At 36.2% G+C, this 57,671-nt stretch carries 49 protein-coding genes and 2 pseudogenes (2 of these 51 cut by a window edge); 36 read left to right on the top strand and 15 right to left on the bottom strand.

Features of this window, described 5'->3' with window-relative positions; all coding sequences use genetic code 11:
• Window positions 1-100 carry the final stretch of a class I SAM-dependent methyltransferase gene (locus tag HHH54_RS02340; protein ID WP_198617230.1) on the top strand. Its footprint begins 533 nt before the window's first position, so 100 of the gene's 633 nt are visible here — the last part of the coding sequence; its start codon lies beyond the left edge, outside the window; the stop codon is at window positions 98-100.
• 62 nt (window positions 101-162) lie between these two features.
• Here HHH54_RS02340 and HHH54_RS02345 read toward each other — a convergent pair whose 3' ends face one another.
• Together HHH54_RS02345 and HHH54_RS02350 are read right to left on the bottom strand one after the other, a co-directional pair.
• Window positions 163-624 (bottom strand): hypothetical protein, encoded by a 462-nt coding sequence (locus tag HHH54_RS02345; protein WP_198617231.1) that lies wholly within the window; start codon window positions 622-624, stop codon window positions 163-165.
• Between the two features lie 181 nt (window positions 625-805).
• Window positions 806-1,024 (bottom strand): YozE family protein, encoded by a 219-nt coding sequence (locus tag HHH54_RS02350; protein ID WP_198617232.1) that lies wholly within the window; start codon window positions 1,022-1,024, stop codon window positions 806-808.
• Window positions 1,025-1,191: 167 nt separating this feature from the next.
• Between HHH54_RS02350 and HHH54_RS02355 the strand changes: the two genes are divergently transcribed.
• The 7 genes from HHH54_RS02355 (at window position 1,192) to HHH54_RS02385 (ending at window position 8,436) form a co-directional block, all read left to right on the top strand.
• Complete coding sequence (locus tag HHH54_RS02355) at window positions 1,192-1,923, top strand: epoxyqueuosine reductase QueH (RefSeq protein ID WP_198617233.1); 732 nt, start codon at window positions 1,192-1,194, stop codon at window positions 1,921-1,923.
• Window positions 1,924-2,184: 261 nt separating this feature from the next.
• The gene (locus HHH54_RS02360; RefSeq protein ID WP_198617234.1) at window positions 2,185-3,078 is read left to right on the top strand and encodes a hypothetical protein; all 894 of its coding nucleotides are present in this window, start codon (window positions 2,185-2,187) and stop codon (window positions 3,076-3,078) included.
• A gap of 616 nt (window positions 3,079-3,694) precedes the next feature.
• Window positions 3,695-5,182, top strand: coding sequence for a nickel ABC transporter substrate-binding protein (gene nikA, locus HHH54_RS02365; RefSeq protein WP_198617235.1), 1,488 nt, complete (start codon window positions 3,695-3,697; stop codon window positions 5,180-5,182).
• Entirely contained in the window at window positions 5,172-6,158 is a 987-nt protein-coding gene (gene nikB / locus HHH54_RS02370) for a nickel ABC transporter permease (RefSeq protein ID WP_198617236.1), read from the top strand. The genes nikA and nikB overlap by 11 nt, the downstream gene beginning before the upstream one ends.
• A complete protein-coding gene (gene nikC / locus HHH54_RS02375) occupies window positions 6,155-6,976 on the top strand; it encodes a nickel transporter permease (protein WP_232796211.1) in 822 nt (273 codons plus the stop codon). Before nikB ends, nikC begins: the two co-directional genes overlap by 4 nt.
• Window positions 6,969-7,745 (top strand): ATP-binding cassette domain-containing protein, encoded by a 777-nt coding sequence (locus HHH54_RS02380; RefSeq protein WP_198617278.1) that lies wholly within the window; start codon window positions 6,969-6,971, stop codon window positions 7,743-7,745. Before nikC ends, HHH54_RS02380 begins: the two co-directional genes overlap by 8 nt.
• Window positions 7,738-8,436 carry an ABC transporter ATP-binding protein gene (locus HHH54_RS02385; RefSeq protein ID WP_198617237.1) on the top strand — a complete coding sequence of 233 codons (699 nt, stop codon included), beginning with the start codon at window positions 7,738-7,740 and terminating at the stop codon, window positions 8,434-8,436. The genes HHH54_RS02380 and HHH54_RS02385 overlap by 8 nt, the downstream gene beginning before the upstream one ends.
• Before the next feature lie 71 nt (window positions 8,437-8,507).
• Here the strand turns inward: HHH54_RS02385 and HHH54_RS02390 are convergent, their stop codons facing one another.
• Both HHH54_RS02390 and HHH54_RS02395 read right to left on the bottom strand, forming a co-directional pair.
• Window positions 8,508-10,676 carry a bifunctional glycosyltransferase/CDP-glycerol:glycerophosphate glycerophosphotransferase gene (locus tag HHH54_RS02390; protein WP_198617238.1) on the bottom strand — a complete coding sequence of 723 codons (2,169 nt, stop codon included), beginning with the start codon at window positions 10,674-10,676 and terminating at the stop codon, window positions 8,508-8,510.
• Between the two features lie 128 nt (window positions 10,677-10,804).
• Window positions 10,805-13,996 (bottom strand): CDP-glycerol glycerophosphotransferase family protein, encoded by a 3,192-nt coding sequence (locus HHH54_RS02395; protein ID WP_198617239.1) that lies wholly within the window; start codon window positions 13,994-13,996, stop codon window positions 10,805-10,807.
• Window positions 13,997-14,103: 107 nt separating this feature from the next.
• Here HHH54_RS02395 and HHH54_RS02400 point away from each other — a divergent pair, with 107 nt between their 5' ends.
• On the top strand, window positions 14,104-15,513 hold the full coding sequence (locus tag HHH54_RS02400) for a glycosyltransferase family 2 protein (protein ID WP_198617240.1): 1,410 nt from the start codon (window positions 14,104-14,106) through the stop codon (window positions 15,511-15,513).
• A gap of 88 nt (window positions 15,514-15,601) precedes the next feature.
• Here HHH54_RS02400 and galU read toward each other — a convergent pair whose 3' ends face one another.
• Both galU and HHH54_RS02410 read right to left on the bottom strand, forming a co-directional pair.
• Window positions 15,602-16,468, bottom strand: coding sequence for a UTP--glucose-1-phosphate uridylyltransferase GalU (galU, locus tag HHH54_RS02405; protein WP_198617241.1), 867 nt, complete (start codon window positions 16,466-16,468; stop codon window positions 15,602-15,604).
• A 15-nt stretch (window positions 16,469-16,483) separates the two neighbouring features.
• The gene (locus tag HHH54_RS02410; protein WP_198617242.1) at window positions 16,484-19,240 is read right to left on the bottom strand and encodes a CDP-glycerol glycerophosphotransferase family protein; all 2,757 of its coding nucleotides are present in this window, start codon (window positions 19,238-19,240) and stop codon (window positions 16,484-16,486) included.
• 352 nt (window positions 19,241-19,592) lie between these two features.
• On the opposite strand from HHH54_RS02410, the gene HHH54_RS02415 reads away from it, so the two are divergent.
• Together HHH54_RS02415 and HHH54_RS02420 are read left to right on the top strand one after the other, a co-directional pair.
• Window positions 19,593-20,747 (top strand): 5,10-methylene-tetrahydrofolate dehydrogenase, encoded by a 1,155-nt coding sequence (locus HHH54_RS02415; protein ID WP_198617243.1) that lies wholly within the window; start codon window positions 19,593-19,595, stop codon window positions 20,745-20,747.
• Window positions 20,744-21,850 (top strand): 5,10-methylene-tetrahydrofolate dehydrogenase, encoded by a 1,107-nt coding sequence (locus HHH54_RS02420; protein WP_198617279.1) that lies wholly within the window; start codon window positions 20,744-20,746, stop codon window positions 21,848-21,850. Before HHH54_RS02415 ends, HHH54_RS02420 begins: the two co-directional genes overlap by 4 nt.
• Before the next feature lie 80 nt (window positions 21,851-21,930).
• Here the strand turns inward: HHH54_RS02420 and HHH54_RS02425 are convergent, their stop codons facing one another.
• The gene (locus tag HHH54_RS02425) at window positions 21,931-22,596 is read right to left on the bottom strand and encodes an NAD(P)H-dependent oxidoreductase (protein ID WP_198617244.1); all 666 of its coding nucleotides are present in this window, start codon (window positions 22,594-22,596) and stop codon (window positions 21,931-21,933) included.
• A gap of 166 nt (window positions 22,597-22,762) precedes the next feature.
• On the opposite strand from HHH54_RS02425, the gene HHH54_RS02430 reads away from it, so the two are divergent.
• Both HHH54_RS02430 and HHH54_RS02435 read left to right on the top strand, forming a co-directional pair.
• Window positions 22,763-23,629, top strand: coding sequence for a fructosamine kinase family protein (locus tag HHH54_RS02430; RefSeq protein ID WP_198617245.1), 867 nt, complete (start codon window positions 22,763-22,765; stop codon window positions 23,627-23,629).
• Window positions 23,613-24,059 (top strand): DUF1648 domain-containing protein, encoded by a 447-nt coding sequence (locus tag HHH54_RS02435; RefSeq protein ID WP_198617246.1) that lies wholly within the window; start codon window positions 23,613-23,615, stop codon window positions 24,057-24,059. The genes HHH54_RS02430 and HHH54_RS02435 overlap by 17 nt, the downstream gene beginning before the upstream one ends.
• Before the next feature lie 701 nt (window positions 24,060-24,760).
• Here HHH54_RS02435 and HHH54_RS02440 read toward each other — a convergent pair.
• Window positions 24,761-25,363 (bottom strand): YIP1 family protein, encoded by a 603-nt coding sequence (locus HHH54_RS02440; RefSeq protein ID WP_198617247.1) that lies wholly within the window; start codon window positions 25,361-25,363, stop codon window positions 24,761-24,763.
• 213 nt (window positions 25,364-25,576) lie between these two features.
• On the opposite strand from HHH54_RS02440, the gene HHH54_RS02445 reads away from it, so the two are divergent.
• Genes HHH54_RS02445 through HHH54_RS02455 form a run of 3 tightly spaced genes read left to right on the top strand, consistent with a single transcriptional unit; the run spans window position 25,577 to window position 28,489 of the window.
• Complete coding sequence (locus tag HHH54_RS02445) at window positions 25,577-26,638, top strand: efflux RND transporter periplasmic adaptor subunit (RefSeq protein WP_198617248.1); 1,062 nt, start codon at window positions 25,577-25,579, stop codon at window positions 26,636-26,638.
• A complete protein-coding gene (locus HHH54_RS02450) occupies window positions 26,635-27,321 on the top strand; it encodes an ABC transporter ATP-binding protein (protein WP_198617249.1) in 687 nt (228 codons plus the stop codon). Before HHH54_RS02445 ends, HHH54_RS02450 begins: the two co-directional genes overlap by 4 nt.
• Entirely contained in the window at window positions 27,314-28,489 is a 1,176-nt protein-coding gene (locus HHH54_RS02455; protein WP_198617250.1) for an ABC transporter permease, read from the top strand. Before HHH54_RS02450 ends, HHH54_RS02455 begins: the two co-directional genes overlap by 8 nt.
• 119 nt (window positions 28,490-28,608) lie before the next feature.
• On the opposite strand, the pseudogene lip (HHH54_RS02460) reads toward HHH54_RS02455, so the two are convergent.
• Window positions 28,609-30,832: pseudogene (lip, locus tag HHH54_RS02460) on the bottom strand (YSIRK-targeted triacylglycerol lipase).
• 298 nt (window positions 30,833-31,130) lie between these two features.
• Window positions 31,131-33,394 (bottom strand): annotated as a pseudogene (gene lip, locus HHH54_RS02465) (YSIRK-targeted triacylglycerol lipase).
• Between the two features lie 287 nt (window positions 33,395-33,681).
• Between lip (HHH54_RS02465) and HHH54_RS02470 the strand changes: the two are divergent.
• From HHH54_RS02470 to HHH54_RS02490, 5 genes are all read left to right on the top strand, one after another.
• Window positions 33,682-33,822 (top strand): hypothetical protein, encoded by a 141-nt coding sequence (locus HHH54_RS02470; RefSeq protein ID WP_198617251.1) that lies wholly within the window; start codon window positions 33,682-33,684, stop codon window positions 33,820-33,822.
• Between the two features lie 105 nt (window positions 33,823-33,927).
• Window positions 33,928-34,596, top strand: coding sequence for a response regulator transcription factor (locus tag HHH54_RS02475; RefSeq protein ID WP_198617252.1), 669 nt, complete (start codon window positions 33,928-33,930; stop codon window positions 34,594-34,596).
• A complete protein-coding gene (locus tag HHH54_RS02480) occupies window positions 34,593-35,741 on the top strand; it encodes a sensor histidine kinase (RefSeq protein WP_198617253.1) in 1,149 nt (382 codons plus the stop codon). Before HHH54_RS02475 ends, HHH54_RS02480 begins: the two co-directional genes overlap by 4 nt.
• A gap of 69 nt (window positions 35,742-35,810) precedes the next feature.
• Window positions 35,811-36,230 (top strand): DUF2231 domain-containing protein, encoded by a 420-nt coding sequence (locus HHH54_RS02485; protein ID WP_198617254.1) that lies wholly within the window; start codon window positions 35,811-35,813, stop codon window positions 36,228-36,230.
• Between the two features lie 11 nt (window positions 36,231-36,241).
• The gene (locus tag HHH54_RS02490) at window positions 36,242-37,177 is read left to right on the top strand and encodes a cation diffusion facilitator family transporter (protein WP_198617255.1); all 936 of its coding nucleotides are present in this window, start codon (window positions 36,242-36,244) and stop codon (window positions 37,175-37,177) included.
• Between the two features lie 42 nt (window positions 37,178-37,219).
• Here HHH54_RS02490 and yut read toward each other — a convergent pair whose 3' ends face one another.
• Window positions 37,220-38,137 (bottom strand): urea transporter, encoded by a 918-nt coding sequence (yut, locus tag HHH54_RS02495; RefSeq protein WP_349771827.1) that lies wholly within the window; start codon window positions 38,135-38,137, stop codon window positions 37,220-37,222.
• Between the two features lie 328 nt (window positions 38,138-38,465).
• Between yut and HHH54_RS02500 the strand changes: the two genes are divergently transcribed.
• From HHH54_RS02500 to HHH54_RS02520, 5 genes are all read left to right on the top strand, one after another.
• Entirely contained in the window at window positions 38,466-38,768 is a 303-nt protein-coding gene (locus HHH54_RS02500) for an urease subunit gamma (RefSeq protein WP_198617256.1), read from the top strand.
• Window positions 38,769-38,779: 11 nt separating this feature from the next.
• Window positions 38,780-39,136, top strand: a complete 357-nt coding sequence (locus HHH54_RS02505; protein WP_198617257.1) for an urease subunit beta — start codon at window positions 38,780-38,782, stop codon at window positions 39,134-39,136.
• On the top strand, window positions 39,133-40,848 hold the full coding sequence (ureC, locus tag HHH54_RS02510) for an urease subunit alpha (protein WP_198617258.1): 1,716 nt from the start codon (window positions 39,133-39,135) through the stop codon (window positions 40,846-40,848). The genes HHH54_RS02505 and ureC overlap by 4 nt, the downstream gene beginning before the upstream one ends.
• 203 nt (window positions 40,849-41,051) lie before the next feature.
• The gene (gene dcd, locus HHH54_RS02515; RefSeq protein ID WP_198617259.1) at window positions 41,052-41,597 is read left to right on the top strand and encodes a dCTP deaminase; all 546 of its coding nucleotides are present in this window, start codon (window positions 41,052-41,054) and stop codon (window positions 41,595-41,597) included.
• The gene (locus tag HHH54_RS02520; protein WP_198617260.1) at window positions 41,597-42,496 is read left to right on the top strand and encodes a CobW family GTP-binding protein; all 900 of its coding nucleotides are present in this window, start codon (window positions 41,597-41,599) and stop codon (window positions 42,494-42,496) included. Before dcd ends, HHH54_RS02520 begins: the two co-directional genes overlap by 1 nt.
• 95 nt (window positions 42,497-42,591) lie before the next feature.
• On the opposite strand, the gene HHH54_RS02525 is transcribed toward HHH54_RS02520, so the two are convergent.
• The gene (locus HHH54_RS02525; protein WP_198617261.1) at window positions 42,592-43,827 is read right to left on the bottom strand and encodes an aminoacyltransferase; all 1,236 of its coding nucleotides are present in this window, start codon (window positions 43,825-43,827) and stop codon (window positions 42,592-42,594) included.
• Window positions 43,828-44,022: 195 nt separating this feature from the next.
• Between HHH54_RS02525 and HHH54_RS02530 the strand changes: the two genes are divergently transcribed.
• The 6 genes from HHH54_RS02530 to HHH54_RS02555 all read left to right on the top strand — a co-directional run bounded on the left by HHH54_RS02530 (window position 44,023) and on the right by HHH54_RS02555 (window position 48,096).
• Window positions 44,023-44,445 carry a universal stress protein gene (locus HHH54_RS02530; protein ID WP_198617262.1) on the top strand — a complete coding sequence of 141 codons (423 nt, stop codon included), beginning with the start codon at window positions 44,023-44,025 and terminating at the stop codon, window positions 44,443-44,445.
• 371 nt (window positions 44,446-44,816) lie between these two features.
• Entirely contained in the window at window positions 44,817-45,698 is an 882-nt protein-coding gene (gene cidR, locus HHH54_RS02535; RefSeq protein ID WP_198617263.1) for a cidABC operon transcriptional activator CidR, read from the top strand.
• A gap of 107 nt (window positions 45,699-45,805) precedes the next feature.
• Window positions 45,806-46,195 carry a CidA/LrgA family protein gene (locus HHH54_RS02540; RefSeq protein ID WP_198617264.1) on the top strand — a complete coding sequence of 130 codons (390 nt, stop codon included), beginning with the start codon at window positions 45,806-45,808 and terminating at the stop codon, window positions 46,193-46,195.
• Complete coding sequence (locus tag HHH54_RS02545; RefSeq protein WP_198617265.1) at window positions 46,195-46,878, top strand: LrgB family protein; 684 nt, start codon at window positions 46,195-46,197, stop codon at window positions 46,876-46,878. The genes HHH54_RS02540 and HHH54_RS02545 overlap by 1 nt, the downstream gene beginning before the upstream one ends.
• Window positions 46,879-47,038: 160 nt before the next feature.
• Window positions 47,039-47,215 carry a hypothetical protein gene (locus HHH54_RS02550; RefSeq protein ID WP_198617266.1) on the top strand — a complete coding sequence of 59 codons (177 nt, stop codon included), beginning with the start codon at window positions 47,039-47,041 and terminating at the stop codon, window positions 47,213-47,215.
• 251 nt (window positions 47,216-47,466) lie between these two features.
• On the top strand, window positions 47,467-48,096 hold the full coding sequence (locus HHH54_RS02555; protein WP_198617267.1) for a nitroreductase family protein: 630 nt from the start codon (window positions 47,467-47,469) through the stop codon (window positions 48,094-48,096).
• Window positions 48,097-48,143: 47 nt separating this feature from the next.
• Here HHH54_RS02555 and HHH54_RS02560 read toward each other — a convergent pair whose 3' ends face one another.
• A complete protein-coding gene (locus tag HHH54_RS02560; protein WP_198617268.1) occupies window positions 48,144-48,698 on the bottom strand; it encodes a M23 family metallopeptidase in 555 nt (184 codons plus the stop codon).
• Between the two features lie 182 nt (window positions 48,699-48,880).
• Window positions 48,881-49,579, bottom strand: coding sequence for a transglycosylase family protein (locus tag HHH54_RS02565; protein WP_198617269.1), 699 nt, complete (start codon window positions 49,577-49,579; stop codon window positions 48,881-48,883).
• A 444-nt stretch (window positions 49,580-50,023) separates the two neighbouring features.
• Here HHH54_RS02565 and HHH54_RS02570 point away from each other — a divergent pair, with 444 nt between their 5' ends.
• The 3 genes from HHH54_RS02570 to HHH54_RS02580 all read left to right on the top strand — a co-directional run bounded on the left by HHH54_RS02570 (window position 50,024) and on the right by HHH54_RS02580 (window position 53,860).
• Window positions 50,024-51,442 (top strand): phosphate--AMP phosphotransferase, encoded by a 1,419-nt coding sequence (locus HHH54_RS02570; RefSeq protein ID WP_198617270.1) that lies wholly within the window; start codon window positions 50,024-50,026, stop codon window positions 51,440-51,442.
• Between the two features lie 164 nt (window positions 51,443-51,606).
• Window positions 51,607-52,491 (top strand): alpha/beta hydrolase, encoded by an 885-nt coding sequence (locus tag HHH54_RS02575; RefSeq protein ID WP_198617271.1) that lies wholly within the window; start codon window positions 51,607-51,609, stop codon window positions 52,489-52,491.
• Between the two features lie 160 nt (window positions 52,492-52,651).
• Complete coding sequence (locus tag HHH54_RS02580; protein ID WP_198617272.1) at window positions 52,652-53,860, top strand: Bcr/CflA family efflux MFS transporter; 1,209 nt, start codon at window positions 52,652-52,654, stop codon at window positions 53,858-53,860.
• Between the two features lie 67 nt (window positions 53,861-53,927).
• On the opposite strand, the gene HHH54_RS02585 is transcribed toward HHH54_RS02580, so the two are convergent.
• Window positions 53,928-54,137, bottom strand: coding sequence for a hypothetical protein (locus HHH54_RS02585; RefSeq protein ID WP_198617273.1), 210 nt, complete (start codon window positions 54,135-54,137; stop codon window positions 53,928-53,930).
• Window positions 54,138-54,361: 224 nt separating this feature from the next.
• Here HHH54_RS02585 and HHH54_RS02590 point away from each other — a divergent pair.
• Window positions 54,362-57,671 carry part of the coding region annotated (locus HHH54_RS02590) for an Ig-like domain-containing protein (protein ID WP_198617274.1) on the top strand (this coding region is incomplete at its 3' end). 1,369 nt of the annotated region lie beyond the right edge of the window, so 3,310 of the 4,679 annotated nt are shown.

Below are 57,671 nucleotides of genomic sequence, written 5' to 3' on the forward strand. Positions count from 1 at the left end.
TGTAACGCAAATGGAAAAAATCGTAGAGTCTTTAAATGGTCACGTCGAGTGGGAGCGTCAAAATGATTTTGCGCAATTAATGATTATGACATTTGATTAACGTATATATTGAGAATGAAATAGGGATACTTGATCGTATAGGATATCAAGTATCCCTTTTGGTTACGACGGTTTATTTTGTGATTGACTTGGTTGTGAACTAGGTGCTTCTGTTGTAGTTGGCGTACCTGTTTCTTTTGTTGGAGGCTCAGTAGTTTGTTGCGGTACACGAGATTGTTCTGTTGATGGTGTTTGTGTTGTTATTTCTGGACTTGGTGCTTGTGTGTTTGGTTGTGAACTTGGTGTTTGTGGGACAGGTGTCTGAGTCTGCCCATGTTGTGATGGGTATTGTTGCGTTGGTGTTTGTTCGGTATTTTGAGTTGGAATAACCTCTTGTGTTGACGGTGTGTTATCTGTCGGTGCTTCAGATGACACGGTTGCTTCAGTTGTTTTTTCAGTTGTCTTTTTTTCTTTTGTATCGACACTTTTAAAAGGAATAGTGTCATGATTGATGGCTATAGCTGTAAAGAATACAAGCCCAATAACAAGGATGCCGATAACAATAGATATAAGTACTTTTTTCATCATTTTATCCCCTTTGACAGGTTATTTGTATTCAGTATAGCGAGTTAAAAGACAAATTGAAAGTTAAAATAAGGGAGACGTTAAGAGAGGTAAAACAAGAAATAGTGAGAGGGAAATCGATAACATTAGTCATCGATCCCCAAAATTGAGGTGATTTATACGTTTATTGAGTGAAGGCTAGTTACTTTACTGCACCAAATTGCAAATAAATTGCAATCGCTCGTTTGATGTCAGTTTTCTTATAAGCGCCATTCTGATTATCGAGTTGAAAATACGCTAATATTTCATCGGACGTATGAACATCTTTAGGAAACTTAGCATCCGAATTCATATAACGAGCCAAATCACCTAATAGAGTATCATCACCAATGTATAATTGCATATATTCATAAAAGCTCAAAAACGTCACCTCTTTACTGAGCTAACCAATATTATAGCATATGCATGGAACATTGGGAGATAAAGATATAAAAAAATTAAATGGATGTTTAAAAAGTGCCCCTCTATTGTTTTAAAAAAATATGATATATTAAGTTTATGAATTTTGGAATAAGTGAGGGATTTTTGTTGATACAGGCAGAAGCTATTTTAGATAAAATGAAGCATCAAAAAATCAATTATGATAAAGTATTACGTAAAATGATAAGAAATTGGGAGAATGAGGGGGTACGTCCATCCATTTTATTACATAGTTGTTGCGCACCGTGTAGTACATATACGCTCGAATTTTTAAGTGAGCATGCAGATATTGCAATTTATTTCGCTAATCCTAATATTCATCCTAAAAATGAATATTTAAGACGTGTACGTGTCCAAGAACAATTTGTGAGTGACTTTAATGCGAGAACAGGACATCACGTTCAATATATTGAAGCGCCATATCAACCACATGAATTTATGAAAATGGCTAAATCACGTGGGTTAACGGAAGAACCTGAAGGCGGTGCGCGATGTACAGCGTGTTTTGGTATGCGTCTTGAAATGGTAGCAGAAGCGGCTGTTGAGTTAGGATATGATTATTTTGGGAGTGCGATTACACTGTCACCGAAGAAAAATGCACAGTTAATCAATGAAATTGGATTAGATGTTCAACAATTGTATGATGTGAAGTATTTACCAAGCGACTTTAAGAAAAACAAAGGATACGAGCGTTCAATTGCGATGTGTAAAGACTACGATATCTTTCGCCAATGCTATTGCGGATGCGTATTTGCTGCTCAACAGCAAGGTATTGATTTCAAAACAATTAATCAGCAAGCCAAAGCTTTTTTAACTCAATTGGATAGTCATTCAGTTTAGAATTCTAGGAGCTGTGACAATGATGTGTGGCATTCATTATTGTCATGGCTCTTTTTCATTTCGGTATTCAAAAAATGGAAAATACGGCAGACACGATAAATTATAGCAATAGTATTACCGATTGTCGTCAATACTTTGAAATGATACACTCGAATATAAAGACGTATCATATTTAAATAAGTGAGAAGTATTACGTAGGCAATAATGAATAAAGTACTTTATTTTAAAAAGGATACATAAGTGTTTGAAAGGAGCATACAGATGAAAAAATTATTAGCCGTATCCGCAGCGTTATTGGTTTTAACTACGGCATGCAGTAATGAAGCAGATAACAAGAATAATCAAGAAACATCTAAAGCAAAAACGACTGAAACTAAAAAAGACCAATCTAACAGTCAAGCATCAGAAAATGCTGAAGATCATAAAGATACTGAACAAACTTCAGATAAAGAACAGGCAGAAAAGGTAAGTCAATTATCGGAAGAAAAGAAAGCGGCATTGGTATTTTCTTCTAGTGAAGCTTCTAAGTATACACTAAGTAAAAAAGAAATTCTGACAGGTATATTTGAACAAAACTACCACAATGAAAAAGAACAAAAGCAGTTATATAAGCTGTTTCTAATTAAAGCTGATGGCTATAGGGAAGTACCAGAAAATATGAGGTTCTATACAGTATATCCTCCTAAGGGAAGTTATGCTTCAATCATTGGAATCGGTGAAGATAAAGCCTTTGTCGGAGGTGTACAAGGTGCTACTACATATGATGAGATGTTAGAAAATGGAGAGGAGCTAGACCTAAATGCGCTCTATAACGAAAACAAACATTTCAAATCACTAGACGAGCTGTCTCAAAAGATTGAGTTTAAAAATGAGCATCCTATGCAGGATGAGGAAACACGAAAAGAGCTTGAAGGACAAGAAAGTGCAGGAACGATGGCACATGCACGCAGTCAAGTTTATCAACAAATCAATGACTTTGAAGGTAAACCTATTAATACTGAAGACTATGTATGGGATAATGTTAAATGGAATAACGGATTAGATAGTTGGACAGTCAATTATAGAGACAAAGATTTGGAGATAGTGGGGACATACAAAAAAGAAGCTGAGCAAGGAATTGTTAAATTGGATTCAAATGGCAATCGAATTAAATAATAGTTTTACTTTTGATATAAGAAGGCCGAGAAAAGTTTAACCTGAATACTTTTCACGGTCTTTTTTGTATTAAAGCTATAAAAAAAGACAAGTGACCCTATCCGAAGTGGTTCTTTAAAATTCAAAACGCTCTCTCAATGACCTTTTGCGATATGTGGTGGGAGGCGATGAACGGCATTTCGAGAGCTGAATTCTCAACAGAACTTCGCAATTCTTCAAAATTGTAAACAATTTCTTGAATTGCTATGGTTCTGCTCGCATTCAAAACGCTCTCTCAATGACCTTTTGCGATATGTGGTGGGAGGCGATGAACGGTGTTTCAAAAGCAGAATTATCGGTAGAACTCCACATCTTGATAAAATCAAACTACGATTTTACAAGCTGTTACGTTCTACTCTAATTCTAACCGCTTTTTCAACAACCTTGATGATAGACGGTGTTTCGGAAGCAGCGTTCTCGGCAGAACTTACGCCCCGCTTTAAACTAAAACCCAGTTTTAAGCGTTGCTGTCGTTCTACTCTAATTCTAATCGCTTCCTCAACAACCTTTTTTTATAATTTCGTGTTAAAATATTTTAGTATTCTAATATTGATATAGATAGAAGGAAGGCGTTTGTATGAAGAGTTGGAAGTTTGGTTTGGTGGTTTTGACGGCGAGTTCTGCACTGTTAGCGAGTTGTGGGACGCAGTCGTCTCAAGATAATGTGTTGGATGTGGAGTTACCTTTAAAAACGACATCGATTGCACCTTATGAGACTGATGTTCCGGTTCAAGCTGGCGCGATGGAGTCGTTGTTTAAAGTAAATTCTAATGGCAAGGTGGAACCGCTACTTGCTGAAAGTTATAAGCAAGTGTCTCCTCAAAAGTTGGAGATGACGATTCGTGATAATGTGTCTTTCCAAAATGGTGACAAGTTAACAGGTGAAAAGGTGAAACAAAGCTTGGATTATGCGTTAAAACATGGTGATTTGGTAAAGGCAACGTTACCGATTCAATCGATTTCTGCGGATGGTCAAAAAGTAACGATTGAGACATCTGAACCTTATCCAGAGTTAGCATCTGAACTTGCGAGTCCTTTTGCGGCGATTTTTGATACGAGCGCTAAAGGTGATGTGGATGTTCAACCTGTAGGAACAGGTCCTTATCAAATTAAAGATTATCAACGTTCACAAAAGATTGAACTCAGTCGTTTTGATGACTATTGGCAAGGCAAACCTCAGCTTGAAGGGGTTAATATTACTTATCAAGAAGATGGGAACACACGTGTTAGTCATCTTCAATCAGGTAAAGCTGATTTAATTACGAATGTGCCTGTAACGAGTGTCGATGCGTTGGAAAAAGACGATAAAACGAAAATTTCAAGTGTTCCTGGATATCGTACACAAATGCTGATTTACAACCATGACAGTAAAAAGATGACTAAAGATGTACGAGAAGCACTAGACTTAATTATTGATCGTGAAAGTATCGCAAAAGAGATTTCTAAAGGTTACGCGAAACCTGCGACAGGTCCGTTTAATGACACACTGGATTTTGTAGAAGAAAAGCCAGTTCAAAAACAAGATATTGCGCAAGCGAAACAATTAATCGAGGCAGCAGGGTATTCGAAAGACAAACCGCTTAAGATTCAATTAGTGACATATGAAGGACGTCCTGAACTACCAAAAATCGCTCAAGTCCTTCAGTCTGATGCGCAAAAAGCGAATATAGATATTGAAATTCGTAATGTTGATGATATCGAAGGTTACTTAGCAGACCGTTCTCAGTGGGATGCGACAATGTATAGTTTCGGTACGATTCCACGCGGTGATGCAGGTTACTTCTTTAACCAAGCGTATCATCCAGATGGTGCGATTAATAAAGGTGATTATCATAATCAAAATGTAACAGCAATGATCAATCGTTTAAATCAAACGGTTGATAAAAAAGAACGTGAACAATTATCAAATGAAATCGTAAACGAAGTTCAAAAAGATGTTCCTGAAAGTTACATTACGTACAATGATACGATTGATGGATTAAATCGCAATGTTTCGAACTTTAAAGCGACACCGGAAGGCATTTATTTAATCGATTATAAAGTCGGGTTAAAAGATGCGGATTAAACGCATTGTGCTGTCGTTAATTCAAATGGTGGTCGTGTTGTGGATACTCTCGACCATCACTTTTATTTTAATGAAACTGACACCTGGAGATCCGGTGAATGCGATTTTACATGTAGGGGAATCTAATGTATCTCAAACAACTATTAATGAAACTCGAGCTGCATTAGGTTTGAATCAATCTATCTTTCAGCAGTACATAGAATGGCTTTCTCATATTATTCGTTTAGATTTTGGTACAAGTTATCAAACAGGTAATCCTGTGACAGAAGAAATAGTATTTTACGCACCGCCCACGTTAATCATTGCAGGCTTAACAATAGTTGTAGTGATGTGTGTGGCGTTACCGTTAGGCGTTTTAGCTGCATTTCACTATCAAAAACCTTTAGATCGTGTGATTCGTATTGTGACGTCAATGACTGTAAGTATTCCGTCATTTTTCTTAGGGATTATTTTGATTTATGTGTTTGCGACGCGTCTTAATATACTGCCTGCATCGGGGCTAGGCACACCATTTCATTTTGTATTACCTGTAATTGCGATGAGTGTGGGCATGAGTGCGTATTATGTCAGACTGATGCGGTCGACTGTGATTGATTTGTATCAGAGCCGGGAAGTTGAAGCGTCTCGACTGCGTGGGATGTCAGAGCGTTATATTTTCTTTTACGATGTCTTAAAGCCGTCACTGGTGCCGATTGTTACAATTTTAGGGTTATCGATAGGCAGTTTGATTGGTGGGACAGTCGTTATAGAAAACTTATTCGGCATCCCAGGTATTGGGCAATTTTTAGTGGATAGTATTCGTGCACGTGATTATCCTGTTATACAAGGTGTAGTATTGATGATTGGATTATTTGTGATGATCGCAAATTTCGTGAGTGATGTGATTGTATTGTGGCTCGACCCGATACAGCGTTACCATAAAGCGCGACATATTAAACGACATCAACATACTGTGGATCGCGAGGTGACATTATGACACGTTTTAAACAATTACCATGGTTAGTCTGGTTGTGTTGCTTTTATATCTTAGTGATTGTACTTGCGCAGTTTGGTGTCTCTGAAAGTCGTGCTTTTGATGTACATTTAGGTGACACGTTACTGCCAGCGAGTGCTAAACATTGGCTAGGAACAGACGATTATGGTCGGGATTTATGGTCACGTCTCATTATTGGTGCACGGTATACATTGATTGTTAGTGTATTAACACTTGTAGTTACAGTCGTGATTGGTGTTCCGATTGGTTTGATTGCTGGTTATTTTAGAGGAACACTGGACCGTGTGATTATGCGTGTGGTGGATCTTGGCTTGAGTATTCCTGAGTTTGTCTTAATTATTGCGATGGCAAGCTTTCTTAAACCGAGCATTTGGAATTTAGTCCTCGCGATGACGTTGTTACGGTGGATGACTTACGCACGTGTGACACGGACAATTGCGAAAGGTGTAAGAGATATGGATTATATTCGTATGGCTAAATTGTTTAAAGTGCCGACACCTGTGATTATGATACGACATGTGTTACCTCATGTTTTACCATCATTGTTGGTCATTATGACGGTTGATTTTGGAAAGATTATTTTATATATTTCATCACTCTCTTTTCTTGGGTTAGGTGCGCAACCGCCTTCACCAGAGTGGGGGGCAATGCTTAATGCAGGCCGTACATATATGACGTCACATCCTATAATGTTAATTGCGCCGGCTGTGATGATAGCAATCACGATTTTAATCTTTCAATTAACGGGTGATGCATTACGTGATTATTTTGCGAAAGAGGGACGTGAGGTGCATAAATAAATTACTAGATATCCAAGGGCTAACAATTCAGAGTGGCACAAAACAGATAGTGGATCGAATTAATTTAGCTGTGTACAAAGAAAAAGTGAACGTTTTAATCGGTGAAAGTGGCTCAGGTAAAAGTTTAACAGTAAAAGCAATATTAGATGCATTGCCTACTAGTGTACACGCTTCAATGGATGAAATGAGATTCAAAGGTGAAACAGTACAGTCTGTACGTGGGTTACTTGGCCGGCATATCGGTTATATTTCGCAAGACTATACACATAGCTTCAATGCGCATATGACCATCGGCAAACAACTCGTAGCCATTTATCGCGAGCATTATCGAGTTTCTCATACTGAAGCGCTACAAAAAGTGAAACAGGCGCTCGGATGGGTGGAGCTTTCAGACATTGATATGATGAAACGCTATCGTTTTTCATTGTCAGGCGGCCAACTTGAGCGTGTATTGATTGCGAGTGTTATGATGCTTGAACCGTCCCTTATTATAGCGGACGAACCGACAGCTTCACTTGATGTTGTAACAGGGCACCACATCATGAAGTTACTTCAACATTTAGCAGAGTCTCATGGTGTAACATTGCTCATAATTACTCATAATTTATCACATGTGCAAACCTTTAGTGATTATATTAATGTGATGAAAGATGGTCACATTATCGACTATGGACATCTATCTCATTTTAAAACTGATGCAGTTAGTGCTTACACACAAGCGTTATTCCAACGTCGTAGTCGACTGAAACGAGGTGACACGGATGCTTAGTATACAACATGTGAACTTTTCGTATGCAGAACAGCCCATTTTAAGCGATGTGACATTTGAAGTGTCACCTAGCGAAATTGTCGGTATTGTCGGTGTGAGTGGCTCTGGTAAATCGACACTGGGGAACTTGATTTTAAATGAATTAACACCAGATTCTGGTACAATATCATCAACCTTTGACTTGGTGTTACCGATTTTTCAACATGCGGCTTATGCATTTAATCCAAAGCTTACGATACATGCGTCATTAGAAGAAGCGGTACGTTATCAAAAGCAACATCAATCCCAAATCCAAGCTTATCGTGATAGATTGATGAATCAAATGGGATTGCCTCAAACACTTTTATCACAGCGTCCTGGAGGGCTAAGTGGCGGTCAGTTACAACGGTTTAATGTCATACGTACATTAATGTTAAAACCAGATTTATTGATATGTGATGAGGTGACAGCGAATTTAGACGTTGTGGCAGAAGCGAAAATGGCAGAGGAATTGAAGCGATACGCAGAAGAACCAGGTCGAACGATGCTGTTAATTTCGCATGATATTGCTTTTTTACAAAATATTGTCGATCGTATGATTGTCTTAAAAGCAGGCCGTTTAGTCGATGATTTTCCGATTTCACAGTTATTTGAAGCATCTAGACATCCTGCGACACAAGAGCTAATCCAAATTTATACAGATATGTTGTAATAAAAGTTAAAAAACGATGGAAACTGAGAACGTTTCGCATCGTTTTTTTTATTTATGGTAAAGATGATAGATTAATGTGTTTCAATATATTGATGAATCAAGTCCCCGATGTACTGAGAAGCTTGACCGTTTTCAATATCACAAAAACGCGTGAAAAATTGTTCAATCTCATGTTGATACGTCTGATGAATAGAATCGAGCTGTTGTAACCCTTCAATGAGTGACTGTGCATCTGTATAAATCGGTCCTGGCAAATCTTGATGGTAATCAATGTAGAATCCGCGTAAATCGTTTGCATATTTTTCGATGTCATAAGCAAAGAAAAGTTGTGGACGTTTAAGTATACCGTAATCAAACATGACTGATGAATAATCGGTAATTAAACAGTCACTAATTAAATAAAGTTCAGAAACGTTACTATAGTTTGAAACGTCATAAGCAAACCCTTCATAATCAGATAAATCCAGCTGATTTGCAATTAAATAATGCATGCGCAATAAAATCACTGTATTTTCACCAAGTGCTTGTTGCATACGCGCTAAATCAATTTTTAAGTCAAAGGTATAAGCCCCCGCTTCAATATATTCATCATCACGCCACGTCGGTGCATACAATACGACACGCTTATGTTTTGGAATATCCAGTTGAGATTTAAGTTGAGAGATATATGCTGTATCATGTTGACGTTTAACTAATACATCATTGCGTGGATATCCCACTTCTAAAATACGATGACGTGGCATCCAAAAAGCTGATTGAAAAATCTCAGTAGAGTATGCATTAGGTGATATTAAGTAATCCCAACGTTGTGTTGCACGATAGAAATTATATTTATATGTAGACGTTGTCGTATTTGGCAGACGTACGTGTTTCATATCATTTGCTAAGCGTTTAAGCGGTGTACCATGCCAAGTTTGAATGTAAAGTTGATTCGACTTCTTTTTTAAATATAATGGCAATCGTGCATTAGACACCCAAACTTGGGCCGTTTTAAAAATATTGTAATAGGCTTTGCTTCCTTTTTTAATAATATTTAAGTCTTGTGGCGCATCAGGGTGATGACCGTCCTGAAATATCCAATAGTATTCATAATCAGGATAGTGACGTTGCATGTAGTCATATATCGCTTTAGGACTATCGTTAAAACCTTTTCCGCCAAATGATTCGAATACAATACGTTTCGGAACTACTGTACAATTTGAATTGTATAGCATATATTGTGAGTAAAACTTACTCGGTTTTTGAAGTACAATGTTTTTAAGTAAACGGCTGCGATAACGATATTTATTTAAAAACCATGCAAGCGGTACTTGGCGCCAACGTAACGCTAGCAATTCTAAATTAAACAACACCTTATGGCGGTACTGCATAACAGGTTGCAATAACGGAATAATTGCTGATAATTGTTGATTAAAATGAGCATATCGTTGTTTAATATCATGGTGACTTGGATCAAACGCGTCGTATATCGTCTCAAGCATATCTTTTAAAATCACACGATGTACTGATTCACGGTCCGTTCGAGCTCTTGCATCATTGAACGCATGGATATAATCTGAGAATCGTTCTGTAAAGGCACGAGACGTTAGTGGTGTGTGACGAAAAGGATCGAGCACTTCACCTTGATAATAAAACGGCACACCCTTTAGTTGTACTGCTGTATGGGCATAGGACAGATAATCAATAAGCAGTGACCAATCAGCATAAATGGTTAAGGATGTATTGAATTCTAAATTGTGGTCTCGTACGATAGCCGTTTTCATTATGATATTGCTAATTGCGTGATGATTTAAAACAGGCGCAATGATATCATCTCCTACAACATCATGACGTGATAATAACGATTGATCTAGAGTTGAGGCCATATCAACGCTAAATTTAGAAATTGGTGAAAATAAAATATCTTGATTTGATAATACATCCAAATACGTTTCAATTGTATAAGGTGCTAATCTATCATCAGCATCTAAAAACATAAAATAGGGCGTGTTCACTTTAGACATCCCTACATTACGAGCATAAGCATGACCGTAATTTTGGTCTAACGTCACCAAACGAATACGATAATTTTCACGTTCGAGCAAGTCCGATAATATATAAGGACTGTCATCTGTGGCACCATCATTCACCACAATAACATCGAACGCTTGAGATGTTTGATTGATGACAGATGTCATACACGCCTCAATAGTTTCCTCAGCATTATACATTGGGATAATAAGCGTTAATGCGTGTGTCATAAAAAAACCTCACTTTTAAAAGCTAGTAAAACCGGCACATTTTAATGGTGTTTATAGCGTTTTATGACAGAACATTTACAATCGAATCATGATCTTGTTTCTGTTCTGTCTAAACGCTTAATACACTCTTATGACTTAAAAAATTGGTTCACAATCCTTTGAGCAGCAGTTCCAGTTTCAAAAGTACAGAAACGTTTATAAAATTGCTCATATTTGGATTGATATTGAGTATTAATCGTATCGATATTTTGAATAGCTTGGATTAAATCGTCGTTATGTTTTAATAATGGACCGGGGGCTTCTGCTTCAAAATCGAAATAGAACCCACGTAAATCATTTTTATAGTGTTCTAAATCATAAGTGAAGAATAATAATGGTCGCTTTGTATTGGCAAAGTCAAACATCACTGACGAATAATCAGTTATACATATATCTGTGATTAGGAATAAATCACTAATCTCATGATATTTACTAGTATCAATAACAAAATCGGCTAATGTATCATCGAGTTGAAGTGCATTACTAATGATGATATGTGGACGTAATAATAAAATATATTCATCACCTAATGCATCTTTCATTTTATGCAAGTCTAATTGTAAATCAATCGTGTGCTTCTTCGCTTTATTGACTTCATCATCTCTAAACGTTGGTGCATATAATATAATTTTTCGATTATCTTTAATGCCAAGACGTTGTTTAATCATATGTTGTTGCGCTTCAATGTATTTATGATCTTGAGTGTAAAAAATATCATTTCTTGGATAGCCCACTTCTAAAATATCTTTATTGAAGTCGAACGCCGATCTAAAACACTGAGAAGCGTAAGGACTTGGAGAAATTAAGTAATCCCAATTCTTGATGGATTGATTCACTCTATCTTTATAACCACTATCTCGACCCTCAAATGTATGTACATCATTTAACATTTTCTTTAGTGGTGTGCCATGCCAAGTTTGAATGTAAGTCGTCTCTTGAGCTTTAGAAATATAATAAGGGAAGTTTTGATTATTAACCCAAAATTTCGCACGAGATAAATAATAAAAGTACTCTGGTGATAACCTTTTAACAGACTTTACCTTAGAATCATTGAAAGGATATTGCGTATTATTAACCCAAACAATTTCAAAGTTATGATTAGTAGATTTCAATGCGTCATAAATTACTTTAGGACTATCACCCACGGATTTACCGACGTTACTTTCAAAAACAATAAGATCCTTTTTAACAGGTATTGTTTTAGTCATTAAGGAGTTCACTTTATCCATCACTTTAAAATACTGTTTATTTTTTCTAAAACGTTTGAATACATGTTGAACTAATACATCATTTTTCAGATTACTTAACTTAAATTTATTGTTATGTGCATCCAATACAGCATTATAAATTCTTTGAGAATTATGTTGATCTTTAAACTGTAAAAAACGTTTAGAACGATTGATTAAGTTATGGTCGAGTTGATAGTTACGAGACTCGAAATATTTAAGCGTTGTTTCAAGAGATTGTAAATTATTTACAATAACGCCTGGCAACTCCGCTTCTAAGTCAAGGTGAGAAGGATCTTTACCTAAGAATCTCTCTTTATCAAATTGATAGTAAATGACAGGTTTTTCTAAGAAACTAAAATCAAAGGCAACACTAGAGTAATCTGTAATCATTAATTTACTTTCTTTAATTAAATGTTGGACATCGATATCGCCTTGTCTCATTGTATGGACGTGGTTTGGAACATTAAACACATCGATAAAAGGTTGCATGTTTGGATGTAAACAAAATAAGATTTGATTCCCCATATCATGCAATGTCTTGAGATAAGGACTATTGAGTAAAGTCTCTATACGTTCTCTGTACTCAGATTCTTGGACACTTTCGATATTTGTTAACCAATCTCTCCACGTTGGAATAATTAAAATTTGATCTCTCGTTTGAATATTATTGTCAAATAAACTATCAAAACGAGCCAATCCTGTGACAAGCACTTGATGTGCATCAAATTTTAAATCTCGTACGACAATTTCTTTTTCTCTTTCAGAACTTGTGACAAATAAATCGACATTAAAATCTTGTAACTGATTCCCGTTAATTTGAGTTAAATTTTTCGTTCCTAACACACCATGTTGTAAGAAAACTTTAGTCGCTTTGATTTTACGTGTATAAACATGACTATTGGTAGGATACAATAACTCTGGATGGTGTGTTGAACAGATATAGCTTGCTTTTAACATAATCTCAAAGTGTTCTGGCGAACGATAAAAAATAACATTGCCATAAGGTAGTACATTGTCGACCTCGTTAGAGTCTTTATCAATAATATAGTATGCAGGGATCTCCGGATGATGTGTACGCATATATTTGAAGAAGTGATAGCCATTGTCTTGAGCTTTATAAGACTTTTCGCCAATGACCCAAACATCTTCTTTAGTAGCGTTATGATGAACGCCTTCTTTTAGCACATTAATATAAGAACGATAACTTTCTAAAGTATATCTATTAATACGGAAAGAGAGATTTCGTCCTTTCATTGTTAAGTAAGGTACTACAGAAATAATTTCATCATTAAATCGAGTAATAATTTCTCCTTTAAGAAAACGTTCTGCCAAAATTCTAGGATTACCAATTTTAAATTTAATTGGCTCAGATGATTCTTGAATTTTGACTTCTATAAAAACATCTAAAACATCTTCTTGATCAAATGGAAATCGCATAAAATCTACAAGTTCTTGATAAATATCAATGTCAAAACTAAATGTAGTTGTTCTTTGCTTTGGATTTTCTGCTATTTTACTAACCGGTAAATAAAATTCAGAAAATCTTTCAGTAAATCGCGTCGCTATAACAATATTTGCTTTTTGTAATGTTGAGTTATATAGCGCGAATTTCCCTTGAATCATAGCTTCTTGATTATTAAATGACAATTTATCGATATGACGTCTTAAAAGATATGTATGGCGTGGTAATGTATCGGAAATTGTGAAATGTAAAAAGCCTTTTTTAGTAATATAGGGATGGATTGTCGTATCTTCATCAGAAATACCATGTAGATCATGAACAGATGGATGCGAGAATTGAACTTTTAAATTACGTTGCGTTGTTAATATATTATCGCTTTCTTCGACAATTAAATAAACTTTATTACTTTTAAAACCTTTAAATTTCTGTAATACTTCTTTTAAATCAATTTCAAATGTATATTCATCTAAAGGTTTGTATGATATAGAATCAAATTCGTTTTTAACATATAATTGGTTGATAGTTTTGCTAGGTTGATTGAAAGAAATGTGTAACTTCGAACCAATTTGAATGACTTTAAAGCTTTGCATTTTATAATCCTCCAAATTGATAGGTATAAATTATCAAAAATTATTTATTTTGTGAGTATACATATTGTAATATTAATTCAAAAGAATATTCAAGAGGAGACAAATAAATGAGACTCAAAAAACCCATGTTTTCAATCATAGTAACGACATATAACAACGAGCAGTCAATTATTAAAGCAATTCAATCAATCACAACTCAAACTATCGATAAAGATAAGTACGAAATTATCGTAGTTGATGATAACTCAACTGATAATACGGTACATACCATTAATCAGTTAGCTGTTTCGAACTTGAAATTAATTCAACTAGAACATAATACAGGAGGGCCTTCAATTCCAAGAAATACAGGTATGATACATGCAACTGGGGAATTTATTTATTTTCTAGATGGAGATGATTGGTTAGATGCAACTATTTTAGAGCGTATCCATCGAAATAGAAAGCTTAGAAAAAGTGACGTCATAATAGGTGAAGTCATTAAAACAAAAAATGGTAATGAAAGTGTGTATGCGCGATTTATGACTGCTTTTGAGTTATTAAACGCGTCTCCTTTAAAAAACCCTTATCTATTTTATTATCTTGGACCGGCTGGAAAATTTGTTAAGCGCAGTTTAATCCAAAGAAATAAGATGAAATTTATGGAACATACACGTTTTGGAGAAGATAAGTTGTTCTTTATGAAGCTATTTGAGCATGCTAAAAGAGTATCTACATTACCAGACATCGTAACTTATCTGAATCGCTCTACTGACAATCAATCTATCGTACGAACAGTAGACTTTGTTGAAAAAAGAGAGAGTGATTTAATTTTATTTAATGAAGCGCTACAAATTAAAGATAAAAAAATAAAAGATCAATTTTTAATTAGGATTACTGAATATGACTTATTAACAAATTGTGATAGTTTTGTCTTTATTAATTTAGATCAAAAAGCTCAAGCACAGGTGTTTGAGATTGTTAAACAAATATTTAACAATAAGTATGTCAAGAAAAGAATTGCTAAACAGATTAATGTTAAATATAAAAATGCTGTAGAAGCTATATATGAAGATGATTTTGAAAAATTTATTCATTATTATAAATGGCTTAAAAAAGGCGGTAAACTGTTAAGTTTTGATCAGCAATTAAAGTACATCAGTGATGATGCGTATCATTTTGAATTGATAGTGCCTTATTCTAACTTAATGCATTTACAACCAATAAAAGATGAATTAATCATCCAAGCAAAATTATATAATGTTAAGAAAGGACAAATTAATCATGTCGTCCTTGAAAATAGAAGTGACTTTAGAGCATCTGTTCAGGTCAAAGCTATCGATATTTCAGAGGATATACTTACGGTTAGATTGAGTAAGGATACGTTACGTAATTTGAAAGATGGCTTGTATAATGTACTAATATGCTATGATGGTTATAAATTAATGAATATTAAATATGGCTTTAATAAAGAAGTATTTGGCGTTACGTTTTATCCTACAGTAAATGGAAACTTATCCATAAAGAAGAAAAGTTAATTGATATTGAGAAGCGGTAAGGATGAGGATATCTTTACCGCTTCTCATGTTTTAGAAATAAAATTTCTATTTTATTTTGATACTTAGGTTAAAGGTTTAATGATTGAATGAATGCTTTGACATCCTCAGAAGTTTCATCATTATTTAATGCAAATTGAATCGTAGTTTTCACAAAACCTAATTTTTCTCCTACATCATAACGATGTCCTTTAAAGTGATATGCAAATACCGAATCATCAGTATTGAGTGCTTCAATTGAATCCGTTAATTGAATCTCTCCACCTGTACCTATTTTTTGCTCATCGAGATAGTCAAAAATATCAGGGGTTAAAATGTAGCGACCCATAATTGCGAAGTTTGACGGTGCCTGTCCTTTTGCTGGTTTTTCGACAAATTGTTGAACTTGCATTAAGCGCTTGTCTTGTTGAAGTGGATCGATAACTCCATAACGATGTGTTTCGCTTTCCTCTACTTGTTGAACACCTATAATAGATTTTCCAGTTGATTCATATTGCTCCATTAATTGTTTAATCGCAGGTGTTTCTGAAATAACGATGTCATCACCGAGTAAAACTGCAAATGGCTCATCGCCAATAAATTGTCTTGCAGTCCATATCGCATGTCCCAGTCCTTTTTGTTCTTTTTGTCGGACATAAAACATATTTGCTAATTGACTGGAATGTTGTACTTTTTCTAATAAGTCGTATTTTTCTTTAGCTTCAAGCATCATTTCTAACTCTTTTTGGTTATCGAAATGATCTTCTATAGCACGTTTATGTTTGCCTGTAACGATAATAATATCTTCAATGCCAGCTTGAACGGCTTCCTCAACGATATATTGGATAGTAGGTTTATCAAGTATAGGTAACATTTCTTTAGGCATGGCTTTAGTTGCTGGGAGAAATCTTGTACCTAAACCTGCTGCAGGAATAATTGCTTTTCTTACTTTTTTCATTTCACGCACTCCTTTTTAGTTAAATATGTGATTAAATTCTTTAATTGATTGTTGGTTGAAGTGAGCGAAATTAAAAGGTTGTTTTTGACCGTTTCCAGTCAATTTTTGATGCATACCTTTTACAAGACCTTCGACACTGTTTTCAACAATAATCGCTTGTTGATCGTTAATATACTCTGTAGTTTCTTTCAAGTTAACAGTAATTGCATCTGTACCTACTGCAATCGCTTCGTAAACGACTAAACCTAATCCTTCATAATTAGAAGATAAAACAAAAGCGTCACAATGTTTTAAAAGTGGATAAGGATTGCTAATGCCTCCAAGTATCACGATGTTTTCTTTGGCTGAAGATTCACGCACCCATTGAATAGTTTGTGAACGTAATGGCCCGTGTGGACAGACCATAATTAAAAACACATTCGGATTATCTTGATACACTTTTTCAAATGCCTGTATGAGTTTGTCATGTCCTTTTTGGTAATCATAGCGGCCAATATTGATAAAAACAGTCATATTCGGATTAAACAGGGCATTTAACATTTTAACCTTAGAAATTCGAAATACTTTTTGAAACTGTACAGTAGGTATTGTCACACTCAAATCATTAGCGAAAAACGAAGCAATCTGTTTGCTGTGATCTTGATATAAGTATTTAAACTGGTCTTTTAATGTCTGTTCTTCAATAGTATCCATGTAAGTTTGTATAATCTGTTGTTCAACGCTATGAACGAGATAATGTTGGCGAGTCTTCTTATCATTACTTGTTTGCTGTTCAAAGATATCATTAATAGTTTGTTTTGTTTTTTGGAAAATGGCATCCACTTCTGGGTAGCTTTGTTTTAATCCATTAATAATATCGGCTGTATTTTGATTGTGTGCTATTGTGTCATAGACATCTTCATTACTATTAAAGGCATAGTCCACGTGAACGTCCTTTAAAGTCATGAATAGATTTTCCATTGATAACCTACGCGTTCTTTGTTCGCCAAGAAAATTGTTAACAACTACAACTTTATCGTTAATGCCTTTAACATGTTTAAGAAGATTTTTTCTCAAATTTCGGTGTACGAGCACGATTTTATCTGCTTTTTTGTACGCATTGAAAATAATACGACGATTAAAATTCTTTTTAGCCTTATATTCAGCAAACATATCCGTATGCACCCAAATTGCAGTTTTTGTATCGACATACTGTAACATCGCAGCCGCTTTTCTCTCGAACCCTGTATAGTGAATGAAATAATCAATTTTTAAATCTCCAAACATACGAGAAAATTCTTCTTTAAACATACGTTCAAGCTGTTTTTCAAAAGGTTTGAAGTTAAAGTTATTATTTTTAATGTATTGCTTGTACAACAATCTATCCTTAAGGTTACCGTTAATTTCGCCTGTAATAGGATAAAAATGTACATTTTCTGGCAAGTTCAGAAGTCTATAGTAATGTTCAGGTTTGATTTGATTTTTATTGAAAAAACAAATGTAGTTCTTATCATTAGTATCAATATTTTCTAATGTATTTATTAAAGCAGTAGTGATGCCATTATTCCAAAATCCTCCACTTAAAATCACGACTGTTTCTTTGTTGTTGTATAGTGTATCGACTGTAATATGGTCATTATCCTCATTTTTCAACATATGGCGTGCTACTATGTTAGAACCATTAAGGTCATCATAATTGTTGAAACGTTTGTTGATGATTTGATAGTTTGCAGTATTCGGTAATTGTTGAATTTCCGTTGTTAGCGACTGAACATCCATCACTTGCGTAAACGGATAGTCTGTAATGTCTTCGTACAGTCCTCGTTCTTGTTTGTAAGATTCTAAATCATATGTAAATAAAATGATTGGCTTATTAAGGTTAGCATAATCAAACATAACAGAAGAATAATCTGTGATAAGACCATCACTTGCTGCCAAAATCTCATATGTTTCAAACTCTTTAGGAAAAGGTTTGATTTTCTGATAATCCGACTTGATGTCGGTTTTTTCAAATGGGTGAAGCTTTGTAAAGATTATCGTATTATCATCGAGATGTGCTTCTAGATAGTTAAACATGTGCTCAAGATGACTGGAGTTTTTAACAGCTCCGATATGTCCACGCCAAGTCGGCATGTAGACGAGTACTTTTTTATCTTCAATTTGATAAAAAGATCTGATTTCATTACGTTTGTTATCATTAAAAAAGATATCATTTCGTGGAGAAGGAGCAACGACCATTTCACCTTGATATACATTATTGAGATGATGTGTTCGAGCTAATATATCTTTAGTAAATGTATTATTAACGTATATCCGGTCGGCCATGTAAAAATTTCTTTGTACATTAGATAAATCTACAGTTTCTGGAACATCCTTGCCCATATATTTAAGAGGTGTGCCATGCCAGATAATATAATATTTCTGTTCAGGTCGCTTATTAAAAAAAGGATAGAAAGTTGTATCATTAATTAGTATTTCAGCAATTGCTAGCAATTCATAATATTCACGTGACAGATGTTTAACATAATGTACTTTATTTTTATAATGTTTGTTAAAAAATGGAGGTACATCATTCGTGTCTTTAATGACAACATAAATCGTTGCGTTTTGATTTTGTTTTAGTAGTGCGTCAATTAAGTAATATATATGGCCACCTTGAGCGCTACCATGAACGGACTCTAGTACAATCGTGCCTTGCTTTACTTTTTTATTTCTTCGACTATTCACATACTCAATTTTTCCGCTATTTTGTTTATAGTTTTTAATTTTTGTCTCGATATTTCTGCTTTTCATCATCTAGCCACCTTAAATAAATTAAAAATATTAACAAATGTGACACCAATATACGCGTGCGAATTCATTAATTTTTTTAAAACAATCATTACAATTATACTGTAATTTGTATACGAATAAAAGAATAACCATGAAATTATTGATACAATACTTGGCAATAAAAGTTTTATCAGAAGCAATTATTATCGCATTTTGAACATTAAATTTTACATTAATTAAAGTAATAGAAGTAGTACAATTATAAAAAGTGCATCGTTTATAACGCTTTCAACCTTTATCTGTTCTAATTTTGCTATAATGAATGAGAATGAAGATATAACATTTCACAGTTATAAGAAAGTGAGGGTTTTGGATGTACTCTATCGGTATTGTGCCAGCGCCTGGCGTATGTGAGCGTGATGTGAGACAGGTCGTACCGAGGTTAAAACAATGGCTCTCAGCACACGTAGATTCTCATACCGATTGGCATATTGAGGTTGTAGTGGATCTTGTGATTGAGTCAGCAGAAGATATGCATGCAAGTATTGATCGAGCTGACCGAATTAAACAACATCATAATTGGGATATGGTGATTTGTGTAACAGATTTGCCGAGTATTTCCGGGCGTCGTGTTGTGATCTCAGATTACGATGTGAAGCGTAAATTGAGTATGATATCACTCCCGTCATTAGGGGCATTTCGGACTCAAACAAAATTATTACGCAGCTTACAATTAATGTTTCAACGATTATATGAACCGCAAGTAGAAAGACGTTCAAATATGCGCATTTCGCCATTACTACAAACGAAAAAAGTGGAACCTGACGAAGAGACTTCTCAAAAAGTACGTTTGGTTAACGCACTTTGGTTATTAAGTTGGATTCAGTTGCTATTAGGAATGACGCGTATCAATGAACCGTGGAAGGCGCTTTTGAATTTTAAAAAGATTATATCAGTAGCATTTGCTACAGGAACGTACGTCGCGATTTTCTCAATGCCTTGGGAGTTAAGTGTTGTCTATTCACCGTGGCGATTTATATTTCTCATGTGTATTGCAGTGTTCGGTATGACGTTTTGGTTGATCTATGCCCATCAATTAAGAGAAAAGTCATCTTCTGCAACTCAGACGGTATATCGTCGTATTTATAATATGACGACGTTACTATCGTTACTACTGATTACATTGCTTAATTATATGATTTTGTATGTCTTGTTATCGATTAGTGTGACAATGTTTGTGCCTTTAGGTTTATTTAATAGTTGGACAAGTGCAGATGTGGCGTTACCGATCACGAATTATATGAAATTGATTTGGTTTGTTGCGTCACTTGGTTTACTAGCAGGGGCTATGGGGTCAACTGTTGAGGATGAACAACGTATTAGACAAATGACTTACTCGTATCGTCAATATTATCGTTATGAAACGATACAAAAAGAGCAAGAATCTTATACTTTTGATGATACGGATTCAGACGACACGACTGAATACAAAGGTAAAAAACAAGATCACCGCGAGGAGGGCGTATAACGATGACAAAAACATTGGGACTAATTGTTGCGCCAGGTGTGACGGAACGATTAGGACAAGATTTAGCACGTGAATTGCCTGAGATGTTAGATAGGTTAGAAGTGAATCGTACTGAGTGGCAAGTAGAACTCGTTGTTGATGCTTTGACAGGATTTGCGGAATCAGCAGATCGTATTTTTAAAGATATTAATGCGTATCATCATAAAGCACATTGGGATTATGTATTGGCATTGACAGATTTACCGTTATTTTATGAACAAGAGGTACTGGCATTAGATATTAATACAGATAGTGGTTCTGCTGTAGTATTTTATCCGGCATATGGATGGAGGCCTGTTAAGAAGCGATTAGAACGTACCATTGTTCAAGTGGTTGAAATGTTGCAAAGTGAGCAATTTGAACGCGAACCTTATGATTCGGATGCGCGTATGATGCCAACATTAAATCGTCAATTTCCATTGACACGTGTTAAAAAGCATTACCATTACCGAGAGGAAACAAAAGCATATCATATTTGTTATACGGCAAGTTCAAAAGGTATGGGGATGTTTCGATTAGTGACAGGGATGACGTTTGCGAATAATCCGCTTCACATGATGTCAAGTTTAAGTAGTGTTGTCGCAATTGCGTTTACAACTGGAGCATTTGGTATGGTGTTTTCAACAATGTGGCAGATGAGTTTACTCTTTTCACCATGGCGACTTGCGAGTATCACCATTATGGCAATCTTCGGCATGTTAATATGGGTGATGACTGCACACCAATTATGGGAACCTGTCCGTAACCGCAAGCATTCAAGAATCATTTTACTCTATAATTTCACTACGGTTTTAACATTATTGATTGCGATTGTGATTTACTATTTCACACTGTATTTCTTCTTCTTAATCGCAGCCATCGTGTTATTGCCACCAGCGTTTTTAGGAGAACAAGTGGGGTTGAATCACGCGGCAGGTATCGGATTGTACCTCAGTATTCCATGGTTTGCCGCATCTATTTCAACTGTTGCTGGTGCGATTGGTGCGGGATTATTAAATGAACAAGTCGTGAAAGAAAGTACGTATGGCTATCGTCAACGGTTACGTTATGAACATAAAGCATAAATAAAGCGACCGATACTACAGATTGAACACCATCTTATAGAAAGGATGATGTGCGCTGTGTATCGTGTCGCTTTTTAAATTTATTTAATCCAAGTTACAACATCATCTTGTGAACGGCGTGTTTTCTCACGTGACGGGTCTTCTTCACGATAGCCGAAAGCAACCATAACAGACGGTTCAAAGACAGAACGGTCAAAGTAACCTTTTTCGCTTAAAAGTTCTGCCACATCGTTATATTGGAAGCCTTCAATTGGACATGAGTCAATACCAAGCATCGCTGCAGATGACATCATATTTGCAAGTGGGATATATGTTTGTTTACTAGCCCAATCCCATAACGCACGATCGTTTTCATAAAGATTTAAGTTGCTATCTTGGAATTCTGTCGTACGAGACATCATTTGATCAATCATCTCTTGAGGCATTTGTTTCGTTTCACTTAAAAGTTGTTGCACATACTCATTACCAGGACGAACGTTTTTACGTGCAAGAATCAACACAAAGTGGCTCGCTGTGTCTAATTGACCTTGAGCACCCCAACTGATTGGTTTTAAAGCATCACGAAGCTCTTTATTTTGAATCACTAAAAATTGCCATGGCTCAAATCCTAAAGAACTTGGTGATAAACGTCCTGTTTCAAGAATTGTGTCAAAATCTTCATCTGAAATTGTCTTATTTGCATCAAAGCGTTTTGTCGCAAAACGGTAATTAAATGCATCAAGAATAAATTGGCGTTTGTTTTCCATTTTAATAACTCCTCTATAATGATAATCTTACATTTTCATTATAAAGTAAGAGACACGTCATTTAAAAAGATTGTGTTTAACGAATATTATCAAAAGGGGAGGATATATTATATACTATAACTTATATATGAAATGATTTTAAAAATTAATAAAGGGGGACGGGGTTATGAATCAAGAATGGTATCAACAATTACCACTGAACGATGTGCGCAATGTCATACCTGTAAGCGGTGGTGATGTTAATCAAGCGTACCGAGTTGAAACGGAAACTGAGACGTATTTTTTACTTGTTCAACCTGGGCGTGATGCATCATTTTATGAAGCGGAGATAGCAGGACTCAAAGCATTTGAAGCAGCAGAGATTACAGCACCAGTCGTTATCGCAAGTGGAGAAATTGAAAACGACGCTTACCTTTTGCTTAGTTATTTAGAAGAAGGGCATACAGGAAGCCAAGAAGCGCTCGGTCAACTTGTTGCTAAATTACATCAAACCTATTCAGAACAAGGTCAATTTGGATTTGAACTACCTTATGAAGGACGTGACATTAGTTTTGACAATACTTGGACAGATACGTGGGTAGACTTATTTATCCATCAACGTATTGATGTACTCGCAGAGCGTATACGTCAAGAGCAACTATGGTCACCTGAAGATGATGAATTGTTTGAAGAAGTACGTCAGATTATGATTGAAACATTGCGTCAACATGATAGCAAACCATCATTACTGCATGGAGACTTGTGGGGTGGTAATTATATGTTTTTAACAGATGGACAGCCAGCACTATTTGATCCAGCTCCACTATACGGCGATCGAGAGTTTGATTTAGGAGCAACACGTGTATTTGGTGGGTTTACACAAGCGTTTTACGATGCTTATCATGAAGCGTATCCTTTAACAGAAGGCGCAACATTGCGAATCCAATTTTATGAATTATATTTATTATTAGTACATTTAGTGAAGTTTGGCTCTATGTATCATCATAGTGTTAAACGGACAATGGAGGCGATAGCTCATGCGTCATCTTCATAAAATTGTCCCTGTACTTTGGATGATCGCAATAGTTTGGTTAGCCATCATATTTCCACGCTTGCCTGAACTTGTCGGAACGCACTTTTCATTCAGTGGTCATGCAGATGAAATGGGCTCAAAAAGTCAACTTTGGATTGTACCTATTGTATTTTTAATTTTGTGGGTAGTGATTACATTACTTGCGACATTCGCACCAAAACTAGAAAAAAATCTAAATCAAGCGAGAACAGAAGGTACAGAAGCACGTATTAGAGGTACGTTGACACTATTTACTGTTGTGCAAATTGGAATTTGGATACTCTATAGCGCACATTTATACCTATTGTCTCATAATCAGGATCGCATTCCAGGTTGGTTAATGCTTGCGCTGTTTATAATCATCGTTATCGCATTCATTTATAAAGTGCGACAATCATTACGCTATCGATAAATCGTATCAATTGATAAAAACCACTCGCATGGTCACTCGTTGAATAACGAGGACGATGTGCAGTGGTTTTTGTGTTTCAAGTAAAGTTTTCAATGTGTAGTGGGAGGCGATTGACGGCATTTCGAGAGCTGAATTCTCGACAGAATTTCGCAATGTGCAGGTGTTAAATGAACAAATGCGATTGTACGCATTTGTAAGAACCACTAACGTCTGGAGGTTTAATATGATGTTAATCTTTAAATATGTAACTCCATCCGAAGTGGTTCTTTAGAATTCAAACCGCTTCCTCAATGACCTTTTGCCATATTTGGTGGGAGGCGATGAACGGTGTTTCAAAAGCAGAATTATCGGTAGAACTCCACATCTTGATAAAATCAAATTACGATTTTACAAGCTGTTACGTTCTACTCTAATTCTAACCGCTTTTTCAACAACCTTGGTGATAGACGGTGTTTCGGAAGTAGCGTTCTCGGCAGAACTTTCGCTTCGCTGCAAAACTAAAAAACAGTTTTGAGCGTAGCTGTCGTTCTGCTCAAACGCTAAGCACTTCCTCAACAACCTTAGATGATATGCGGTGGGAGGCGATAGACGGCATTTCGGAAGCAGGATTCTCGACAGAATTTCATAATGCGCTAAAATTAAAAACCAATTTTTACGCATTATTCTATTCTGCTTGAATCCTAACCGCTTCCTCAATGACCTTAGATGAATAGCATTGGTATTAGTATGAATAGGATGATGTAGATGATGATGAAGGTCCATGATGTTTTTTTGCTTAGGTGTAGTGTGGAGTGTAGTATGACTCCGAATAGCCATGCGCTGATGAGTGTTGTTAGTCTGATTAGGCCAAGTTTGGTGTTGCCTGGGTCAAAGATGTTGAGTGAATCGATAGAGATTTGTTGTGGGTCGATGTTTGCGATCCATTGTATCACGAGTATGATGAGTGCGATTATGCCTGTGATGATCGTATAACGTAAGATGCTGGCAAACATGGATTTGGCGCGTGCGTCTGATTTAAAGATTTTTGCGATGACAAAGACAATGAGCATTGAGAGTCCAATTGTGAACCATACGCTAATTACAGCACCGATTGCGCCACCGTATTTTGCGATAGTTGCGCTTTGTTCTGCTTGTTGCTTGGATAGACCACTGTCGATAAGTGTTTGTGTAATGTCTGTTACAAGCATGCTAAGTATGGCAGTGATAATGGAAATGATGAAAACGAGAAGAATTTTGAGTGCCACTTTTGGATGGTTGCGATCTTGTTCGAATGACTCAATATGTAAGGGTTTTGAATACTGCATTATATACCTCCTGATATTATAATTTTCGACTTCATTATAACATTATTATGGAACTGTAAAAGAGAAGATTTCGTAAATATAAAAAATAATGATAAATAGAAATTCACTTTAATATTAAAGAAATTGTAAAAACTTTGAGTTTCATATTTCACCAGACGTATTTTATGTTATGATGCAAAGGGTTACAAAATTTGAAATAAGGAGCGGTGTCATGTGAAAAAGAAAACACTTATCATCTTATCAGTGATTGGTGTCTTACTCTTAATCGGTATTGCTTTGTTAGTGAAAGCTTTCGGTCAAGGTGGTCAAGACGACAAAAAAGGATACGATACATATAAAGTCCAAAAAGAAAGTCCAATTCGCGTAACGGGGAAAGTTTCGCCGAATTCAGTTAAAACATATCAAAATAATTCTCAAATAGGTGATTTTGTGAGCGTACAAGTTGAGGATGGTCAATTTGTTCAACAAGGAACGCCTTTATTGAATTATGATTTAGATTCAACACAACGCCAAAAGTTAGTAGATCAACTTAATGAAGCAGAGTCTCAAGGAGATCAACAACAAATTGATCAAGCGATTAAACAATTAAATCGTTATGACGGACAAGTATACAATAGTGTTAATGCGACATTTAGTGGAACGGTTGAAATCGTCAATCAAGGTAACGTCAATGACGGAACGCCGATTTTACGACTCATTTCGAATGAACCTGAAATTCAAACAACTGTGTCAGAGTTTGATTTAGATAAGATTAAAGTCGGTGACGACGTTAAAGTCACAGTGACTAGCAATGGTAAAACAGGAAACGGAAAAATCACACGAATTGCGCAATTGCCGACAAGTTATGATACAGAAGCAAACGCAAGTGCGGGGGCAGGTGCTACTCCGGCGATGAGCGGTGCGTCAGAAGGTGATGAAGCACAGTCATCATTAACAACAAATAACCCAGTCGACCGAGATCCTGAACTTGGCAAAGGGAATGAAACATCGAAGTATCAAGTTATGATTGGAGAATTAGATTTTGATGTAAAAAATGGATATACCGTTGAAGCGACAATACCATTAGACACAATCAAAATTCCGAAAAGTGCATTAACGAAAGATAATCGCGTATTTGTCGTTGACGATAAAGGCTATGCACATAAGAGAAAAATTCAGTTTGACGATAATAATGGCGATATTATGATTCAAAAAGGTCTAAAAGTGAATGAAAAAATCATCAAAAACCCTGACAATAAAATCAAAGACGGTAAAAAAGTCGAGGTGTCTGAATGATAGAGCTTGTCGATATTAATCGTCATTTTAAAAATGGTAACGAGACTAATCACATTCTTAAAGATATTAATTTGCGTATCGATAAGGGTGAATTCGTCGCAATCATGGGGCCATCTGGGTCAGGGAAGAGTACACTGATTAATATTCTTGGATTTATCGACCGTGGTTATGACGGAGATTACTATTTTAATGGCGAGAATTATCAAAAGCGTTCAGACAATGAGCTTGCGGAAATTCGAAATGAAACAGTAGGGTTTGTATTTCAAAACTTTAAGCTGATTCAAAATAATACAATCCTTGAAAATGTGAGTATTCCGCTTCTTTATGCAGGGATGAATGCACGTGAGCGTAAATCACGTGTTGTTGAGATGCTGCATAATGTAGGTTTGTTTGATAAGGAAAATTTAGTGCCAAATAAATTGTCTGGTGGTCAGCAACAACGTGTAGCGATTGCACGTGCTATTGTAAATAATCCGAAGTTTATTATTGCTGATGAACCAACAGGAGCGTTAGATTCTAAAACATCCAAAGATATCATGGCGTTATTTATGAAATTGAATCAAGAACAAGGGACAACGATGATTGTTGTCACACACGACCCTAAAGTTGCGCAACAAGCAGACCGTGTGATTCATATTTTAGACGGCCGCGTGCAACGAGAAGAGGTGAACACACATGAGTAATTTAGCGAATATTATCAGTGTGTCGCTACGTTCGATTTTAAAAAATAAGCGTCGGAATATCTTTACCATGATTGGGATTATTATCGGGATTGCTGCGGTAATTACGATTATGTCGCTAGGTAATGGATTTAAACAAACAGCAAATGAACAATTTAGTGATGCAGGTGCTGCAAAGGATGCCGCCCTCATTAACTTCATCGCCAAAAACTTTGACAATCCTAATCCAGAACCGTTTACAGATGCGGATCTTGATCTTGCGAGACAGGTAAAAGGTGTGAAAGATGCGCGTATTAAAGAAGATGATACATTAGGTCTATCGTCAGAAGCGCGCACGCCAGACCAACAAACTGACATTTCAATCATTAAAGTAGATTCACTGACGAATGCAAGTGAGGGAGATGGATTTACGACAGATGATAACGATATGAAAAATCGCGTAGTGACTTTGTCTTCTCAAGTAGCAGATGAGTTGTTCAAAGGAGATGCTGTAGGGAAAACAGTCTATATTGATGATATGGGTTTTAAAGTCGTAGGCATTGCAGATGATATGCAAGTACCAGATGCTGTGAAAATGCCAACACAAACAGCAAATCGTTATCTACCAAATCTCAAGTCATCTTTTCCACAACTTGAAATAAAGTTTGATGAAAATGCGAAGAAGAAAGATATTGCAAATGACGTTGCTAAAAAATTAAATCAAAATGGTTCAGCTACAAGTGATGGGGAATATCAGTATGTTGATATGGAAGAAGCGTTGAAGAGTATTGGAAAAATCTTTGACGGTATCACTTACTTTGTGGCAGCTGTTGCAGGCATCTCGCTATTTATTGCGGGTATCGGTGTCATGAATGTGATGTATATTTCAGTTGCAGAACGTACTGAAGAAATAGCAATTCGCCGTGCTTTTGGTGCTAAGGGACGCGATATTGAACTTCAATTTTTAATTGAAAGTGTCATTTTATGTCTAATTGGTGGAATTATCGGACTCATTATTGGTATTTTAATCGCATCTTTAGTGGATGTGTTAACACCTGAGTATATTAAGAGTGCCGTCAGTCTTGGTTCTATCCTTTTAGCAGTAGGCGTTTCTACATTAATTGGTGTAGTGTTTGGTTGGATTCCTGCACGTGCAGCATCGAAAAAAGAATTAATTGATATTATTAAATAAGAAAAAGTTGGTCTCATACGTTTGATGTATGGACCAACTTTTTGTGTATTATAAACTAAAAATAGCTTTTAAAACATTGAAGAAAGATAGAATTAATTCACCAACTGTACCACTCATAATTATAGGACCTCCTTCACTTTAGAAGATACAACTTTTTCAGCAGCGACAAGGTCATCTGCTAAATTGTGCCAGAATTTTTGAAGTTCTTCTACAGGATGTGATAAATCCAGGCCATCTTGACCTACAAAGTCAACATGATCCCAACCGTGAAGAACGTCAGTAACTTGCCAAACACCTTTTTGAATTTGATCTGTCGCTTTCACCCACGCTTGATTATCTGGATGTAGAGAAGAGACGACTGATACTAGGCCATCATTTTCTCGCCATTCTGGTTCAGCTGCTTTTCCGATGACATTCGCTGTTGCTAAGAATGGGAAGAACATATTGAGGTCTGCGCGTTGTTTACCAAGCATAGTAGGGTGTGTCGCTTCGCCTGTATATGTTTTATACACAATATTTGGATTGAGTGATGTTTTTTCGTTGAGTTCAGCAGCACCTTTACGTGTTAAATCATAAAATCCGTTATCTTCAGTTGTCCAGAGTGGATTACTATGTTTGATACGTTTATAGTAATCAAGTAGTTTTTCACCCTCACCACGTTTGATACCCCAATGATCGAGTCCAAATGTTACATTTGAATCTGCGTTAGCTAAAAATTTCGCAAAATCATAAACGAACTGTCTGACAACTGGCTCGTTACCGATTTGATCTGCGGCATGTGTGCCATTATGAGGCGTACCAATTGTAGTCATAGACGTAATCATACCGTCGTGATTACCTTCGAACAGTGGAGAAATATCGCCGCCATGTTCTTTTTGATAGGCAATCTCTTCAGGGTTTCCATTGCGTAATAGTTCTTCTAATTGACGAATCGTTTGACCGCCCATACTGTGACCAACTAAATGGACTTTTTGGCCCGGTTGCCAATCTTTGTAGACCCCTTCATATGTTTTACCGTAGCGGTCATGTCCGTATTTCGCTGCATGTGCTGCACCGTAATCAACACGGCCACCTTTATAGCTCCACAGCACGGTCGTAGTTGCTACCAAAAGCACTAATACTCGCTTCATGTGTTTCGTAACCATTTTCTTCTAAGTCATTACGGATGTTGAGTTTATTACCACCCCAGTAGTGTGATAAGAAGAATGGATTGATATCGTCTGTAAACCCATTAAAGCCGTGAACTAAAATAATAGGATCTTGGTTTTTATAAAAGCCTTGTTTCGCTTTTTGATTCGGTTGTTCTTTTAACTTTTCAGCGTCACGTGTATTAGTTTGAGACTGAGTCGTCGCAACGTGAGCTTGTTTTAACGTTGAAAGGCCATCATCTGGTAAAGAACCATCACGCTCAGATGGTGTTGTTGTATGATTTGAACCTAGCGCTTTAGGTGCTTTAACGTCTACTTTTTCTGTTGAATCTACTTCTGTTAATTGATGTAAAGCTTGTTCAGATTTAGCTTCATTTGAAACCTCTGTTTTATCTTGAACAGGTATTTTGTCTGTTTCAGTTTGTTGTGATTGTGTTAACGGTATTTCTACTGCCGATGTTTTTTCTGTGTCTGTTTTGGATACATCAGACTCTAATTTGGATGTTTCTGTTTGAACATCACCTAGACGTGTCTCTGTATCTACTCTAGCTTCTGATGACTGTTGTGATTGAGCTTCTTGGGTAGAGGCTTCAGTAGTACTTTCTGATGAAGTCGGTGCTTTCTCTACTGTTTCTTGAACAGGTGCGTCAACTGCTGTTGGCTCTGTTGGATTGGATTGAGCAGTTTCTTGTGTTTCACGAGATGTTGAATTATCTAAATGAGGAGCCTCTTCCGTTATTGATGGTGCAACTTCCTCTTTTTGTGCGCTATTATCTGATTCAGCGCTATTTTGTAATGTTGATGTTTTTTCAACTTCAGGCGGAGTAGATTCTGTTTGTTCAGATTCTACGTCTTGAGTGTCTGTCTCTTGAGTATGTGTTTCAGTTGATGATGTGTTTGCTTTTGACGTTGTAGTTGCCTCAGGAGATTGTGTATCAAAAGAAGATGTGTCTTCTGTTTCGGGAGACGTTGCTTTATGTAACGGTGTCTCTTGCGTTGATACTGTTTCTTCAGGTAGGCTTGCTGCTTCAGATTGTTGCGTTGCCTCTGCTTCTGGTTCTGGAGTGGCATTTGGTGTAGTTGTTTCGCTTGCATTCGCTTGGTTTGCACCAACGAAAAATAAAGAAGCAATCATGATAGATGATGCACCGAAGCTTAATTTACGAATACTATATTTATGTTCTTTTTTGTTCATTGTGGACACCTCTTCTTGTAATTTCCCCAATAATAACTGTGTCCCATAATTAAACGTTCCCTTAGTAAAAGAGTGATAGCGCTCAAAATGAAAGGGCTTTCAATTAAGTGCATATATCATATCCTATGATATTAATGATGTCAATAATCAATATATAAAATAATTTATTAAGAAGAGTATAAAAAAGTTGGTCTCATACGTTTGAAGTATGGACCAACTTATGTATGTTATAAGCTAAAAATGGCTTTTAACACATTGAAGAAAGATTGAATTAATTCCCCAACTGTACCACTCATAATTATAGAACCTCCTTCACTTTAGATGATACTACCTTTTCAGCAGCAACAAGGTCTTCCGCTAAATTATGCCAAAACTTTTGAACCTCTTCTAAAGTTTTGGCATAAGTGTGCCATCATGACGAATAAAGTCGACATGATCCCAACCATGATACACATCAGTGACTTGCCAAATTCCTTTTTGGATTTGATCCGTCGCTTTCACCCATGCTTGATTGTCCGGATGTAATGCAGACACTACTGAGACAAGTCCATCATTTTCACGCCATTCTGGTTCATCAGCTTTTCCAATGAGGTCACCCGTTAAATGATATGAAAAAGGAATATCTAAGTCTGTACGTTGTTTACCAAGCATAGTAGGGTGTGTTGATTCACCTGTGTATGTTTTATAAACAATGTTTGGATTAAGTGATGTTTTTTGATTGAGTTCAGCAGCGCCTTTGCGTGTTAAGTCGTAAAATCCGTTATCTTCAGTTGTCCAGAGTGGGTTACTTTGTTTGATACGTTTATAGTAGTCAATTAAATTTTCGCCTTCACCACGTTTGATCCCCCAATGATCTAAGCCAAGCGTTGCATTGGTATCCATATTAGCTATGAATTTTGCGAAATCATAAGTAAATTGTCTCACAATAGGTTCATTTCCGACTTGGTCAGCTGCAATTGTACCATTATGAGGCGTACCAATTGTAGTCATAGACGTAATCATACCGTCGTGATTCCCCTCAAACAGTGGAGAAATATCGCCGCCATGTTCTTTTTGATAAGCAATCTCTTCAGGATCTCCATTACGTAACAATTCTTCCAATTGACGAATCGTTTGACCGCCCATGCTGTGACCGACTAAATGCACTTTTTGGCCAGGTTGCCAATCTTTGTAGACACCTTCGTATGTTTTGCCATAGCGCTCATGTCCGTATTTAGCTGCGTGTGCCGCACCGTAATCAACACGGCCACCTTTGATATAATAATATAACTCAACGGCACGGTCGTAGTTACTACCAAAAGCACTAATACTCGCTTCATGTGCTTCATAGCCATTTTCTTCTAAGTCATTACGGATATCTAATTTACTACCACCCCAGTAGTGATCAGAAAACGGATTGACGTCATCTGTGAAACTGTTAAAACCATGAACTAAAATAATAGGATCTTGATTTTTATAAAACCCTTGTTTCGCTTTTTGATTCGGTTGTTCTTTTAATTTTTCAGCATCACGTGTATTAGTTTGAGATTGAGTCGTCGCAACGTGAGATTGTTTTAACGTTGAAAGACCTTCATCTGGTAAAGAACCATCACGTTCAGTTGGTGCTGTTGTGTGATTTGAATCTAGTGCTGTAGGCGCTTTAACATCTGCTTTAGTAGTCTCCGCTTCTGTTAGTTCATGTAAAGCTTGGTCAGAATTTGTGTCAGTTGTAACTTCTGTTTTGTCTTGAGTTGATGTTTCATTTGTTTTAGGTTGTTGTGATTTTGTTGATGATGTTTCCAGTTTAGGTGTTGTTTCAACGTCTGCTTCATTTACATCAGTTTCTACTTTAGGTGTATGTGTTTCTGTTTGAGCGTCTTCTGGAAGTGTTTCTGTCTCTACTTTAGATTCTGATGACTGAGGTTGTGGTGTCTCTTTTGTAGATGCTTCAGTAGAACTCTCTGATGAGGACGGTTCGCGCTCTATTTTTTCTTGAACAGGTGCGTCAACTGCTGTGGGCTCTGTTGGATTGGATTGAGCAGTCTCTTGTGTTTCATGAGATGTTGAATCATCTAAATGAGGTGCCGTTTCTGTTTGTGGTAACTCAACATCTGCTTTTAATGCAGTATCATCACTTGAAGGAGGTGCTTCTGTTGTTGATGCGCCTTCAGTAACAGGAGTTGTATCCTGAGTCGATGGTGTTTGTTCTGATTCTACGTCTTGAGTGGCAGTTTCTTGAGTTTTTGCATCATTTGATTGTGGTTGAGCTTCTTCTAATGTTGAGCTTGTCTCTGGAGACTGTGGTTCAGAAGAAGATACGTCTTCTGTTTCAGGAGACGCTACACTATGTAATGGTGTATCTTGTGATGGTTCTGCTTCTTCAGATGAGTTTACGTCTTTAGCTTGTGATGTTGTGTGTGTTTGTGACGTTAGCACGTCTGTAGTATTATTTGATGCGTCTGTTTCGCTTGCATCAGCTTGATGTGCACCAGCGACAAATAACGATGCAACCATAATAGACGATGCACCAAAACTTAATTTTCGAATACTATATTTATGTTCTTTTTTGTTCATTGTGGACATCCCTTCTTTTAATTTACCCCAATATCAAAATAATGTTATTCCATAATTAAACAAAATCGTTCCCCTTAATAGTCAAAAGTAATAGCGACTTAAAATAATAAGGCGCTCACTTAAGTGAGTCGATAGTATTAAGCCGTATATTTATGTCAATATCCTTGATTATAGAATGTTATATTTAAATAATAATTGCATTCAGATTACAATTTATTAAAACAATGTAAAGTAATGCGAATAGCATACTCGAAATAGAATGTGATACACTAGACTTAAATATTGGAGGGATACTTATGAATCAATTGTTTAAAGGGGCTGCTTATGTTGCAGGTGGAGCCCTTGTACTTGTATTAGCAGGTGTTGGTTATTTAACTTTTCAACAATACCAAGCAGATGAATCTTTAGTTAATGAAGACTTTGGAAAGGGTTCATAAAATCACACAGTAAGGCGGAATTGCAAATGAAAGGTTTGTTATTCCGCCTTTATTTCGTTTAAGACTATACAATTAAGGTATGTATAAGGAATTGGGGTGAGCGGCATGCGTGTATTACTGATTGAGGATAATGCGATGATGGGAGAACTGATTCAGAATATGTTGAAGCTCAAGCAATACGCAGTGGATTGGCTTCAAGAAGGTGAAGATGTATTGCTTTACATGGATCAAGTTCATTATGACATTGTTTTAGTCGATTGGATGTTGCCAGACACTAGTGGCATTGATATTATTCGAGCTATTCGCCAAGCGCAATATCCGGTTCCAATTATTATGTTAACAGCAAAATCCCAAACGGCGGATAAAGTGCAAGGTTTGACAGTTGGTGCGGATGATTATGTAACAAAGCCTTTTGATTTTGAAGAATTAGAAGCACGTATGATTGCAGTTATGAAACGCTATCACGCAATGGATCAACAGTATAAAACAATTGGCAACCTTACATATGATTATCAAAAGCATGTCTTTTTAAAAGATCATCATGCTATCAACTTAACGCGAAATGAATATCAATTGTTAGAACTTCTGTTTTTAAACCAAGTGGTCTCAAGAGCGCTCATCATTGAGAAGGTTTGGCACCTTGATCAAGATGTATCAGATAATAATGTTGATGCGCTGATCAAACAACTTAGACGAAAACTTAAACAACTTGATGTGACACTTCAAATTAAAAGTCTTCGTGGTGTAGGCTATCAATTGGAAGTGGTGCCATGAAACCTTACAAGTTTGGACCTGTCTTTTTAAAATATTTAAGTATTTTAGCAATGAGTTTAGCACTTATATTTTTAAGTGTTTTGATATTATTCAGTTATAAATTGAATCATGAAATAGATGAGATGGCTTCACGAGAACTTCGCAACACACAACAAACAATGGCGCAAGGTGGAACTGTAGACCAGTCAGCAAATTATTTTATCGTGAGAGGCGAGACGATCGTCGTGGTACATAGCCCATTTTCTAAAGCTACAATACAAAAACACTTTTTAAATAGTAAGCACACACCGTTCATTAAAGCAGTGGATAACGGCGTATATGATGTGCGTAAAGCATCTTTATCGAATCAGCGCACATTATATTATTTAACAGACATTCGAGATTTACACGAGACGAAATCCTTTTTAGTGAGTGTTATTGTTGTGGCGTTCGTTTTGACATTCGTATTGTTAACGATAGCTATTTACGATATGGTTCGTAAGCCAATACGAACGTATGAAGCGCTCATGGCAGAACAAACGCATTTTATTCAAAATGCTTCTCACGAAATGAAAACACCCATAGCCTCAATTTTATTAGGACTGCAATATATTGAGATGTTAGATGCAAAGCAATTAAGTGAAGCGGGACAACACACCTTAAAACAAATGAAAAATGAGACCATGTATATGCAACAACTCATTGAATCAATGCTTGATCAAGAAGGAAATGTTGAAAATATTGAGCCTGTAAATATTTCTGTCCTTTTGGATGGGGTGATTGATACGATTGAACGGACATATCATAAACAGATACGACGTCTTTATGCTCCTGATTTAACGCATCCAATTGTGCCCCTTCATTTTAAACAAATGATTAATATTTTATTAGAGAATGCGATTAAGCATAATGATGAAACTGTCATGATAACAGTCAGTGCTTCGAATACAGTCAATGGGATTGAAATCAAAGTCTCTGATAACGGTGCCGGTATTAAAAAGCGGGATCAACAGCGTATTTTTCAACGCTTTTATCGTGCGAATACGAAAACGAAAGGCTCTGGCATTGGCTTATCCATACTTTATGCGCACATTCAACGATATCATGGCACAGTGGAAGTGAAATCTAAAGAAGGTGTTGGCACAACTTTTTTAATCAAACTTTAAGAATTTCAGTTTCATTTCAGATTACTTCTGTATATTAAGTTTAACAAGAAAACACAGGAGTTGATTGAAATGCCTTTACATCCTTTATTTGTACACTTTCCAATAGCTTTATTAAGCTTTGCGACACTTATCGCAATCGCACACGTTATTTTCGGTAAAAAATATTCTTTTTCATTAACATTAAGCTTATTATTAATTTCAGGTATGCTTTCAGGAATGGTGAGCTATATGTTAGGAGACAGCGGGGAAGCTTATGCAATGCAACACTTTAATCCACAGCACGTTCAAAGTTTAGTACACCTACACGAAACATTTGCGATGATTGCTTTAGTTGCATACGGTATCGCAACAGCATTACAACTAGCAGGTGTTTGGTTTACAAAATACAGTCAATATACTAAATGGGGTGTCCTAGTGATGACAATACTCGGATTTGCGTTATTAGTTGTAGCGGGACACTTAGGTGCAAGTATTACTTATGGAAACTAGGAGATGATTAAATGGCAAGACGGGATTACTTTCATCACGTTGAACATCGGAAAACACAAGCACATTCAAAGTCTACGTTATGGTTATCGTTAATTATTACATTATTTTTCACAATCGTTGAGTTTGTTGGAGGGATTCTCTCCAACTCACTCGCATTACTCTCTGACTCATTTCATATGTTGAGTGACGTGATTGCGCTTGGTTTGTCGATGGTAGCGATATATTTCGCGAATAAAAAACCGACAGCTAATTACACGTATGGTTTTTTACGTTTTGAAATATTGGCAGCTTTTTTAAATGGATTAGCGCTAGCGATTATTTCATTATGGATTTTTTATGAAGCAATTATGCGCATTATTTATCCAAAGCCGGTTGAAAGTGGTTTGATGCTTGTTATCGCAACAATCGGACTTATCGTAAATATTATCTTAACATTTATTTTAATGCGCTCACTGAAAAGCGAAAATAATATTAATATTCAAAGTGCATTATGGCACTTTATTGGAGACTTATTAAACTCTGTAGGTGTTATTGTAGCAGTTGTTTTAATTCACTTTACAGGTATTCAAATGATTGACCCGATTTTAAGTATGGTGATTGCTGTTGTCATTTTACGTGGTGGATATAAAATCATGCGCAATGCATGGGTTGTATTGATGGAAGCAGTGCCAGAAGAATTTGATACAGATGAAATCATTGAAACAATGACGTCTGTGGATCGTGTATTGGATGTTCATGAATTTCACTTATGGGCGATTACGACAGAACATTATTCTTTAAGTGCGCATGTCGTTTTAGATAGTCGCAGTAGTGAAGATGCCTATAAAATCATCAATCAACTGGAACGTATACTCAAAGAAAAATACGGCTTACAACATACGACACTCCAAATTGAACACTTAGATATTAACAACTTAAATGAACAATATTTTGATCATGTTAAATAAAAAAACGCGACACTTTCGTCGCGTTTTTTATATTAAATGTAATTAATTGGTCTGTTGTTTCGGCTGACCTGCAAGTAAGAGTGTCCATGTGACTAAAATAAACGGAAATGTGAGTATTGGAATACCGATAGGATCAAAAAATGTTGCTAAAGCAGCGTATGCCATCGGTGTCATCAACACTGTAAGTATAAAGGCAACAATTGGATTGAGATGATTTTGAGATTTAAATGTATGGCCAATAGCGATAATCGCGAGTATTAAGTTAAATCCAAATAAGCCATGATTAATTGTCGCAATATCTGCACCAAGAATAAACTCGAAAATGAGTCCCAAAATGTTTGCTAAAATGACACAGATACCGACATGCCTTGACGCGACAAAACAAGCGATGATAATCAATAACCCTGCAAGCATATGCTCCACTAGGAAAATTTGGCTTAAATTTTCTAAAAAAGCTTGTATAGGTTTGAACGGTGTATCTAAATCCACTTTGAAATTAGTCGTTAAAGGCAATACATTGACGTTGGTTTTGATAAATTTGAACTGTTCAGACATGAGTAAAACAATCCATGTGATAATGACGAATGGCATTGTCAGTTCAGGTAAGTTTAAAGGTCTTAAAAAGCTCTTGATTGCTTGCGCAGTTGGCATTGATAAAATAATACTCAATATAATAATGAGGAGAGCCTGCCATGACCACTCTAAAAATAAGGTTAAATCAATGGCGATCAGTACAGAGTTAAATCCCGCAAGACCTGACTGTATTTCTTCGTCACTGTAATTAAAGTACTTTGCAGTAAGCATGCTTAGTGCACTCCCTATCATTGCCGCAAGTCCGACCTTCCAATTGCCAATCCACAGTGCAATAAGTATCAAGACTCCAGCCCATATATTTTCAAGGAGTATCACTTGAGAAACGTTTTTTAAAAAAATCTGTCCCCATTTGCCCAATTTTGCCACTTCTTTCTCTAGTAATTTTTACTTTCAAAGCGTATCACGTTAAAACCAATCTGACAATTATTGTAATATAGAAATAATTAAAATTATATAAAAGGTGAACTAAAAATTATACTACAATTAAGATGAGAATATTGTGAATATTCCAGTGTTGATAGTATTTAAACGTAATATGAAACCCTATTCTAACAGTGTTTTTGTTCTTTTATGAATGATTTGTGAAAAATGATAACTATTCTCATATAGCTTTATTTCATTGATTAATGTTTTGAGTAAGACTATAATCTGATACGTAGAAATACAATTTTGATTTAAAAGGAGACAAAAGCCCATGTATTTTACGCAACGTGAACAAGATAAATTGATGCTTGTAGTTGCAGCAGATTTAGCCAAACGTCGTAAAGAACGCGGTTTAAAACTCAATCATCCTGAAGCCATTGCGCTTATCAGTTATGAAGTTTTAGAAGGTGCACGTGATGGCAAATCCGTTGCTGAGTTAATGAGTTATGGTCGTGAAATTTTATCTAAAGATGATGTCATGGAAGGTGTAGAGGCACTCATTACAGACATTGAAATTGAAGCAACATTTCCAGACGGTACTAAATTAGTAACCATTCACCATCCAATCGTATAGGAGGAGCAATTATGAAACCAGGGGAAATTATTGTGAGTAGTACTGAAACGATGATTAATAAAGATCGTGAGAATACAAAGATTACAGTTAAAAACGAAGGAGATCGCCCTGTGCAAGTTGGATCCCATTTCCATTTTTATGAAGTGAATCCTGCATTAGCGTTTGATCGTGACATGGCATATGGCAAACATCTAGATATTCCAGCTGGTGCTGCCGTCCGTTTTGAACCCGGTGATGAGAAAGACATACGTCTTGTGCGTTATGCAGGACGTCAACATATATATGGTTTTCACGGTGCAGTTGATGGACCAATTGATCCATCACGTGTCACACCACCTAATATGGAAGAAGGAAGTGAAGTCAAATGAGTTTTAGAATGACAGAGTCTCAATATAACAGTTTATATGGTCCAACCACTGGTGATTCCATTCGTCTAGGTGATACGAATTTATTTGCGCGTGTCGAAAAAGATTATGCATCTTTTGGTGATGAAGTTAGTTTTGGTGGCGGTAAAGTCATTCGTGACGGTATGGGACAAAACCCGAATATGACGCGTGATAATAAACGTGTTGCTGACTTAGTCATTACGAATGCTGTCGTAATAGACCATGATAAAGTCATTAAAGGTGATATTGGGATAAAAAATGGTTATATCATGGGCATTGGTCGTGCTGGTAACCCTGATATCATGGATGACATTGATATTGTTATAGGTGCTGCAACGGATGTCATTGCAGGTGAAGGTAAGATTGTAACAGCAGGGGGTATTGATACCCACGTCCACTTCATTAACCCAGAACAAGCAGAAGTTGCGTTAGAAAGTGGTATTACAACGCATATCGGTGGTGGTACAGGTGCATCTGAAGGTAGTAAAGCAACAACAGTAACACCTGGGACTTGGTATATTCACCGTATGTTAGAGGCGGCGGAGTCTTTACCGATTAATGTCGGGTTTACTGGAAAAGGGCAAGCAGCAAGTCATACTGCATTGATTGAACAAATTCATGCTGGTGTTATCGGTCTTAAAGTACACGAAGACTGGGGTGCGACACCATCAGCATTACGTAATGCGTTAGAAGTTGCAGATGAGTATGATGTTCAAATTGCACTGCATGCTGATACATTAAATGAAGCTGGATTCATGGAAGATACGATGAAAGCGATTGGCGATAAAGTCATTCATATGTATCATACAGAAGGTGCAGGCGGTGGTCACGCACCAGACTTAATTAAATCAGCATCTTATCCAAATGTCTTACCATCATCAACAAATCCAACATTACCTTATACACATAATACCATTGATGAACATTTAGATATGGTTATGATTACGCATCACTTAAATGCGTCTATCCCAGAAGACGTTGCATTTGCGGATTCTCGTATCCGTAAAGAAACCATTGCAGCGGAAGACGTTCTACAAGACATGGGTGTTTTCAGTATGGTCAGCTCAGACTCTCAAGCGATGGGACGTGTAGGTGAAGTGATTACACGTACATGGCAAGTGGCACACCGTATGAAAGCACAACGTGGCGCGTTAGAAGGAGATTCAGAATACAATGATAACAATCGTATTCGTCGTTACATTGCGAAATATACGATTAACCCTGCGATTACACATGGTATTTCTGAGTATGTCGGTTCAGTAGATGAAGGGAAACTTGCAGACCTTGTCATTTGGGATCCTCGTTTCTTTGGCGTTAAACCTGAAATGGTCGTTAAAGGTGGATTAATTAACGTTGCTGTAAACGGTGACGCTAATGGATCTATTCCAACATCAGAACCGATGAAATATCGTCGAATGTATGGACAACTTGGTGGTAACTTACAAAGTACTGCTATAACATTTGTCTCTGAAGCGGCATATATGGATGGTATTCGTCGTACATTGAATCTAAAACGTCATGTACGTCCAGTCCGCAATATCCGTCAACTTACGAAAAAAGATATGAAAAATAATAGTGCGACACCAAAACTTGATGTCGATCCACAAACGTATGAAGTATTTGTAGATGGTGAGAAAATTACAAGTGAAGCAGCAACAGAATTACCTTTAGCACAACGCTATTTCTTATTCTAAAATCTAAATCAATGTGAATTAACATGATCGAGGTCGAAGCACATACGTCTTTAGAAAATAACTTTAAGGACGTATGTTGTTTTGACCTTTTTGTATTTACGAGATACTCATGTTGCTTGTATATTTGAAGGGAGCATGATAGATTTTGAAGTGTTAAAATCGTAAATATTACGATTTGAAAAATAGAAAAGTGAGGGACGATTATGATTTTATCAGATAGTGATATTTTTCAATTTATTGAGCAAGGCACGCTTAAAATTTCACCTTTTGAAAAAGCCCATGTAGAGCCAGCATCAATTGATTTAACATTAGGCCAACATTACTTAAAACCGCAAGCACCTCAAAATGGCGTACAAAAGTTAAGCGAACCGATTACATATGAAGATATCGAAGCAGATCGTGTTGTGATTCCGGCACACGCATTTATACTCGCAACGACTGAAGAATATTTGACGTTACCACGTGATCTGACTGGATTTATCGAGGGGCGCAGTTCAGTGGGGCGCGCAGGATTATTTATTCAAAATGCCGGTTGGGTAGATCCAGGTTTTAAAGGGAAAATCACGTTAGAGTTGTATAACGCAAATGACTTTCCGCTTGAAGTTCAACAAGGGCAACGCATTTGTCAAATCGTACTTGCGATGACAAAAACAGCACCAACTGTAATGTACCAAGGTAAATATCAAGGGCAAAATAAGACAACAGGCAGTCGCTTTTTCCGTGATTGGATGAAGGATGGCGGATATTAGTGGATATTATCATTTTAACGGGATTTTTAGGGAGTGGTAAAACATCACTATTAAACGCTTTAATTCGTGATGCCAAAAATAAATCACTGCAAATGGCAGTCGTAATGAATGATTTTGGCCATCAAAATGTAGATGCACATCTCGTAGATAATGATGTATCAGTGACACCATTGACAGATGGATGTGTATGCTGTACCTTAAAGGCGGATTTAACCACACAATTACATGAGCTTTATCTGTCGCATCAACCTGATGTTGTTTTTGTTGAATGTAGTGGTATTGCCCATCCTATTGATGTTTTAGATGCGTGTCTAACACCTGTGCTTGCATCGATTACCAATCACGTACACTTAGTTGGGATTATCGATGCCGTAGCGATGCAGCAAAGAGAGTCATATCCGGAAACTGTACAACATCTCATGGCAGAACAGTTAAAATATACAAGTACGATATGTATTAATAAAATTGATTTAGTGGACACAACTGAGTTAGCACATGTTACACAAGTTGTACAAGATACATATCCACATACTCCTTACTATTTAACACAAAATGGCGATATGACACTCGACGAAATTTCAAAATTAGCACACATACCGCACTCAACAACGACACATCATCATGCGCATATGACTCATTTTTTATATGAGATAGAGAGACCCGTTCGTCAACATGCATTAATTGAATGTTTAAAACAACTTCCGAAATCCGTTTACAGAGTTAAGGGGTTTGTTGATTTTTCGGATGATGACACACAAAAAAGCGTACAATATGTGCCATATCATCTTGATTTAAAAACGACTCAAGTGTCTTTACCATCATATTTAGTAGTAATAGGATATGAGATGGATACTGAACAGTTAAGAAGTCAATTTGATGAAATGATATTTGCTTCTTAATATATTGATATTAAAAAAGAGGCTAGGACACTATAACGTTAATAATCAAAGTAACGTTATGAGCATCTAGCCTCTTTGTTTTAAAACGAGTCATTTTAACTGCGTAAGCGATATAGTTGATAGAGTAGTGGGTGTACAGGTTTGATAAAGTCTCCAATGAGTTCTTCCACATGCCCACCAAAGCCTTTTTTGAAATCAAGTACGCCGTAATCTTGAGCTTCAGGTGTGAAGTCACCAGTAATACCAAAGAAATTGTAACGCGGTATATTTTGGCTTAATGCATATTGAATCATTGCCCATTGTAATGCATAATTCCCCATGTAACGGTTAAATTGAGGATTGGATCCGCTATACATATAAGTTAACTCATGTTCAGTTTCTACAAAAATAGCAGAAGCAAGATAAAGCGTTTTGCCATGTTGTTGATATAAATGCTCTGCTTCTTTTTGACGTTTTTGAATACTTGAGACGATAATTTCTTGATCTTTGAGTACATTTCGTTTTTTCTTAGATGGTGCTTGGTCTACAGCGTCTTGAAGGCGTTTGCGTTTCGCTTCTGCAGCTTCAAGTTCATTTTTTAAGTGATCGAGATGTTCGTCTAAATCTAAATAGGCCACTTTTAAATGTGACATACCTTCATAAGTAGATAAAAAGCGTTTTAAATCATCCTTTGAAAATAAGGAGAAGTTGTGTTTTTGTTCAGCCATTTGATAGAGACTGTAGAAAATGTCGAATTCATCTGGAGTTAAATCGCGTACTTTCACACCCATATCGATAGACTTACGAATACCACGGGACGTATTATAATCCATGTTCGCTAAAAGTTCAGATTCAGTTTGCCCTTCTAGATTTAAAACAGAGAGCCATCGTGCTTGACTCATTTTACCATATCCTACTGAAAAACCTTGATGACGATAGCCTAACTTTTCAAGGCAAGAAACCATCGCATTGTGATTATAAGATGATACAATTTCACCATGGTGATTACGAATATGTTCTATAATATAAGGATCTACTAATACAAAAATAGTTTTTTGACGCCATAAATAGTCTGTGAGAGATTTGAAGTAAAAATCAACAAGCTCAATATTACGATAGTCCATCACTGGACCACGGTGACTATAAGCATAATTAAAAAACTTCATCACAGGGGCCATAGTAAAAAGACCTGCCGCAATCACGCGATTCATCTCATCTTTAACACCTAATAACGCGACAGATTGTTGTGCTTGTTGTCTATAATTAAAATGTTGAATAGATTGTGTATATTGACTCGGATGTGATTGTATAAAAGATTGATATTCATCTTTTGTTAGTTCTGTGAAATACATAACATTCGCTCCTTTGGTAACTATAAAGTACCATTTTTAAATAAGAGAAGCTATTAAAAATCAAACTTTTATTTTTATTATAAAACTAAGGCCACTTGTGAAAGCGCTATCAAATTGATATAATAGAGATGAGGAAGGATATATAATAGAAGATTATTTTTATGAGATATGTATATATTCGAGGAGGGATGTATCATGTATCAAAATATTTTAGTACCTTACGATTTTGGAAACAGTTTTAAAAATATACCAGAGCAATTGGTTAATCTAACACGCGCAAATGATGATTATCGTATTGTGATTTTTAACGTTATATCAGAAATGGAACTCGCGAATTATGTCCGTTATCAAGGAAAGCACTTTGATGAGGTCGTTAAAGAAAAAGAAGAAGAAATTAAGCCATTTTTAGAAACACTAGATGAACAATCATTAAAATATGAAGTAAAATTCACAACTGGAACCGCAACAAAAACAATCGTTGAAGAAATTGAAAATCATCCATATGATATTGTAGTAATGAGTAACAAGCGTTCAGAAATTGATATTAAACATGTGCTTGGGCATGTCACACATAAAATTGCCAAACGGGTAAATATTCCTGTGATGATAGTGAAGTAAGTGACATTATAGGGTGTTACAGTTAGTCATATGCGACTAATATGTAATACCCTTTTTTGTTGGCTCTATACTTTTAATAGTTGGTGAAATATTCACTGACCGTTAAAAGTATAGAGCCAAAATCAGCTAAAATATGTCTAGCTTTACCTTCTGATACATTTACTTTTTCACGAATTGTGTTCAACAAAGTATTATTGTTATTACTTTCAAATTCATGTTGTGAAAGATAGCCAATTTTTAAATTGTTTGCAGTTTTAATCGAACCTGCATCTATTACAATGAAAAATGTTTGATCCGTATTTTGATATCTTTATAGAGAAAGAACATAACGCATGTTAAGATAACACAGAGAAACACAATGAGGTGAACCTATGGATATTAAACAAATGACATACTTTGTTGAGATTGTGAAACAAGGGGGCATGACACGTGCAGCAGAGTCGCTTTACATTGCACAACCTACGATCAGTAAAGCCATTAAAGAATTAGAACAAGAGCTCGGCAATACATTATTTGATCGCTCTAAAAGACAGCTTGCGCTAACAGATGTTGGTAAAGTTTTTTATGATAAATCTCTTGAAATCTTAAAGTTATACGACAATTTACCGAATGAAATTAGCAGTGTGTTAGGTGTAGAACAAGGTCATATTACGATTGGTTTATCTGCAATTATGGATATGGAACGATTTAGTCATGTACTTGGTCAATTTCATCAAAAGTATCCCAATGTGACATTTAATTTACTAGAAAACGGTGGAAAAACGATTGAAACGCAAATTCGTAAAGGTGACATAAACATCGGTGTCACGTCACTCCCAGTAGATGATCTCCAATTTGACTCTTTTCCTCTTTACTCGGAAAAGTTCCAAGTTGTTGCCCATCAATCGCATCCTCTAGCGAAGCGGTCATCAGTTAAAATATCAGATTTAAAAGATGAAGATTTCATCCTATTTAATGAAGATTTTTATTTGAATGACAGGATCATTGCGGCAGCCCGTCAAGTAGGATTTGTACCCAATATTGTTTCGAAAATTTCGCAATGGCATTTTATTGAATATCTACTGAGCGCAAAAATGGGCATTAGTATTTTACCGGAAAATATTGTACGAATTATAAGTCAGAATCCTAATATTAGTGTCATCCCATTGAGTGATCAAGAGTTGCAGTGGGAAATGGGCGTCATTTGGAAAAAAGAAGCATATCTTAATCATGCGACTTATACCTTTTTAGATTACCTTAATATTCATCATTAACTTTGAATCATAGATAAAAGTAATGGGTTATATGAAAAACCTATATTTTTATTATGTGTAATAAGCCGTTATAATAAAGTTATTCGAATGAAGAAAGGGTGTTGAAAATGACTGTAAGTAAAATTGCAAGGACCTTCATACAAATTGTTTTAATTTATATGATTACATTCGCAAGCAATTGGATTCAGCAGTATTTTCATCTCCCGATTGCAGGTAGTATTATTGGTTTATTTATATTTTTCTTACTGCTGCAATTTAAAATCATTAAAGTAGAATGGATCAAAGAAGGTGCGAACTTTCTACTAACAATGATGGTGTTTTTCTTCGTTCCATCAGTGGTAGGCGTGATGGATGTTGTCACTGAAATGGATTTAAACTTTATACTCTTTTTCCTATTACTTGTAATAGGTACGATCCTTGTAGCATTATGTTCAGGTTTAGTGGCTGAAAAAATGACTATGGGACGCCTATTTCACCAACCCCGAGGTGATCAGTAATGTGGATGCAAGCTATGATAATGATTGCCCTAACAATTTTATTATTCTTGCTTGCACGCCGAGTATATCTTAAGTTTAAGTCGCCATTTCTAAACCCCGCATTGATAACAGCGCTAGGAGTAATTTTAGTATTGCTCTTATTCCGTCAGGACTATCATGCATACATGGTTGGCGGTCAGTGGATTAATCAGTTACTGAGTTGTACAGTGGTGTGTCTCGCGTACCCATTGTATATTAATCGCCATAAAATCCTTAGACATTTTCGAACAATATTCACGAGTGTCATCACAGCAGTAATTTTAAACTTTTCCCTAATTTTCTTCTCTCTCAAATTACTCGGATACAGTCGTGAAGATATTGTCACATTATTACCTCGTTCCATCACAGCAGCTGTTGGGATTCAAGTTTCTCATCAGTTAGGCGGCGAGGATACAGTAACGTCGATGTTTATCATCGCAACCGGTATATTAGGAAGTATTTTAGGTGCCATACTCATTAAATTAACCAATTTCCAATCCTCCATAGCGCGTGGGATGACTTTTGGCAATGCTTCTCACGCATTCGGGACTGCCCGAGCCCTTGAAATAGATATTGAGTCTGGCGCTTTTAGTTCAATTGGCATGATACTTACCGCTGTGATAAGTTCAATTATGCTCCCTTTATTGTTGATGTTATTTTATTAATTCTTAAAGTTGTCCTTGGTATTCCCCCTAATACCAAGGCTTTTTTGTGCTTAATAATGTCCGATATTTAGTAAAGTTACGATAATGTTCATAGGCTAAGTGATTTTAGATATGATAAAATAACAATGATATCATCACTTGGTGGAGGTGTTTTAACCTGATGTATACGTTCATTATTATACTTGGCATACTTACATTTGTGATGTGGACGATTACAATTTTAGCATTCAAAAAATCATCAAATCATAAAAGTCAAAAGCCTGCAAACTTGGCTATTATTTCAGCCGTGATTACTACACTTTGGGTGATGTTGATGATTATTCGAAGTTTAAATTAGTCTAAAAAGCGCATATTTATAAACAAAGCACCTTTGAAAAAGATAGTGTTACGGAGTTTTTGCCATCTCACGTAATCGTATTTTCTTTTTCGAAAGGGCTTTTTATTTTGGATATTGATACAACGCAATAATATTATAAATGAATTCAATACATATAACTTGCATGCTTAGGTAATATAAAATATAATCTAACCACGCTTTAAGAGTAATAGAGTAATGAAATTTAGAGATATCAGAAAGGTGATATGACAATGGCTTTAAATAATAACTTTGACGAGATTTTAACAGGTCGACGTTCAGTAAAAGTATTTGATGAGAATGTTAAAATACCACGTTCAGAAATGGATGAAATTCTGACTAAAGCAACATTAGCGCCATCATCTATTAATATGCAACCTTGGCGTTTAGTTGTTGTAGAGTCTGAAGAAGGTAAAGCGAAATTACGTCCGCTTGTTCAATTTAATACACGTCAAAATGATTCATCTGCAGCGATGATTGTGATTTTTGGAGATATGCGTAACTATGAATACGCAGAAGAGATTTATGGTTCAGCTGTAGAAAAAGGTTATATGCCACAAGAAGTAAAAGAGCAACTTGTTGAGCGTTTTGTAACAGGATATAAAGCATTAGAACGTCCAGCAATGAATGACATTGTAAAGGTAGATAGTAGTCTAATGGCAATGCAATTAATGCTTGTAGCACGCCAATATGGATACGATACGAATCCAATTGGTGGTTTTGATCGTGAAAATATCGCACAAGCTTTCGGACTCGATCCTGAACGCTATGTACCTGTGTTAATCGTAGCAATTGGAAAAGAGAAAGAACCTGGACGTCCATCATATCGTTTACCAGTAGATAAAACAGTTCAATACTTTTAATCATAAAACACCCCTCTTTTAACATGAGTTGAAAGGAGGGGTGTTATTTATTTAAGTTGATATAGACTCCGTTGACCATTAGGGAGTGATTCTACAAAAGGTTTAGGATCTTCTGCATAACGGTTTCCAATACCACCGTTCATACGTTGGAAATGTAAGTGTGGCCCTGTAGTTTGCTTACCCGTATTACCAGAAGTTGCGATAACGTCTCCAACTTGAACAGCATCGCCAACTTTCACGTTATAACTGTCTAAATGCATAAACCATTCGTAATATTGGCCGTTCGATTCTTGAATTTCAAGCACGTTTCCTCCAAGTTCATCTTTGAATAGACGTGTCACAATCCCATCAGTTGGAGCGAGTACTTTTGAACCGACTGGCAGACGGTAATCAATCCCATAGTGACGATTGTTGCCATTAAACGATAATTGATGGTTATATTTGCCAAACCCATGTGTTTCTCGATCTTGTTCAAAAAATGTATCCAATTGTTTTGTATATTTATCGTAGTGCTCTTGCACGTGCTCCTTATAATAGAAAAGCGCAAATATGACACTACCAAGCACGAGCAATAAAATCAGAGGCGAGAGCCATTTTCTCATTTCTATAAATCACCTACATTATAGAGTAGTTTCTCTATTTTAAATAATACGCGAGTTGAATGGCAACTCAAAATAGCTAAGGTACTCAAAAATCAGTCTCTAGAAGGAAAAGGTGTTAACCATATAAAAAAACCAATCGCTAGAAATACTAACGATTGGTTCGTAATTTATTTAAATATCGATTATGCTGTTACCCATTGACCTGGACCAGCAGTGTTGTATAAGTGTTGAGCGAAACGGTCTTGAACTGAAGCTGGTGCACTTGCTGGGTTTACACCAACATATGATGGATCAATACTTTGAGCTACAGCGTTCCATGTTGATGGTAAGAATTGGTATGCACCTGCTGCACCTGATGTTGGGTTGATTGCACCATAGTCGCCACCTGATTCACGGCTCTTGATTAATTCTAAGTGGCTGTTTACACCTGAACCAGCTGTTGAAGTTTGAGTAGTTGCTGGTGCTGGCGCTTGAGTTGCGTATGGTACGTGTGGTTCAGCTTGTTGTACATCTGAAGCAGTGTTATCACCAGTTGATTGTGAAGCTTCTGCATTTACATCTTGTACTTCAGTTTGAGCTGGTTGAGCAACTGAAGTAGATTCAGCTGATGCAGGAGCGTTACCGAAGCCATCGTATGACCAACCAAAGTGAACACCATCTGACCAGAAGTGGTAGCTTACGCCGTCAACTGTGAATGTATAGTCATATGCACCTTCTTGAACAGGTTGTTCGTTTAATGATGCATCGTTATTTAATGCTAATTGAGCTAATTCAGCTTTATCAATGTTCATTTCTGAAGCGTCTGCGTCAGTAGCGTGAGTCGCAACGCCTGTAAGTCCTAAAGTTAATGCTAATGATGAAGCAAATAATGTTTTCTTCATAATAATAAGTCCTCCAGTTATTAATTAATTATTTTCATTTTCAATTTGACTTGCCAAAAATTTCAACAACCACACTTTAACAAGGTTTAGTTATTTTGTAAATTACGTGTAAATAACAAAGTATTACAGAACTTTTTCATATCATCAATTTGTAATCTTTTTGTAATCAAAATAAACTTGAATTAACAATATAAAATGTGCTTCAGAACTATCATGACAGTTCTTTAGAAATTTACATGGTTTTAATTTGCAAATGTATGGTATTACAAATATTACATTCGAACTTGAAAATGTAATACAGATGACAGTCCAATAATGTAAAAATCAAAGAAAATGCACTGAAAATCATTTGTTTTTCATCTGAAATGATAAGATATAATACAATAACTCTTCATAGCCGATTCTATAAAACTTACGTATAATAGAAGTAATTGAGGTGAAAGTATGAATCAAAAAATTGAACAATTACGATTGAAAGCAGCTGAACTCACACGACACACGCATGAATTAGGTATACCGGTAATGATTGTATTTGAAGGAGTGCCAGCATCTGGTAAAACGCGATTAACGAATGAGTTGTTGTTAACGCTAGATGCCAAGTACTCACATTTTATCGCAACGAAGCCGCCTTCAGACTTTGATTTAAGATATCAATTCTTACAAAACTTCTGGAATACATTACCATCAAAAGGACATATTAATATCTATTTTAGAAGTTGGTATTCACACTTTATTGATTATCGTGTGCATGAATTAAAAAAATCTATTTTTCAAAATAGTACAGTGATGACAGAGGCCATCCAGAATTTTGAAGATATGTTAATGGCTGATCAACATGAAATTATAAAATTTTATATAGAAATAAATGAAGAAAAACGTCAAGAACATATTGAACAAATGAAAGCCAATCCGCTGACAAATTGGAAAGCGCAAGAATATGAACAATTCATTCCAAAGGCACAGTATGAAGCGATGATGTCAGAACTTATGGATGATAGTTTTAAAGTTATTGACTATACGCATCGTGCTGCAGCAATTGAGCAAATGTATCGTTATCTCATTAAACGTCTTGAAAAGGCAATTGACAATTATGAAAAACGCGAACGTGTGATAGATGGACAGTTTACGCCAGGATTTACTACAACACGTTTCCAAAAACCTGAAACAAAAATTAAGAAGTCAGAGTATGATGCATTAGTTGAGGAACTGCAATTACGTTTACGAGAACTACAATTCGCATTATATGAACGTAAAATTCCACTCGTTTTAGTCTATGAGGGAATGGACGCTGCTGGTAAAGGCGGTAATATTAAACGCGTACGTGAATTGTTAGACCCGACAGGTTATGCGGTCACAGCGATTAGTGCGCCGACAGATGTTGAGCTTAATCACCATTACTTATGGCGTTTTGCCACAGTAATGCCTAAAAGTGGACATATTAGCATTTTCGACCGAAGTTGGTATGGCCGTGTACTTGTTGAACGCGTAGAAGGCTTTGCGTCTCAAGATGAATGGTCACGTGCTTATGATGAGATCAATGCTTTTGAAAAAATGTGGACGGATGAAGGTGCGATAGTATTAAAATTCTTCTTAAGTCTAGATAAAGAAGAACAATTGAAACGATTTAAAGCACGAGAAGAAGATAAGAACAAACAATGGAAAATTACTGATGAAGACTGGCGAAATCGTGAAAAATGGGACTTGTATGTAGAAGCAAGTGATGACATGATTGAAAAAACAAATACATCGTATGCACCATGGTTGGTTGTGCCTGCCGATCACAAAAAAACAGCACGTATTCAAGTTTTAAAATACATTATTAAAAAATGTGAAGCAAAACTATGGGGCGTTAAAGATTATTAAAATAAGCCTTTAGCACGATTTACTGTGACGCTTTTCTACTATATTATTGTTATAATATAATGAAAAGTAAAATCGGATATCATTGGTGCTCGTCACACTTAGGTTATAAGTCTAAGAAATTTGACAGGCCAGTTTTGAGAAGTTTAGAAATAGAGGTTAGTACGATGTCACGCACAAATTATCAAAGACAAATTATGACGTTAACCCAACATGATAACGACCAATTAGAAATATTTTCAACAGGATCTGCACACCCGCGTCGTGCAATTGTATTGTTACATGGCGCTGTGATGAATTATAAAATTATGACCGTTTTTGAAAAATATTTACACGATGAACAGTTGATTTTTATTAATTGTCCAGGACGAGGGGAAAGTACAGCGTTAAATCGTAAGACACATGATTTATCGGACTATGCGACACGCATTAACGAAGCGCTTGTAAATATTGTACAAAGTCGTCAAATTGAACAATTGGCAATTATCGGTTACTCAATGGGTGGTCTGATTGCTACAAAACTTGCAGGCTATAATACATTACCGATTACGCATCTTGTATATTTAAATAGTGCAGCGAAAATCGATTACAAAGAAATTCGTGTTACAAAATTGCTTGCAGAAGCGATTAAAGAGATGACACCCAACACAAAAGATGGAATGATTAAAAGTATTCCTGAGTATGTTTTAGAAAAAGGCATTTCTAAAAAGTACAAAAATGAAAAAGATATTAATTTCATGAATTATTTCGCACCGATTGATGCCATGGTGACAGACTTGCAATATACGTTAAATACGAATTATTTAGAAGATATTAATCATATTGAACATATGCCAGATATTTTATTTTTATTGGGTCAAGAAGATGTCATTTTCCCAAACAAAGATTCAGAGGAAAGCATTGAACGTTTTAAAGCTCATGGTGCACGTGTAAAGTCTATTGTTTATCCAGATGTCGGTCATCTCGACTTTTTACGTGTTTTAGATCGTGAAGAAAATGGACATTTAGGAAGCATTGAATACCATATTAATCACTGGTTATTATCGGAATAAGATATCAAACTTATAAAGACAAATTTATTCTCAATGTACCATCCTTTATGGAATCGTGTTAAAATCAACACTAATTGATATAATGATAAGTTGATGGAGTTTAATAAACTTTTAACATCATAAAAATTTACGATTTTAAATAGGATTGAGGAAGAATATTATGCAAAATGCACAAACGCCGTCACGTTTTACGAGTTTATTATTTATTATTATTTTAGGGACAATGACTGCTTTTGGTCCTTTATTATCTGATATGTATAGTCCAGCACTTCCTTTAGTGCAAGAGGATTTTGGAATTACCACATCGAAAGCTCAAATTACATTATCTATCGCAATGATTGGTATTGCGATTGGGCAATTTGTGTTTGGAGTGATTGCCGACCGTATTTCACGCCAAAAGCTAGGACTATTTATTTTAATGATAGTCATTATTGCGTCTATCATTAGCGCGCTTGCGACCAACGTTGAATTGTTTATTTTGATTCGATTCATACAAGGGATTGCAGGTGGTGGTGCTATTGTTTTAGCGCGTGCTACTATAGGTGAGTTGTATGAAGGGGAAAAACTCAGTCACTTTTTTACAGCGCTAATGGTAGTCAATGGAATTGTGTCTGTGATTGCACCATTACTCAGTGGCTTGATTCTTGGAGTGTCTGTATGGCGTACTATTTTTTGGGTACTGTCATTCATCGGTGTCGTGCTTTTCATTGCACTGTTAATACATCCACAGATGAGAACACTAACAACGACACATGAACAACGTAAAAGCTTCAAAGCAATCTTTAAAGATTTTGGTCACTTATTAAAAACACCAAGATTTGTTGTACCGATGTTACTTCAAGGTGTTACGTATATTATGATATTTAGTTATGGTGCAGGTGCGCCATTTATCGTACAAAATATTTATGGTTTAAATCCACAAAGCTTTAGTTTGCTTATGGTTGTGACAAGTATTGGTTTGATTGTGACAAGTCAATTATCAAATCTATTATTACGTATTTGGAATCAAATTCGCGTATTAAGTCTTTTTGTATGTATTCAAGCATTTGGCGCTTTATTCGTCATTATTGTTTTAACGTTGCATTTACCATTAGCCGTTTTAATTTTTGGTTTTATCTTATGTGTTACACCAGTTACAGCGGTAGGTCCCCTTGCATTCTCTTTAGCGATGCAATCTAGAACAGGTGGGAGTGGCAGTGCATCAAGTTTACTTGGATTATTCCAGTTTGCGCTTGGGAGTTCAATTGCACCTTTAATTGGTATTCAAGGTGCTGAAAGCGTCGTGCCTTACACTGTTATTTTAGGACTGACTTTAATATTATTACTATTATTATTAATGAGTGTGAAACGTTTGCGCATTCATTCATAAAGTAAAAGACTAAAGCCTTAGAGCGTTCTCATACGTTCTAGGGTTTTAGTCTTTTTTTATGTAATGATTAAAAGAATTCAGACGGCATAATGTCACTAGGATTAAATTGTTTAAATTGTTCGATTGGCGCACTATTAAGCATAGATTGTACCGAATCACTATAGACAATTTGATTCTTAAAATCTTCAATTTTTGATAAGTTTGCAGGATCTTCTAAGTAATTGGATAAGAATATTATCGTCACTACTGCAATAGCAGCTCTTATCATTGTTCGCATCGTATCTTCCTCCTTAATGAGTTGTTCATAGTTACAATATTACACGATTTTATTGTAAAACGCATGGGTCTTAAGTAAGAGTAAATGACAGGACTTTAGATTTACGCAGTCTAACAAAATAAATACATAAAAATGAACGGCTCAGATTAAAATATTCTTTGGTATTCTGTTGTGCTCTGGTAATATAGAGTAAAGACATATCAAATAGGAGGACAGGGATTTTAATGAATACGCGTAGTCATCATAATATTGGGGAACATAAACGAAATAAATACGCCATTCGCAAATTTAATGTAGGGATTGCGTCAGTTTTATTTGGAGCGACTGTATTATTAACAATGGCGCATGATACTAAAGCAGCAGAAATACCTACATTATCCGAACAACAATCATCACAAGAAAGTACCGAATCTATATCAAATGAAAATATAGATACGACAACGACTGAAACGACAACAAGTACTGAGACTACTGAAAACACAACATCAGACGTTGTGTCAGAATCAGCATCAGTATCATCAAATGAAGTACACACAACAGAAACACCTTCAGAAGAAAGTGTTAACGTAACACAAGCGGATACAACGACTGATACTGAAACCGATGCGATTGTACCAGAATCAGGAGCGGTAAATGAAGAAGCAGGACCAGAAGCCGTACAATCTATTATTAATGAGAAAAAAGAAGTAGCGTCTGAAGAAAGTCAAACGGTAGAAAGTACGGAATCGTCACAAAAAGAGACGAAAGACCTTCAAAATCAAACGGAGCCAACACCACCAAAAAGTGATGAAAGTCAACCTGTAAATGAACGTACACAACACACACAACCACAAACAAATAGTGGATTTCGTGCAGCGACAGATGCAGTAGCAGATCCAAACATGCCTGCACCTGAAGCGCAAACAAAGCCGATTACTGTAGATGGTATCAATGAACAAGTGTATCAAAAAGAAATTCCTGTATTAGCAGGATCACGTGAAGCACAAACACTTGGTATGCAACGTGGATTACGTCAAGGTAGAGAAAGTTTAGGAATCATTTTACCTGAAAATACTAATCTCTATATTCGTCAATCCAGACCACAAAATGAAGCGGACCTTCGTGTAAGCTTAATGACTAATGATGGTGATTATAATAAGAGTGCAACCATCCCTAAAAGTGGGGAATGGGTAAGCGTCTCAACAGGTATTGAAAGTGCCGCATTCGTTTACTTACCACGTGGACTTAATCAAATTCCACTAGTAGATTTCTATGTAGAAAATAATCAAATGAAAGCTCTACCAACATATCGTCGAGGTCAAAATCAAGAAGCTTTTGAAACGCAGTGGGTGGACCAAGATTCAAGTTATGCTTTTGTAGATGGCACATATAATGCATTTTTAATTCCACGCGTCGATCGTGATCGTGTATTAAATATGAAAAATCAACAAGACCCTCAAGCTTTGCATAATTTGGATGAAATGATTGATTATTACGATAACGTCATCAAACAATATAATCAGTGGATTGGTCTTAACGATGATCCAACGTCAGTGAATTTTAATTTGGGTCAAAAGTATTTTACAACAGCCAATAAAAATGGATATGGTCTAGCATATTGGTCTTGGGATCATATGGGGTCTAATGATGAATCAATGTATGGTTATCTGACAAAAGGATGGATTGCTTTACACGAGATTGGTCATGGTTATGATGGTCACTTAATTAGTGATCCTAAAATGCCACTTGCTGAAGTATGGAATAATATTTTCGCAAACGAATATCAAATGAACGTAGAAAATAAAGACCGTGGATGGTTATACAAAGGTGATCAGACTGGGTTCCAGAAAAATATGCAAGATAATGTACTAGATCCTCAAATACACGACAAATTCGGTCAATATACTGTAGAAGAACGCTTGGATTTCATGACACGCATGGTACGTCTCACATCTATTAACGGTGTCACTGAAATGTTACAAAAAGTGCGTGAAAAAGCGTCAGAAGGATTGCTAATGACTGATGTACCAGCATGGATTGGTAAGTATTGGTTAGCGGATCGTGGTTATAATGGCCTTGCGTATTTCGATTTATTTAACTTAGATACACCACAATATCTAGAAGACCGTCTGAATACGTACAATAACTCGTATATTTATCCATTGGCAATGTTAATCGAAAATGAAGCAGAGCGTCAAAAGTATGTCGAAAAATTAGGTCTAGCCACAGCATATGAACTTGTAAAATCTACGGACCTAGCAGATACGACAGTAACAGCACCGGCAACAGTGAATTTAAATTTAAACGGTCAACAACTAGCGAATGGTGCGGTTGTCGAATTGGTTGATGGTACTACAAAAGTAGCGCAAGCAGTCGTAGAAAATGGTGTTGCAGTATTTGATAATGTGAGAGCAGGTGTATATAAAGTCGTAGCACCGTTATCAACAACACTGGCATTACCTGAATACGCATATCTTATAGTGCGTGAAAATCGTAAAAACGAAGTTACATTGGATTATCCGAAAATAGACGCACCTCACACTGCATTGTCACAACGTATTTCATTAATCGGACTATCAGATAGAGAATTTGCATCTGTGACGTATGATCCGAGCACGAAAGCAGTGACGTACCTTCAACGTAAAGGTCAACCCCATTACTTCTTTAATGATGAGTATGTTCATGTGACGATTGAAAAACAAGATGGTACAGTCGTCTATGATAAATCATTTGTAGGTAATGCAGAACAAGCAGATTTAACGCAAACATTCCAAATGGACTATGGCGATAAAATCACTGTTATGCATCGTGAACCAGGACGTCGTTTTATTCGACGTGCAGAAACAGAAGCACTGATGACGTTACCTAAAGCAAGCGATAAAACGGTAACGTATGTATTAACAGAACAAGGTCTAATGGTAGAAGGTGAAACACCAACAGATGTTGCAGCGCGTTATACTGAAACGATGCAAAACGATGTGAATGCTTTAATTCAAAATATGGAAACATCACCAGAAAAAGATTACCGTACACAACTGTACCGATTAGTGCAAGGCGTAAATGAAGTTGCTTCGCCAGATAAAGAAGCGTTGTTAGCTCAATTAGAACCTTATTTGGATCAACAAACAACAACACCATTAACAGTTAACCCGATTGAGTATGATAATCAAACGATTTCAGGACAAACAAGTAATGATGCACGTGTTGAAGTTACATTACCATCAGGTCAAGTGCTAACAACAACAGCTGATTCCTCTGGTGCATGGTCGATGACAGTACCTGAAAACAACCGATTAGCTTGGCAAGATACTGTTCAAGTCACAGCTTACAAAAATGGTGAAATCACTTCACAAACTGTTTCAGCTGAAGTGGTGGATACGATACGACCAGAAACACCAACGATTACACCAACACAAGCGGGAAGTCGTATTGTTAAAGGGACAGCAGTGCCTAATCATCAAGTTGAAGTAAGTTTTGAAGATGGTACAAAAGTGACAACAGTATCACAAAGTGATGGCACATGGTCTGTGAACGTACCAGATCATATTAATTTAT

It is taken from the genome of Staphylococcus canis, assembly GCF_016238445.1.
Lineage (GTDB): Bacteria > Bacillota > Bacilli > Staphylococcales > Staphylococcaceae > Staphylococcus > Staphylococcus canis.

Coding starts and splice junctions, on each gene's coding strand:
- HHH54_RS02345 (WP_198617231.1), bottom strand. CDS start 624: ATGAAAAAAGTACTTATATCTATTGTTATCGGCATCCTTGTTATTGGG.
- HHH54_RS02360 (WP_198617234.1), top strand. CDS start 2,185: ATGAAAAAATTATTAGCCGTATCCGCAGCGTTATTGGTTTTAACTACG.
- nikA (WP_198617235.1), top strand. CDS start 3,695: ATGAAGAGTTGGAAGTTTGGTTTGGTGGTTTTGACGGCGAGTTCTGCA.
- nikB (WP_198617236.1), top strand. CDS start 5,172: ATGCGGATTAAACGCATTGTGCTGTCGTTAATTCAAATGGTGGTCGTG.
- nikC (WP_232796211.1), top strand. CDS start 6,155: ATGACACGTTTTAAACAATTACCATGGTTAGTCTGGTTGTGTTGCTTT.
- HHH54_RS02385 (WP_198617237.1), top strand. CDS start 7,738: ATGCTTAGTATACAACATGTGAACTTTTCGTATGCAGAACAGCCCATT.
- HHH54_RS02390 (WP_198617238.1), bottom strand. CDS start 10,676: ATGACACACGCATTAACGCTTATTATCCCAATGTATAATGCTGAGGAA.
- HHH54_RS02395 (WP_198617239.1), bottom strand. CDS start 13,996: ATGCAAAGCTTTAAAGTCATTCAAATTGGTTCGAAGTTACACATTTCT.
- HHH54_RS02400 (WP_198617240.1), top strand. CDS start 14,104: ATGAGACTCAAAAAACCCATGTTTTCAATCATAGTAACGACATATAAC.
- galU (WP_198617241.1), bottom strand. CDS start 16,468: ATGAAAAAAGTAAGAAAAGCAATTATTCCTGCAGCAGGTTTAGGTACA.
- HHH54_RS02410 (WP_198617242.1), bottom strand. CDS start 19,240: ATGAAAAGCAGAAATATCGAGACAAAAATTAAAAACTATAAACAAAAT.
- HHH54_RS02415 (WP_198617243.1), top strand. CDS start 19,593: ATGTACTCTATCGGTATTGTGCCAGCGCCTGGCGTATGTGAGCGTGAT.
- HHH54_RS02425 (WP_198617244.1), bottom strand. CDS start 22,596: ATGGAAAACAAACGCCAATTTATTCTTGATGCATTTAATTACCGTTTT.
- HHH54_RS02430 (WP_198617245.1), top strand. CDS start 22,763: ATGAATCAAGAATGGTATCAACAATTACCACTGAACGATGTGCGCAAT.
- HHH54_RS02435 (WP_198617246.1), top strand. CDS start 23,613: ATGCGTCATCTTCATAAAATTGTCCCTGTACTTTGGATGATCGCAATA.
- HHH54_RS02440 (WP_198617247.1), bottom strand. CDS start 25,363: ATGCAGTATTCAAAACCCTTACATATTGAGTCATTCGAACAAGATCGC.
- HHH54_RS02450 (WP_198617249.1), top strand. CDS start 26,635: ATGATAGAGCTTGTCGATATTAATCGTCATTTTAAAAATGGTAACGAG.
- HHH54_RS02455 (WP_198617250.1), top strand. CDS start 27,314: ATGAGTAATTTAGCGAATATTATCAGTGTGTCGCTACGTTCGATTTTA.
- HHH54_RS02470 (WP_198617251.1), top strand. CDS start 33,682: ATGAATCAATTGTTTAAAGGGGCTGCTTATGTTGCAGGTGGAGCCCTT.
- HHH54_RS02475 (WP_198617252.1), top strand. CDS start 33,928: ATGCGTGTATTACTGATTGAGGATAATGCGATGATGGGAGAACTGATT.
- HHH54_RS02480 (WP_198617253.1), top strand. CDS start 34,593: ATGAAACCTTACAAGTTTGGACCTGTCTTTTTAAAATATTTAAGTATT.
- HHH54_RS02485 (WP_198617254.1), top strand. CDS start 35,811: ATGCCTTTACATCCTTTATTTGTACACTTTCCAATAGCTTTATTAAGC.
- HHH54_RS02490 (WP_198617255.1), top strand. CDS start 36,242: ATGGCAAGACGGGATTACTTTCATCACGTTGAACATCGGAAAACACAA.
- HHH54_RS02500 (WP_198617256.1), top strand. CDS start 38,466: ATGTATTTTACGCAACGTGAACAAGATAAATTGATGCTTGTAGTTGCA.
- HHH54_RS02505 (WP_198617257.1), top strand. CDS start 38,780: ATGAAACCAGGGGAAATTATTGTGAGTAGTACTGAAACGATGATTAAT.
- ureC (WP_198617258.1), top strand. CDS start 39,133: ATGAGTTTTAGAATGACAGAGTCTCAATATAACAGTTTATATGGTCCA.
- dcd (WP_198617259.1), top strand. CDS start 41,052: ATGATTTTATCAGATAGTGATATTTTTCAATTTATTGAGCAAGGCACG.
- HHH54_RS02525 (WP_198617261.1), bottom strand. CDS start 43,827: ATGTATTTCACAGAACTAACAAAAGATGAATATCAATCTTTTATACAA.
- HHH54_RS02530 (WP_198617262.1), top strand. CDS start 44,023: ATGTATCAAAATATTTTAGTACCTTACGATTTTGGAAACAGTTTTAAA.
- cidR (WP_198617263.1), top strand. CDS start 44,817: ATGGATATTAAACAAATGACATACTTTGTTGAGATTGTGAAACAAGGG.
- HHH54_RS02540 (WP_198617264.1), top strand. CDS start 45,806: ATGACTGTAAGTAAAATTGCAAGGACCTTCATACAAATTGTTTTAATT.
- HHH54_RS02545 (WP_198617265.1), top strand. CDS start 46,195: ATGTGGATGCAAGCTATGATAATGATTGCCCTAACAATTTTATTATTC.
- HHH54_RS02550 (WP_198617266.1), top strand. CDS start 47,039: ATGTATACGTTCATTATTATACTTGGCATACTTACATTTGTGATGTGG.
- HHH54_RS02555 (WP_198617267.1), top strand. CDS start 47,467: ATGGCTTTAAATAATAACTTTGACGAGATTTTAACAGGTCGACGTTCA.
- HHH54_RS02560 (WP_198617268.1), bottom strand. CDS start 48,698: ATGAGAAAATGGCTCTCGCCTCTGATTTTATTGCTCGTGCTTGGTAGT.
- HHH54_RS02565 (WP_198617269.1), bottom strand. CDS start 49,579: ATGAAGAAAACATTATTTGCTTCATCATTAGCATTAACTTTAGGACTT.
- HHH54_RS02570 (WP_198617270.1), top strand. CDS start 50,024: ATGAATCAAAAAATTGAACAATTACGATTGAAAGCAGCTGAACTCACA.
- HHH54_RS02575 (WP_198617271.1), top strand. CDS start 51,607: ATGTCACGCACAAATTATCAAAGACAAATTATGACGTTAACCCAACAT.
- HHH54_RS02580 (WP_198617272.1), top strand. CDS start 52,652: ATGCAAAATGCACAAACGCCGTCACGTTTTACGAGTTTATTATTTATT.
- HHH54_RS02585 (WP_198617273.1), bottom strand. CDS start 54,137: ATGCGAACAATGATAAGAGCTGCTATTGCAGTAGTGACGATAATATTC.